Below are 55,770 nucleotides of genomic sequence, written 5' to 3'. Positions count from 1 at the left end.
TCCGGCGGCGTCAGCCGTTCCATGAGATGGAGGGTCGCGAAGGCCACGGTGTCGCGCAGTTCGACGGTGTCGAGCGGGCCCACCTGCGCGGCGGGCACCGGCTCCGGCAGCCACGGCCCGGTGTACGCCTCCCGCTTGACCCGCGCCGAGCGCAGCTGGTCCAGCGCCAGGCGCGAGACCACGGTCACCAGGAACGCCCGCGGCTCCCTGACCTCCTCCTGATCGGTCGCCTGCCAGCGGATCCAGGCTTCCTGGACGACGTCCTCCGCGTCCCACATGCTGCCGAGCAGGCGGTATGCCAGCCCGAGCAGCATGGGGCGGTGTTCCTCGAATGCGTCCACGCCCAGCATCATGCCGTCTCGTGGAGGAAGGCCGCGTGGCGGGGCCGCCAGTTGAGCTGGAGCCGGGCGCGGGCGTTGTCGGCGCCGCGCAGGCCGGTCATGAACGCCACGCCCCAGCCGCCCACGGCCGGCCTCGCCATCTCGACGGGCACCCGCGCCGGCTCCGGCGCGCCGAGCCGGGCGGCCAGCGCGGGCAGCCACTCGGCCATGGTGACCGGGGTGTCGTCGACCACGTTGAGCGCGCCGGTGAGGTCGCGGTCGAGCGCGGCGACGACCGAGGTGGCCGCGTCGTGGGTGTTGGTGAAGGAGAAGACCGAGCCGCCCTCGCCGACGACGGGCAGCTGACCGGCCAGGACCGCCCGGGTGGTGGAGCCGTCGTCGTCGTAGGCGGTGCCGGGGCCGGTCAGGTGGCCGAAGCGCAGTACCAGGCCGCCCGCCCGCGCGGTGAGCGTCTCCAGGTCGAGCAGCGCGTCGCGGACCGCCGCGAACTCCGCGGGCGGATCCTGCCAGAGCGGGGTCTCCTCGTCGGCGGGGCCGTCGCCGGGCTCGTAGGCGTAGGCGAGACCCTGGCTGATGATCCGCGCGCCCGGCGCGGCCTCGACGAGCGTGCGGGTGCCTTCGGCGCGCAGGCGGTTGGTCTGCTCCATGTCCCGCGCGAAGGTGAGCGGGTCGATCGCGTGCGGGATCGCGGTCAGCAGGTTGACGATCACATCGGGCGCGGCCGCGCGGACGTAGCGCACCGCCGCGTCGTGGTCGAGCGCGTCGAAGCCGGTGGACCGCGAGCCCGCGATCACCTCATGGCCGACCGCGTCCAGCAGCGGGACCAGCCGGCGGCCGATGACTCCGGTGGCTCCGGCGACGAGCACTCTCATGATCACTCCAAGGCTTATGGCAGGCGCTGTCGTCTACTGGACGGAACACCCCCTTGGGTTGTGACAACTTCCGTGATGAGGTTTGTGGGTGGCGAGAAATCTGATCCTTTCCGGAGGCCTCTTCCACGACTTCGAGGCCACGTCGGCGGCGCTGGCCGAGGTGCTGGCCGAGGTGGGCGTCGAGTCCGAGATCACCGAGGACATCGCCGGCGCGCTGAGCGAGCCGACCGAGGTGCCGCTCATCACCGTCAACGCGCTGCGCTGGCGGATGGACCTCGACCGCTTCGCCGACCAGCGCGAGCGATGGCGCTTCGAGCTGCCCGCGCAGGCGCGCACGACGCTGCTCGACCACCTCGACCGCGGCGGCGGGCTGCTCTGCATGCACACGGCCGCGATCTGCTTCGACGACTGGCAGGGCTGGCCTAGGGTGCTCGGCGGCTGCTGGACCTGGCCCAAGTCCCATCACCCGCCGCTGGGCTGGACGGGCGTGCGGGTGCACGGCGGCCACCCGATCGTGGCCGGGCTGCGCGACTTCGACCTCGTGGACGAGGTCTACAGCGATCTCGACGTGCTGCCCGACGTGCGGCCGCTGGCCTCGGCGAACGGCCAGCCCCTCGTCTGGGCCCGTCCGGTACGGCGCGGCCGCGTCGTCTACGACGCCCTGGGCCACGACACCCGCTCCTACGACAACGAGGTTCACCGCACCCTGCTGCGCCGGGCGGCGCTGTGGCTGCTGAAGCGGCCGGTGGAGTTCAGCGAGTAGGGGCACCGAACAGGGTGGCGACGACGGCGCGCGCGTAGTCCTCGGTGCTCACCGCCTGGTCCACGAAGTACGACAGGTGAGCCCGGTGGTAGCAGGCGCCCATCAGCAGGGAGGCGAGCGCGTCACAGTCGGCGCCGGCGGTGATCCGCCCGCCGTCCTGCTCGGAGCGCAGGATCGAGGCCAGGATCCGGATCGGCAGGTGGGGCCCGGCGTCCAGGTTCGCCAGCATCCCGCGGAACGTTCCGAGCAGCGTGGGGTCGCCGATCATGCCGGAGGCGATGGGCGCGGTGCTGGCGTAGAAGGTGATGGCGGCGAGCGCGAACTCCGTCAGGTGGGCGTTCAGGTCTCCTTCCCCCGCGGCGGCGCGCAGCCGTCTCAGCGGCGGGGCGAGCGCGGGCATGCGCTCCAGGATCACCGCCAGGAACAGCTCCTCCTTGGCGTTGAAGTGCTTGTAGAGCAGCGCCTCCGAGCATCCGGCCAGCCGGGCGATGCGCTTGGTGGTGGCACCGGCGATGCCGTGCTCAAGAATGGCCTGGTAGGCGGCCTCGATGATGCGCTCGCGAGTCTGCTCGGCTTGACGGTGAGTAGGCACTCACCCATCATAGGGGTGAGTGAGCATTTACTCACCAGAGAGGACTGTGCGGATGAAACTCACCGTCTACGGCGCGACCGGCGGCACCGGCCGCCTCTTCGTCGACCAGGCGCTGCGCGAGGGCCACGTGGTCACCGCGGTCGCCCGCCGCCCCGAGGCGGTCACGGAGGAACATCCGGGGCTCGGCGTGGTGGCCGGCGACGTCATGGAGGCCGGCACGCTGACGATCGAGCCCGACTGCGACTCCGTCGTCTTCCTCGCCGGACCGGCCAGGAGCGGCCCGCCCACGGTCTACTCCGAAGGCGTGCCCAACGTGATCGGCGCCATGGACGCCGCCGGGGTCAAGCGCCTCGTGGTGGTCACCAACGGCATGGCGGACGGCCCGTCCGACACGGTCGCGCAGCGGCTGACCAAGATCGTCATTCGCTCGCTCTTCCTGAGGACGCCCTACCAGGACAACGTCCGCGTGCTCCGGTGGATCCGCGACAGCCCGCTCGACTGGACCGTCGTCCGCCCGCCCCGCCTGCTCGACTCCCCCGCCCGCGGCTCCTACCGCACCGCCGTCGACGACTGCGTGCGCGGCGGGATGTCCATCAGCCGCGCCGACCTGGCCGACGCCGTGCTCCGCGTGCTGCCCGACCCGGACACTCACCGGCACACGGTCGACGTCGCGTACTGAAGCGGCGGCTTACCTCTTCATTGGAAAAGCCATGACATCCTTCCCTTAGGAACCTTGGGGAAGGGACGGGCATGGACAAGCCGGTCATCGTGACAGTCGACGACGACCCTGGCGTGTCGCGGGCAGTCGCCCGCGACCTCAGACGCCGGTACGGCCAGCAGTACAGAATCGTCCGCGCGGAGGCGGCGCAGCAGGGCATGGACGCCGTCAAGGAGATGCGGCTGCGCGGCGACGACGTGGCGGCCATCCTCGCCGACTACCGGATGCCGCAGATGAACGGCGTGCAGTTCCTTGAGGCCGCGATGGACATGTACCCCTTCGCCCGGCGTGTCCTGCTCACCGCCTACGCCGACACCGACGCCGCGATCCAGGCGATCAACGTGGTCGACCTCGACCACTACCTGCTCAAGCCCTGGGACCCGCCGGAGGAGAAGTTCTACCCGGTCATCGACGACCAGCTCGACGCCTGGCAGCGCACCGACCGCAAGGAGCGGGCCGAGCTGCGGGTGATCGGCGACCGGTGGTCGTCCGGGTCGTACAAGGTGCGTGACTTCCTGTCCCGCAACCAGGTGCCCTACCAGTGGATGCTGGCCGACGACCCGGAAGCGACCCAGCTCATCGCCGCCGCCGGCGAGGACTGCCGGCTGCCGCTGGTGGTCACCGCCGCCGGCGACACGCTGGAGGCGCCCGACCAGGCCACGCTCGCCATGTCCGTGGGCCTGTCCACCACGCCGGCCACCGACTTCTACGACCTGATCGTCATCGGCGGCGGCCCCGCCGGGCTGGGCGCGGCCGTGTACGGAGCCTCGGAGGGACTCAACACCGTCCTGGTCGAGTCGCTGGCCACCGGCGGCCAGGCCGGGCAGAGCTCCAGGATCGAGAACTACCTGGGCTTCCCCGACGGCGTCTCCGGCGCGCAGCTCGCCGACCGGGCCCGCCGCCAGGCGCTGAAGTTCGGGGCCGAGATCCTCACCGCCCGCAAGGTCGCCAGCCTGGAGCCGCGCGGCCAGGCCCGGGTGATCGGCTTCCACGACGGCGGCGAGATCGCCGCGCACGCCGTCATCCTGGCGACCGGCGTCAGCTACCGCAGGCTGACCGCCCCCGGCCTGGACGACTTCGTCGGCCAGGGCGTCTACTACGGCGCCGCCCTCACCGAGGCCCCCTCGTGCAGGGACAGCGAGGTCTGCATCGTGGGCGCGGCCAACTCGGCCGGGCAGGCCGCCGTCTACCTGTCGGGATTCGCGAGCAAGGTCAATTTGTTGGTGAGAGGTGACGGACTGGAGGCCTCCATGTCGCACTACCTCATCGAGCAGATCGCGGCGATCCCGAACATCGAGGTCCACGTGCAGACGCACGTGACGGCCGGGCACGGTGACGGGCATCTGGAGCGGGTGACCGTCTCCACCAAGGGCGAGGAACGCGACATCGACACCCAGTGGATGTTCGTGTTCATCGGGGCCGAGCCGTACACCGACTGGATGGGCGAGGCCGTGGAGCGGGACGCGCGCGGATTCGTGCTGACCGGGCCCGACCTGGTGCAGGGCGGCAAGCGGCCGCGCAACTGGTCGGCGCGGCGGGAGCCGTACTTCCTGGAGACCAATGTGCCCGGGGTGTTCGCGGCCGGCGACGTGCGGGCCGATTCGATCAAGCGGGTGGCCTCGGCCGTCGGCGAGGGGGCGATGGCCGTCTCGCTCGTGCACCGTTACCTGGAGAAGCAATGACCGATCTACACGGTGAACAACCGGACGTGGCGTGCGCGGTCGTCGACAGCGGCCACGGGCCCATCGACATAGACGAACTGCGCAAGCTCTTCCTGTTCGAGAAGCTCACCGACGGGCAGCTCACCAAGCTGGCGATGAGCGGCAAGGTGGTGGAGTTCGCCGCCGAGGAGAACATCGTCACGCAGGGCGAGCCGGCCGAGTGCTTCGCGGTGCTGATCTCCGGTGAGATCCAGATGATCCAGGAGACCCTCAGCGCGGGCACGGTCGCCATGCCCCGCACCTCCCAGCCCGGTGTGTACGGCGGCGCCACCTCCGCCTACCTGGCCGACCGGGCGCCCGGCACCTACCAGCACACGCTGCGCGCGACGGCGCCGACGCGGATGTTCATCCTGCCGGGCAAGAAGTTCGCGCACATCGTGACCGAGTGGTTCCCGATGGCGATGCACCTGCTCGACGGCGTGCTGTCCGGCGGCAGGATGCAGCGGGAGGTCATCGACCGGCGTCAGCGGCTGACCGCCCTGGGCACGATCACCGCGGGCCTGACCCACGAGCTGAACAACCCCTCCGCCGCGGCGGTGCGGGCGGTGGGCGAGCTGCGCCAGCTGATCAAGGACTCCCGCATGCAGCTCGCGCAGCTGGCCGAGGACGGGATACCGCCGAGCAAGCTCCGGCACATGATCGAGATGCAGGACGCGTGCGCGAGCGCCGTAGGCCGGCTTCCGCCCCGCAGCCCGCTGGAGATCTCCGACGCCGAGGACGAGCTGGGCGAGGCGCTGGAGGCCATCGGCGTGAGCGACGCGTGGGACCTGGCGCCCGCGCTGGTCAACGCGGGCTTCGACCAGATGAACCTGGACAAGATCACACAGAAGGTGGGCCGCGAGCACGTGCCCGGCGCGCTGCGCTGGCTGGCCGAGGCGGTCGAGATCTCGCAGATGCTCAACGAGGTGACCGAGGCCACCGAGCGCATCACCAAGCTGCTGGCCTCGGCCAAGCAGTACTCGCAGATGGACCGCGCGCCGTTCCAGATGGTCGACGTGCACGACCTGCTGGACAGCACGGTCACGATCTTCCGCGGCAAGATCGGCCCGGGGATCACCGTGGTCACCGACTACGACCGCACGCTGCCGACGATCCCCGCCTACGCCGGCGAGCTCAACCAGGTGTGGACCAACCTGATCCACAACGCCCTGGACTCCATGGGCGAGGAGGGCACGCTCACGATAAGGACGGCCCACGACGAGGACGAGGCCATCATCGAGATCGGCGACACCGGCCCCGGCGTGGCCGAGGCCATAAGGGATCGCATCTTCGAGCCGTTCTTCACCACGAAGACCGTCGGGCAGGGCACCGGCCTCGGGCTGGACATCTCCTACCGGATCGTGGCGGGGCGGCACGGGGGCGAACTCAAGTGCCGGTCGGTGCCGGGAGACACCTGGTTCGAGGTACGGCTGCCGCTCAGGGAGGCCGTCCAGACCCAGGCATGACCACCTCAGCAGGCCGTCTCAGCATGCGGTCCAGGTGACCCAGCCCTGGCCTCGGGCGGTGACCTTCCAGCCCGCCGGGGGCGCGCCCGCCTCCGGCGCGGCCACGACCGTGCACAGGCCCTCGGGCAGAGGGCCCTCGGCCGGTCTGACGCGTTCGACCGCGGTCCAGTGCACCCGGTGGATCAGATGCACCCAGATGTTCCACTTCACCCGGGTGTCGAGGCCGACGCGGCCGTGCGTGAGCCGGGGCAGGCCGTCGTTCCCGGCCGCCGGTGCCGACTTGGGCGCGAGGTCAGCCGCGAAGGCCACGTTGGGCACGGCCAGCGCGAAGGCCAGCACGAGCGCGCCCGCCGTCCTCGTGTGAGTCACCCCCTTCTCACGGACCTGCTCCTTCTCCCGGATCAGCCCCTTTGTGCGGACCAGTGCCGCGGCGGTGATCGCGGCCAGCAGGACGAGCGCCGCGAGCGAGGCACCCACCGGGTCGAACCGGTCGCGTACACCGCTGAGGAAGGCGGTCTCGGGGAAGTCGAAGGCGATGTAGTGGTAGCGGGTCAGCCGGTCGCCCGCGTACCAGGCGGCCAGCCCGCCGGACAGCGCCAGCAGCCCCGCCGCCGCCGACGCGCCCGCCAGGGCCGCCCGCCGCCGTGAGCGCAGCAGCGCCGCCAGCCCCACGAGCGTCCACGCCACCGCCACGCAGGCCAGGTAGCGCCCGTAGGCGTAGTTGCCGACCCGGTGCTCGTCGGGCAGGGCCGCCGACGACGCGTACGCGATCCCCAGGGTGAGCGCCAGCGCCACCCCCGCCGCCACACGGTACGGCGAGCCCCTGCGCACCAGCACCACCAGCGCCGCCACGATGCCGACCCCGGCCATGCCCCAGGTGGCCGTGACCAGGTACCAGATCTGCCCGGCCGCCCCGGCCAGCGACCGCGCCTGCCCCTCCAGGCTGGTCATCCGCTCCAGCGCCAGCCCGGACAGGTCCTTGGCGCCGCCGGGATACAGGGCGGCCTTGAGCCGGGCGTTGACCAGCATCCCCGCGCCCCCGGCGGCCGCGGCGGCCCCCAGCGCCCAGAGCCCGGCCCGCCGCGGCGCCCGCCGCCAGGCCAGCACGCTCAGCACACACACCACGAATACCCCGAACAGGATCGCGCCGCGCATGTGCATGGCCAGAGCGAGCCCGGACAGCGCCCCCGCCACCACCCCGGGCACCACGCTCCGGCGGGTCACCAGGTCGTGGAGGGCGACCAGCCAGCCCAGCACCAGCGTCGGCAGCACCGCGTCCACCAGCGCCAGCCCGGAGAACACCAGCAGCGACGGCGCCAGCCCGGCCACGAACGCCAGTGTCAGCGCCGCCCGCCGCCCGAGCGCCAGCCGCCGCAGCACCAGGTACGCCAGCGGGAACGCCGAGGCGGAGACCACCGCCCCGAGCCCCGACACCAGCCGGTAGACGGTGGCCGGGTCGGTGCTCAGCCAGGAGAGGGGCGCCAGCAGCAGCGGGTAGCCGCCCTGGTAGAAGGTGCTGCCGGAGTAGTCGCCGCCGGGCCCCCCGGCCAGCCAGCGGGCGGCCAGCAGGTAGCCGATCTCGTCGGGGTTGGCCACGGGCCCCGCGTGGTAGCGGAACAACCACAGCCGCAGCAGCAGGTGGGCGAGCCAGCCGCCGGCCAGCGACCACAGCAGGCGCGCGGGACGAGAACGGGATACGGGCGCCGGTCCGGCGACCGGGCGATCGATGACTGACGTCTGCATAGTGCGGCGATTCCATCGATCACCGCCTAACCCGCCCGTTACCCCATCCGGTTATGCGGGCGTTATGCCTGTCCCGAGATCATGTCCATGAGCCGAGCGGAGATCTTCTCGCCGTCGGCGCGGAAGCCGTTGTGCTCGTACTCGTTGGTCACCCAGGTGCGGACGTTGCCCACGTGGGCCGCGGTCTCCAGCGACAGCCGAGCGTCCACGTACATGTCGTCGTGGTAGACCACCGCGGCCACCGGCACCTGGTTGCCGGCCAGGCGGTCCGGGTCGTAGAGCGGGCCCAGGGTGGCGTCGGCGGCCAGCGCGTGCGCGGCTTCCCGGTAGGGGCGCAGGGCGCGGATCTCGTCGAACATCCACGGGTAGGTCATCTCGCCGGTGAACGTGCCGGGCTCGTCGAGCTCCTTGGGGCGCAGCCGTTCCGCCGACCAGTCGGTGGCGGCGCCCTGGGCGTAGCAGGGCTCGTGCATGAGGGCGTACAGGGGGGCGCCGATGAAGCCGGTCGCGGCCATGACGCCGTAGAGGAAGGTGTCCGACAGGCGGTCGCCCGCCCACGCCTCGTCCAGCAGCCAGTGCACGCTCTCGAATCCGTCGCTCATGCCGAACTGCATGCCGAGCATCTGGAAGCGGCGGTGGGTGAGCACGTCGCCGTCGGGCAGCACGACCTCGTTGGCCAGCAGGTGGTGCGCGACGCGCTCGACCACGGCGGCGTCCTCGGGGTAGCGCCGGTAGTACGCGGCGGTCTTCTCCACGACCCTCGGGTAGGTGCGGGCGTAGACGTCGTCGGCGGTGGCCGTGAGGCCGGGCAGGCCGCCGGTGACGTGGCAGGCCTTGAGGCCCTCGGGGGCCAGCGACAGGTACGTCATGGTGAGGAAGCCGCCGTAGCTCTGGCCCCAGGTCTCCCACCGTTCGACGCCGAGCGCCTTCCTGATGTGCTCGCAGTCGCGCACGATCGAGTCGGCGCGGAAGTGGCGGTAGTAATCGGCGCCGGCGGGCTGGGCGGGGGTGCTCCTGCCGGTTCCGCGCTGGTCGAGCAGGAGCACGCGGTGGGTCTTCAGGATGTGGCGGAAGTGGGCCTTGCCGAACAGGCGGGGGGACTTTCCGCCGGGGCCGCCCTGCAGGAACACCGCCCACGGCAGGTCGTCGCCGGCCTTGGGCGGGTCGGCGATCTCACGGGCGAAGACCTGGATGGCGGGGCCGCCCGGGTCGTCGTGGTCGAGCGGAACGGTGAACTCATGGTCGACGGCGGTCAGGCCGGGCATCGTCACTCTCACCCCGCAACCCTAGCCAGCCCACGTATCTCGGCCGTTCCCGGGCATGTGCCGCGAAGATCTCCGCGGCCAGCCGCCGTACCTCGCCTGACCGCTCGGCCACCGGGCCGTCCGGATGCCACACGAGCAGGTGGCGCATCGTGAGCGGCGTCCCGGCCAGCGGCCTGATCACCAGCCCGGGGCTTTCGGCGAACGTGGCGCGGCAGGGCGCGACCGCGCCGCCCGCGGTGACCATCTCCCTGATCACCCAGCCGTCCGAGGCCTTGTGCGGGGTACGCGGCGCGAACCCGGCGCGTACACAGGCCAGCAGGAAGCACTCGGGCCAGCCGCCGCCGTCCGGCGGCGCCAGCACGAACGACTCCCCCGCCAGCTCGGCGAGGTCGATCTCCTCGCGTACGGCCAGCCGGTGCCGCTCCGGCAGCGCGATGAAGACCGGCTCCTCGGCGATCACCTCGCAGCGCAGCGGGGTCGGCGGGCGCAGCTCGTGCTCGCGGTAGTCGGCCACGACCGCGGCGTCCAGGCGTCCGGCGGCGACCAGGTCGCACAGCAGCCGGGGCGAGTCGTCGGTGAATGAGCTGACCTGGTCGCCCAGCCGTTCGATGAGGCCGGGCAGGATCGGGCCGGCGACGCCGCCCAGCCGTACCTCTCCTTGGGGGTGTGCGGCGGCGCCGCGGACGAGCTCGTCCATGCCCATGAGCAGCAGCCGCGAGCGCTCCAGCACGTACTCGCCGAGCGCGGTGGGTTCCACGCCCTGCCTGCCGCGCGCGAACAGCTGGCCGCCGAGCGCCCGCTCGATGCGCTGGAGCTGCGCGGTGAGCGCGGGCTGCGAGGTGCCGAGCGCGGCGGCGGCCTTGGTCAGGCTGCCCGCGTCGGCGATGGCGCAGACGGTCCGCAGGTGGCGTAGTTCCAGGCTCATGGCGTCACTCGGTGAAGTCGGCGGCGCCGAGGCGGCGGCGGTTCACCTCCAGGCGCAGGACGTCCGGCCGGTTGTAGTGGCCGGCCGGGTCGAAAGCCTGGCGTTCGCCGCGCACGACGGCGGGGTCGATGTCGGCGACGACCAGGCGTTCCTCGCCGGAGACCGGCTCGACGATCCACTCGCCGTCGGGTCCGGCGATGGCCGAGCCGCCGTCGGCGCGCGAGCCGAGGTCCTTCAGCGCCTCGTGGAACGGGAAGTCGGCGGGCACGTCTGCATAGGAGAACAGGGCGCCGGCGGCCAGCGAGTAGACGCGGCCCTCGCGGGCGACGAAGCGGGTGATGTCCTTGGTCAGGCTCGTGGATCCGGGCCAGACGGAGACGTGCAGGTCGATGCCCTGGGCGTAGAGGGCCTGCCGGGCGGTGGGCATCCAGTTCTCCCAGCAGTTGAGGCCGCTGACCCTGATGTCCTTGTACGCGTGGGCGCGCAGGCCGTGTCCGTCACCGATGCCCCACACGAGGCGTTCCTCGAAGGTGGGCATGAGCTTGCGATGGGCGGAGACGACGCCGTGGTCGGGCGAGATGGCGACCAGCGTGCAGTAGACGGTGCCGACGGACCGCTCGGTGATGCCGAGGTAGGTGAAGACGCCGAGGTCGCGCACGGCCTCCGTGATCGTGGCCAGCTCGGGCCCGTTCAGCTCGACGGCGGCGTCCAGGTAGTAGGCGTAGGCCCGCTTCTGGTCGGCGTTGCCGAACTGCGCGCCGTTGGTCTTGTCCACCCAGAACGGATAGCCGGACAGGAACGTCTCGGGGAAGGCGACCAGCTCGATTTCACCGGCGCGCGCCTGCTTGAGAACGTCGAGGACCTTGGTCGTGCCGGCCTGGGGGTCGAGCCAGGGGCAGCGGGCCTGGGCGGCGGCGATTCGCATGGCGTGATCCTATAGCTCCTGATACGCTACCCAAGCGAGCGCTTGGTTCACCGTGAGGGGCTGACGCATGAGGTTCTCGACCTTCCACCTTTTCCACCGGTTCGACGGCCAGAGCTTCAAGGACGTCTACGACTACCACCTGGAGCTCATCGAACTGGCCGAAGAACTGGGCTTCGACGGGGTACGGCTGGCCGAGCACCACTTCCGCGACTACGGTGTCGTGCCGAACCTGTTCACGCTGCTGGCCCACGCCGCCGCCCGCACCACGCGGATCAGGCTCGGCACCGGCATCGTCGTGCTGCCCCTGCACAACCCGATCCACGTGGCCGAGGAGGCCGCGCTCGTGGACGTGCTCTCCGGCGGCCGGCTCGACCTGGGCATCGGGCGCGGCTACCAGAGCTTCGAGTTCGAGGGCTTCGGCATCGACCTGGCCGAGGCGCGCGACCGCTTCAACGAGGCGCTGGAGGTCGTGCTCGGCCTCTGGACCTCCGCCGAGTTCCGGCACGAGGGCAAGTTCTACAAGACCGGGGCCGAGGTCACGCTCACCCCGCGCCCGTTGCAGAGCCCGCACCCGCCGATCCACGTGGCCGCCGTCTCCCCCGAGACCGTCACCATGTACGCCGAGCGCGGGCTGCCCATCCTGGCCGACCCCGCCGCGACGTTCAGGAAGGTCGCGAGCGCGGCCGAGCGCTGGCGCGAGACCGCCCGCCAGGCGGGCCACGCCGGGGACGCCGACCTGGTGGTGGCGCGCAGCGTCTACGTCGCGCCGACGGTCGAGCGGGCCCGCGCGGACCAGGCCCGCTTCGAGGCCGCCTTCGACCGCTCACGCATCTTCAACGAGAAGAGCGCGCCGATCGACCCCAGGACCGGCAAGGCCGCCCAGGGCTTCGAGTACTACCAGGACCGCTACCTCAAGGGCGGCGAGGTCTCCAACGACTTCCGCTGGGAGCAGCTGGAGGTGATCGGCGACCCGGCCCGGGTGATCGAGCAGATCACGCTGCTGCGCGACGCCGGCTTCTCGAACCTGCTGTGCGACTTCGGCAGCACCCGGCCGTTGCCGCTGGAGGAGATGAAGCAGGTGATGCGGTTCTTCGCCGCCGAGGTCATGCCCGCCTTCCGCTGATATTTCATGAGGCCTCACCCCCACCAGGAGGCGCGATGATCCACAACCTGACCCTCTCCGACGTCCTGTCCGAGCACGCGCGCAGCCGTCCCGGGACCACCGCGGTGGTCGACGGCGAACTGCGGCTGACCTACCCTCACCTGGACGCGCGGGTGTCCCGGCTGGCCGGCGCCCTGGCCGGGCGCGGGGTGGCGGCGGGGGACCGGGTGCTGTGGCTGGGACAGAACTCGCACGCCATCCTGGAACTGCTGCTGGCCTGCTCCCGCCTGGGCGCCGTCTTCTGCCCGGCCAACTGGCGGCAGTCGGCCGGCGAACTGCGCTTCGTCCTGTCCGACCTCTCGCCGAAGGTCGTGGTGTGGGAGCGCTCCGACACCACCGCCGCCCTGGTGCCCGGCTCCGGCCTGGCCGAGGTCGACACGCCCGCGTCGTGGGTGCGGGCGGGCGAGGAGTACGAGGAGTTCCTGGCCTCGGGGGAAGCGCACGACTTCCCGCCGGTCGAGGACACCGTGCCGGTGCTGGCCCTGTACACGGCCGCGTTCGACGGACGGCCGAACGCCGCGTTGCTGAGCAGCGCCGCGCTGGTGGCGCACAGCGCCTCCCTGCTCGTGGTCCGCCAGATGGAGCCCGGCTTCACCTTCCTGGACAACGGGCCGCTGTTCCACGTGGGCACGATGATGTTCTGCCTGGCCACGTTACAGATCGGGGGCACGAACGTGCTCATGCCGGCGTTCGACGCCGAGGAGCTGTGCCGGCTGGTAGACGCGGAGAAGGTCACGCAGGCGTTCCTGTTCGGGCAGATGATCGACGCCGTGGCGGCGGCCAACGCGGGCGGCAAGTACGACCTGTCCTCGCTGCGCTTCATCTCCCACTCGGCCGAGTGGGACGAGATGACCACCGTGGACGACTCGCCGTGGTGCCGCTCCAAGATGGGCGGGTACGGGCAGACGGAGGTGGGCGGCATGCTGACCTTCCTGGGCCTGGCGCCGGGCGCGGCGGGTTTCGCGGGCCGCCCCTCGCCGATGGTCCAGGTCCGCATTCTGGCCCCCGACGGTACGGAGCTGCCGCCGGGTGAGGTGGGCGAGATCTGCGCCCGCGGCAAGAGCCTCTTTTCCGGATATTTCGCCCGGCCGGAGCTAAATGCCGCCAAGTCGGTGTACGGCTGGCACCACACCGGCGACCTGGGCCGGCGCGAACCCGACGGCACCATCACCTTCATCGGCCCCAAGCTCCGGATGATCAAGTCGGGCGCCGAGAACATCTACCCCGCCGAGGTCGAGCGGGCGCTCAAGGCGCACCCCGCCGTGGCCGACGCCGCCGTCGTCGGGGTGCCCGACGAGCGCTGGCACCAGGCCGTCAAGGCGGTCGTGGTGGCCAGGTCCGGGCAGACGGCCACGGCGGAGGACCTGATCGAGCACGTCAGGACCACCCTGGCGAGCTACAAGAAGCCGCGCGAGGTGGTCTTCGCCGAGGAGATCCCGAAGAAGGGATTCACACCCGACTACGACGCCCTCGACGAGCGCTACGGCGGCGGCAACTACCCCGGCGTGTAGTCCAGCGGGAGACCGGCGGCGAGGTGGGCCAGTGCCCGGTCGATCTCGGCCGGGCCGTCCATGTCCGGGTCCTTGGCCCAGTCGAACCAGACGCTCACGACGACGCCGACGATCGCGCCGGTGATGTTGCGCGTCTCCGGATCGCCGGCCGGACGGCCGGAGCGGCGCGCCAGCATCTCCTGGATGGTGCCGATCGCCCCGCTGACGTTCTCCAAGCTCGCCGTCCACAGCTCGGGCACGGTCAGCATGAGCTTCTCGCGTTCGAGCCCTTCGGCGACCTCCTCCTCGCTCTGCGCGGCGAAGATGGCCCGCATGGCCTGACGCATGGCCTCGACCGGGTGCAGGTCGCCGGGCAGCGCGTCCAGCGCCTGCACGAACGGCGGGAACTGGTCGAGCAGCACCAGGTCTTCCTTGGTGGCGAAGTAGCGGAAGACCGTGCTGGGCGCGACCTCGGCGGCCTCGGCGACCTGCTCGATCGTGGTGGCCGCGTACCCCTGCTCGCGGAACAGGCGTAGCGCCTCCTTCTGGATCAAGGCCTTCGTCCTGGCTTTCTTGCGCTCGCGCAGCCCGCTCATGATCCCCATTCTGCCGCTCCGCGACGTCTCCTACAAAATGGTGGTCAACTTTGAAATCGGAGTCTACTCTCGAAATTATGGAATTCCCGAAAACCTTCACGAACCGCCCCGAGCTGCCCATCACCCGCGTGGCGTCCTACGACGGCCACCCCGGCTGGCTGGTCACCCGGCACGCCACGGTCAGGCAGGTGCTGGCCGACCCGCGTTTCAGCGCCCGGCAGGAACTGCGGCGCCCGATGTTCCGGCCCGTGCGGGTCAACGGGCCCCGCGAGCCGGCCGCGCCCGGCTGGTTCTCCGCCATGGACGCGCCCGAGCACACCCGGTACCGGCGCCACCTGCACACCTGGTTCACCGCCCGCAACCTCAGGAAGCTCGAACCCCGGGTCACCGAGATCGCCCGCGAGCTCCTGGACGCCATGGACGACCCGGCCGACCTGGTCCGCGACTACGCGATGCCGCTTCCGTCCCGGGTCATCTGCGAGATCCTCGGCGTGCCGTACGCCGACCACGAGTTCTTCGAGGCCGAGACCGCGATCGTCGCCGCCTACGAGCCGGAGTCCGCCCAGGCCGCCATGATCCGGCTGACCGGCTACATCCGCGGGCTGGTCGAGCGCGGGCCGGCGGAGGGCGTCCTGGCCGAGCTGATCGAGAACGGCAGCGGCCTCACCCATGAGGAGCTCGCCAACATCGGCCTCGGCCTGCTGACCGCCGGGCACGAGACGACCGCGCACATGATCTCGCTCGGCGTGCTCGCGCTGATGGAGCATCCCGGCCAGCTCGCCGCGCTGGCCGCCGATCCGGAGCTGATGGACTCGGCCGTCGAGGAACTGCTGCGCTACCTGTCGATCCTGCACCTGGGCGCGCCCAACCGGGTCGCGCTGGAGGACGTGGAGCTCGACGGCGTCATGGTCCGGGCGGGCGAGACGGTGACCGTGAGCCTGCCCGCCGCCAACCGCGACCCCGAGGTGTTCACCGGCCCCGAACGTCTCGACCTCGCCCGCCCCGAGGCGCGCGAGAACCTCGGCTTCGGCCACGGCGCCCACCTGTGCCTCGGCCACAACCTCGCCCGGATGGAGATGGCCGTGGCCTACCGGGAGCTGTTCGCGCGCCGGCCGGCGCTCCGGCTGGCCGTACCCTCCGAGCAGGTCGTGCTGCGGACGGACGCGGTGGTGTTCGGCGCGGTCAGCATCCCCGTGACCTGGTCCTAGAGGATCGCGAGCGGGTTGAGCGGGCTCGCGGTGCCGCCCTCCAGCCGCAGCGGCGCCGCCACGAAGACGAAGTCGGTACGGCCGGCCGCCGCGAGCTCCTCCAGCCACAACATCTCGACGAGATGGATGCCGTGGCGGTGCAGAAGGATCAGGTGGAGATCGTCCTCTAGTTCCTCGTCGGCGAGCTGACGTTCGTTCAGCCCGCCGATCGCCGCGTTGTCGCAGGCCACGACGGCCACGTCGCGCGCGGCCAGCCACCGCCCCGCATCGGCGGACAGGCCGGGCTGCCCCGACCAGTACTCCTCGGGCGAGCGCCCCCACACCAACGGCCACCCGGTACGGATCACCGCCACGTCACCGGGCGAGACGTCGGCGACGGCGGCCAGTTCCCCGGGCGTGATCCGGTGCCCGGCGGGAAGGTGCTCCACCCCCAGGTGACGCGGCACGTCGAAGAGCACGCCCTTCGCCACCACGCCGCCCACCTGGTCGATCCCGCACTTCTTGGCCCCGTAGGAGCGGACCTCGGCGGCCGGGTGCCCGTTGTACAGTTCCTCGCCCGACCACATGTGGCACAGCGCGTCCATGTGGGTGGTGGTGCCGTGCGCGGAGACGATCAGCGCGTCGTCGGCCATGCGCAGGCCCGCGCCGACCGGCCGGGCGCCCGCGGCGAAGTCGGCGCCGTCGATGGACATGTAGTGCTGCGGCAGCGGCCTGCCGCGCAGGTGGGGCCCGCGGCGTCCGATCGGGGCGGCCAGGCTGACCACCTGGCCGGTGACGGCGGCGCGCAGCGCGCTCAGGACGGCGGGGCCGTTCAGGAGGTTGAGAGTGCCGCGCTGATCGTCTGGGCCGAAGCGGCCCCAGTTGTTAGGCTCGGAAACCAAGTAAGCGCTTCCTTTCATGCGGAGGTCTGATGCACTGCGATCCCCGGTTCTCGCGGGTGCGCGAGGTGTTCGAGCGACAGTTCGCCGACGGCGAGGAACTTGGGGCGGCCTTCGCCGTCTATCTGGACGGCGAACTCGTCGTGGACCTGTGGGGCGGCGCCGCCGACCGCCACACGGGCCGCGCGTGGGAGGCGGACACACCCGTCTTCGCCTACTCCTGCACGAAGGCGCTGACCGCCGCCGTCGCGCTGAGCGTGGTCGACGACGTCACCGCGCCCGTCACCCGCTTCTGGCCGGAGTTCGCCACGCCGGAGACGACCGTGGAGCACCTGCTCACGCACCAGGCGGGCCTGCCGGTGATCGAGGACCCGGTCCCCGTGGAGTCGTTCGATGACCTGCCCGCCATCGCCGGCCGCCTCGCCCGCCAGCGGCCCCTCTGGCGGCCCGGCACCGCCCACGGCTACCACGCGCTGACCTACGGTTTCCTGGTCGGCGAGGTGGTACGCCGCGTGAGCGGCCGTTCGATCGGCTCCCTGGTGGCCTCGGAGATCGCCGGCCCGCACGCCCTGGACCTCTGGGTGGGCGCCCCGGACGACGTGATCGACCGCGCCGCCCGCCTCACCACCCGGCCCCCATCCGGTACGGCTCCCGCCACCGCGATGCCCCCCGACACCCCGGCGGCCCAGGCGGCCCTGGACCCGGACAGCCTCATGAACCGCGCGCTCGGCAACCCCGGCATGAACCTGCTCAAGGGCGGCGCCAACCACCCCGTCGTCCTGCGCGCCGGCTGGCCGGCGGCGGGCGTGGTCACCACCGCCAAGGCCCTGGCCGGCTTCTACCGGACCCTGATCGCCGGCGACCTCCTCCCCCTGGACCGCCTGAAGGACGCGCTGCGCCGCCGCGTGGAGGGACCGGACCGGGTGCTGCTCTTGGACAGCTCTTTCGGCCTCGGCTTCTCCCGCCCCTCGACGACCTTCCTCACCCCGCCCAAGGCGGTGGAGGCGTTCGGCCACGGCGGCCTGGGCGGCTCCCTCGGCCTCGGCGACCCGGCCCGCGGACTGGCCCTGGCCTACGTCATGAACCGCCTGGCCGGCAGCGTGACGGGCAACCTGCGCGCGTACCGGCTGACCGAGGCCGTCTACGCCTGCCTTTGACGGGTTCAATGCATGGTGATGCCGCCGCTCACCGAGAGCGTCTGCCCGGTGACGTAGGCGGCCCGATCGGTACACAGGTAGGCGACCAGCCCGGCCACGTCGGCCGGTTCGCCGAGGCGGCGGAGCGGGATGCTCTTGGCGATCTTCTCGACCAGGCCGGGCTTCTCCTCCGCCACCCGGCGCAGCATCGGGGTGTCCGTCGGCCCGGGACAGACCACGTTGGAGGTGACGTTGCCCCGCGCCGCCTCCCTGGCCAGCGTCTTGGCCAGTCCGAACAGGCCCGCCTTGGTGGCCGCGTACGCGCCCTCCCCGCCGGAACCGGCCCGCGCGCCGTCCGACGAGACGAACACCAGCCGCCCCCACTCCCGTTCGAGCATCCCCGGCAGCAGCAGCTTGGTGAGCAGCATGGGGGCGCGCAGGTTGACCAGCCACATGAGGTCCCAGGCGGCCGGATCGCTGTCGACGAACGGCTCCACGATCGACACCCCCGCGTTGTGCACGAGGATGTCCACCGCCCCCACCTCCGCGCAGAACTCGCCGACGGAACCGGCGTCGGCCAGGTCCACCCGGCGCGCCTCCGCCCGTCCCGGCCCCTCCGTCCAGGCGGTCCCCCCGGAGTCCACGACCCAGGGGAACGTGTGCGCCAGTTCGGCCGCCACCTTGTCCGCCGTCTCCTGCTGGACGTCGGCCACGACCACGTGCGCGCCGAGCGACACGAGATCCGCGCAGATGGCGGCTCCGATGGCCCCGGCCCCGCCGGTCACCACCGCCCGCCGTCCGTCCAGCCGCAGTCCTTCCATCTCCCTCACCTCTTCCGCTCAGGAGCACCGCCCCACGCCGCGACGAGGTCCGCGGCACTCACGCGCGTGGCCAGCAGTCCCAGTGTGTGCTTCAGTACGGCTGCCGCATAGTCGTCCGGCACCCCTGCCACCGCGTCCTTGACCACGCTCACGCGGTAGCCGAGGTTGACCGCCTCCAGGGCCAGGCCGGGGATGCCGAGGTTGAGCGACACCCCTGTCGCCACGACGGTGGTGACGCCGAGGGAGCGCAGCGTCATGTCGAGCGAGGTGCCGGTGAACGGCGAGAAGCCGTGGTGGCGCCGGTTCTCCAGGTCGCCGGGGGCCATCAGGCCGTCGAGGACCTCCACGGCCGCGGTGCCCTCCAGCATGTGCCCGGGATCGCGGAGCAGCCCGGCGATGAACGGGCAGTTGTCGGTGTGCGAGCCGGCCCGGTCGGGGCGGAAGGCGGCGGTGCAGTGGATGACGGGCATCCCGGCGGCCCGCGCGGCGTTCAAGACGGCCGTGGTGTTGGCGACGACGTCGTGTTTGTCGCAGGCGGCGACCAGTTCCGGAAATTTCGTGAGATCGCCGATGACACCGCGCTGCATCTCCATCACCAGCACAGCCGTTCCGCCCATCCAGACCTCCAGCCAAGCGCTTGCTTGTCCTGGAGCCTAGCATCACCCGCGCGAGGAAGGCCGGCCGAGCGGAGGAAGGTCAGTCGCGCGGCAGCTGGGAGGACGGGGCGTCCTCGTCGCCCACCACGCGCTTGATCGCCACCCACAGCCCATAGGGATGCCCCCGCACCGGCAAAGGTCCCGCGCCCGGATCCACCCGCAGTTCCTTCACCAGCGCGACGCACATCAGCATCATCACCACCACGAACGGCAGCGCGATGATGATCGTGGCCTGCTGCAGCCCGGTCAGGCCGCCGGAGATCAGCAGGACCACCGCCACCGCCCCGATCAGCACGCCCCACACGATCACCAGGGTGCGCGGCGGGTGCAGGGAGCCGCGGGTGGAGAGCGAGCCGAGCACGAGCGAGGCCGAGTCGGCGCCGCTGACGAAGTAGAGGGCGATGAGCACCACGGCCACGACGGTGGTGACGGCGGCCAGCGGCAGGTTGTTCAGCAGGGCGAACAGCGCGGCCTCCGAGCCCTTCGCGATGGCGGGGGCGAAGTCGGCGGTCCCGGCGCGCTGCATGGTCAGCGCGCTGCCGCCGCTCACGCAGAACCAGATGACACTGACCGCGCTCGGCACCAGCATGACGCCGACGATGAACTCGCGGATCGTGCGCCCGCGCGAGATGCGGGCGATGAACGCGCCGACGAACGGCGCCCACGACAGCCACCACGCCCAGTAGAAGATCGTCCAGGCGCCCAGCCACTCCTTGCTGGTGAACGCCCCGGTCCGCGTGGACATGGCGATGAGGTCGGACAGGTAGCCGCCGATCGAGGCGGGCACCAGGTCGAGGATGGCGACCGTGGGGCCGAAGACGAAGATGACGAGGGCCAGCACCAGCGCCAGGTACACGTTGACGGTGCTGAGCCACTGCACACCGCCGTGCACCCCGGTCGCCGCCGAGATCACGAAGCACAGGGTCAGCACGATGATGATGATCACCTCGGCGCGCCGGCCGCTGAAGTCGAAGAGCTCGTTGAGCCCGTACTCCACCTGGAGGGCGCCGAGTCCGAGGCTGGTGGCGGTGCCGAAGACGGTGGCGAGGATGGCCAGCAGGTCCAGGACCCGGCCGATGCCCTTGCGCCGGCCGAACAGCGGCTCGAACGCGGCGCTGAACTGGTTGCCCCGCCCCTTGCGGAAGGTCGAGTACGCCAGCGCGAGACCGGTGATCGCGTAGATGGCCCAGGGGTGCAGCGTCCAGTGGAACAGCGTGTACTCCATGGCCGTGCGCGCGGCGTCCGCGGTGCCCGTCTGGACGCCGATGCCGGGCGGCGGCTTGAAGTAGTGGGTCAGCGGCTCGGCGACGCCGTAGAACATGAGGCCGATGCCCATGCCGGCGGCGAACATCATCGCCATCCAGGCCAGCGTGGTGAACTCGGGGGTGTCGTCGTCGCGGCCGAGCCGTACCTTGCCATAGCGGCTGGCGGCGAGCACGAGCGCGAGCACCAGGAAGAAGTCGGCGGCCACCACGAACACCCAGCCGCAGTTGGTCAGGACCCAGCCCAGGGCGCTCGCGCCGACGGCGTTCAGCGACGCGGCGTTGACGGCGCCCCAGATCACGACGCCGAGCAGCAGAACCACGGCGATCGCGAACAACGGGACATCTGGCTTGTGCGTTCTCATTACGCAGCGTCATACCCCAATAACGGAGGGCGAAATATCGCGTCGCGTGACAACCGGAACCGTGGGTGAGACCGTCGAACCGGAGACGGCTGTGTTATGGGGGTTCGCTTTGGTCCCTGGTTACCGCGAAGTTCGCCAGCTCGGCGCCGGCCGCACCGGCCGTGTGTTCCTCGCCACCTACCAGGCCACCGGCGCCTATGTGGCGATCAAGTACCTCAACGCCACCCTGCGCAGGGACGACGAGTTCATGGCCCGCTTCCGCGCGGAGTCCCCCCGGCTCGTCGAGATCGACGATCCGAACGTGGTCACGTTCTACGAGTACGTGGAGACCGCCACCAGGGCCGCCGTGGTCATGGAGGTGGTCGACGGCGTCTCGCTGCGCACGCTGCTGACCGAGCACGGCCGCACCAGCCCCGAGGCGGCGCTCGTGCTGCTCAAGGGCACGCTGCTGGGGCTGGCAGCGGCCCACGAGAAGGGCGTGGCGCACCGGGACGTCAAGCCGGAGAACGTCCTCGTGCAGGCCGACGGCGCCGCCAAGCTGGCCGACTTCGGCGTCGTGGTGCACGCCGAGGAGCCCGGCGTGCCCGCGGGCAGCCCGCCGTACATGTCGCCGGAGCTCTGGACCCACGGTACGGCCGGCATCCCCGCCGACCTGTACGCCGCGGCCTGCGTGCTGTTCGAGTGCGTGAAGGGGCGGCCGCCGTTCCGGGCCGACGACATCGCGGCCCTGCGCGACAAGCACCTGGTGGAGCCGGTGCCGGTGGAGGTCGTCCCCGACACGCTGCGGGACCTGCTGCGGCGCGGGCTGGCCAAGGACCCGGCGGTGCGCTACGCCTCCGCCCGGCAGTTCGCGGCGGAGCTGGAGGAGGACGCGGTCGCCGGATACGGCCCCGGCTGGGAGCAGCGGGGCCGCCGCCACCTGGCCGAGCTGGCCACGCTGCTGGCGCTGCGCTTCCCGCTGGCCAAGCCGGACGCCGACGCCGCCCCGTCGGGCGCCCCGGAGGCGCGCCGCGAGCGCCGCAAGGTGAGCCTGCCCCGGCTGCCCCCGCACCTGTGGGTGGCGGGCGGAGCCGTGGCCGCGGTCCTGATCGGGCTCATGCTGTCGGGCGGACGGCTGCCGCCCGGCCCCGGCATGCTGCTCGTCCCCCCGGACGAGGCCCCGCAGGGGGTGGCGCAGAGTCCCGCGACCTCCGCCAGGAAGCCCGTCCCCTCGCGCTCCATTTCCCCGGCCTCCCCGAAGACCTCGCCGACCGGCCGGCCGGCGCGCACCGCCACTCGCGGCGTCAGCCCGCCCGGCGTGCCGACCGACGCGCCGCCGCCCAACCCGCCCGCGTCCACCCCGCCCGTATCCACCCCGCCCGCGTCCACGCCTCCGCCGGCGCCGACGTCCGCACCGGCGCCCACGCCGACCGGCCGTGGGCTGCCGGGCACCTCCGTGCGGTCGGCGAGCATCATGGGCTGGAGCGGGTCGGCCGGAGCGGTGCGGGTCGCGGCCTCCGGAGCCGGACCGGTACGCCTGACGGTCTCCTACACGCGGCGCGAGGACGGCGGGAGCTCCCGCGTCGTGCACAGGGAGACGACCACGCTCAGCGGGCAGACCTCCTACACCTCGGGCTTCACCCGCGACCTCGGTGACGTGGGCTGCGGTGAGCGCGCGTACTTCGGCGTGGTGGTCCTGACGACGCCCGCCGCCGCCAACGGACCGCAGGTGAGCGAGGTCGCCATGGACGGCCCGGCCTGCCCGTCGGCCTCGCCGTCGTCCTCCTCGCCCTCGCGCGGCGCCGCCTCGCCTCCTTCCGCTCCTCCCTCGGAGCCTTCTTCCCCGGAGTCTTCTTCCCCGCCGTCGGTTTCCGAGGCTCTTGTTGACCAACCAAGCGTGCGCTAGCTTGGCAAGCGATGAAGCATGCCACCGTCTGCACGTTCACCGTGGTGTACCGCTCGTTCGTGCCCGAGTTCCGGGGGCGCGAGCCGTACGTGCTGGCCTGGGTTGATCTGCCCGACGGGACCCGCGCGTTCGGCCAGGTGATCGACTGTCCGCCCGGCAGAGTGCGCGTCGGGATGCCCGTCCGGATGACCCTCGTCGACGACCTACCCCAGTGGAGGCCAGCGTGAAGCTCGGCAACGTGTTCATCCCCGTCAAGGACCTCGACGAGGCGATCGCCTTCTACGGGCTGCCGGTCAAGTTCCGCGACGGCGACCGCTTCGCCGCCCTCGACGGCGGCGGGGTCACGCTGGCACTCGCCGCTCCGGCCGAGCACGTCACCGACGCCTGCGCGCCGTCCTACAAGGTCGATGACGTACGGCGGGCCGTACGGGATCTGGAAGCCCGCGGCGCGACCGTCCTCGCGCCGCCCGCGGCCGGTCCCCACGAGATCAGGGCGGTCCTGCGCGACCCCTCGGGCAACGTCTTCGTGCTGTACACGTCCCTCTGAACCGGAGGCCTCCCCATGGCGCGATCACCCTACGGAAACTACGGCCACGCGATCCTGACCGCCGGCGCGCTGCGCACCCCCGACCGGGTCGCGCTCACCTACTGCGGCGAGCAGAGCTTCACCTACGACCAGCTGAACCGGATCGTCAACCGCCGCGCCCACGCCCTGCTCGCCGCCGGCATCGAGCCTGGCCAGAGGGTCGCGGCGCTGCTCAACGAGACGCTCCAGGTGGCCGAGGTCTATCTCGCCCAGGCCAAGATCGGCGCGATCACCGCCGCGCTCAACCCGTACTGGCCCGTCGAGACCCTCCAGGCCGTCGTCGAGCGCTCCGGCTGCACCGCCTTCGTCTACGACTCCACCGTCGAGGAGGTCGTCGAGCGGATCCGCCCCGGCCTGCCCGCCGTCACCACCTGGATCAGCGCGGCCGCCCTTCAGCACGAGGACGAGAGCGAGCCCCCGCTCGGCGGCCACTACGACGACCCGCTCGCGCTCTACTACACCTCGGGCACCACCGGCCTGCCCAAGGCGGTCGTCCACACGCACGCCTCGTCGCTGGCCACCGCCCAGATCTGGCTCGACGTCCCGCGCGCCGACGACTCCGTCTTCGGCACCGGCGCGATCATCTGGGGCATCGGCTTCCCCGCGATCGTCGGCCCGGCCCTGTACGCCGGGATGCGCCTCGTCCTCGAACAGGACTGGGGCCCGGCCAACTTCCTCAAGGTCGTCCCCCGCGAGAAGGTCACCCACGTCTCCCAGATCCCCTCCTTCTACGCGGCGCTGCTCGGCGGCGACGACCACGCCGGCGTCGACCTGTCCTCCCTGCGCGTGATCATGCTGGGCGGCGAGCCGCTGACCGCGCCCATGCTCCAGAAGATCAAGGAACGCCTCCCGGAGGCCGGGGTCTACTCCTACTACGGCCAGACCGAGGCCCCGTACACCTGCATGGGCCGCGTCGACGACGGCTCCACCCCGCTCGGCGCCTCCGGGCGTGCCCGCACCGGCAACGCCGTACGGATCACCGGCCCGTCCGGCGAGCGGCTCGTCGGGCAGACCGGCGAGATCAACCTGGCCGGGCCGCACCGCATGGCGGGCTACGACGGCGAGCCCGGTCAGACCGCCGACGTGCTGCGCGGCGACTGGTACGTGGGCGGCGACCTCGGCTCCCTCTCTCCCGAAGGCGTGCTGCGGGTGCTCGGGCGGCGCGAGGACGCGATCCTGAAGTCGGGCCGGTGGACCCAGCCCGCCACCGTCGAGGAGGCGGCCGCCGCGCTCGACGGGGTGGCGGAAGCCGGGGCGGTCGGCGTTCCGGAAGGGGCCTCCGAGCAGCGCGTCCTGCTGGCGGTCGTGCCACGGGCCGGGCATTCGCTGGACCCGGCGAAGATCGCGCTCGCCCTGGCCGACACGCTCGCGCCGCACCAGCGGCCGGACACGATCGTGGTCGCCGACACGCTGCCGCACTTCCAGGACGCCTCCGGCGGGCCCGGCAAGCTGCTGCGCCGCGAGATCCGCGAGACCTACGGACACCTGGTGGAGCACGGTGACCCAGCCTGACCCGGCACTGCCCGACCCTTCGCAACCCTCTCCTTCGTTCACCGCGCCCTCGTTCACCGAGCCTGAGGCCAAGGCTTTGCTGGCGACGGCCGGGATCGCGGTGCCGCGGGGCGTCGTGGTGCGGGACGGCGACTTCTCCGCCGCCGCCGGCCTGACGGCGCCCCTGGTCCTCAAGGGCGTCGGCCCGCTCCACAAGTCCGACGTCGGCGCGGTCCGCCTCGGCCTCGCCCACGCCGACCTGCCCGGCGAAGCGACCGCCATGGCCGCGCGGGCCGGCCTCGACGCCTACCTCGTCGAGGAACAGTCCGCGCCCGGCATCGAGCTGATCGCCGGCCTCGTCCACGATCCCGGGTTCGGCCCGGTCCTGCTGACCGGCCTGGGCGGCGTCTTCACCGAGGCCCTCCGCGACACCGCCCTGCGCCTGTGCCCGATCACGGAGACCGACGCGCGCCAGATGCTGGCCTCCCTGCGCGGAGCGCCTCTCCTGTACGGCTACCGCGGCGCGGACCCGGTGGACGTGGATGCAGTGGTCAAGATCCTGCTGGCGATGGGCGGAGCAGGCGGACTCTGGGAACGCCTGAACCTGGGCGAGTTCGAGCTCAACCCGGTCATCGCCACGGCCGACGGCGCCGTAGCCGTGGACGCCCGCTACATCCCCGGCGTGCACGAGGCCGCTCAAAGGCGCCCCGTACCCGACCTTCTGCCGCTGTTCGAGCCCAGGGCGGTCGCCGTGGTCGGCGCCTCCACCACCCGGCCGAACTTCGGGAACATGTTCCTGGAGTTCTACAAGGCCGCCGGGACACCCGTCGTGGCCGTCCACCCGACGGCCGGTGAGATCGCCGGAGTGCCCGCCGTGTTGTCGCTGGACGCCGCCGACGTCGACTACGCCCTCGTGGCCGTGCCCGCCGCCCGATGCCCCGACGTGGTACGGCAGGCGGGCCGCGTGCCGTACGTGCAGGTGATGAGCGGCGGCTTCGGCGAGATCGGCGAGCACGACCTGGAGGCGGAACTGGTGTCGGCGGCCCGCGCGGCCGGGACGCGGCTGCTCGGCCCGAACTGCATGGGGGTCTACAGCCCCCGGGGCCGCCAGACGTTCGTGGGCGGCGGGCTGGGCGAGCCCGGCGGCATCGCGCTGGTCTCGCAGAGCGGCGGGCTGGCCGGAGAGGTGATCAAGGTCGGCGAGCGGCGGGGGCTGCGGTTCAGCCGCGTGGCCACGGTGGGCAACGCGGCCGACGTCACCCCCGCCGAGCTTCTTCGCTGGCTGTCGGCCGATCCGGAGACCACGGCCGTGGGCCTGTACCTGGAGGATCCCCGCGACGGGCGTGCCCTCTTCGAGGCGGTGGCCGGTTGCCGGAAGCCCCTGGTCATGCTGGTGGGCGGGCGCAGCGCCCAGGGGCGGCGCGCCGCCGCCTCCCACACCGGCGGCCTGGTCGGCGACGGACGCGTCTGGCAGGCCCTCGCCGACCAGACCGGCACCACGCTCGTCGCCAGTCAGGACGACCTGATCGGCGTGCTGTCCTACTTCCAGTCGCACGCGCGCCGCCTGCCGTTCGGTGACGCGGGCGGGGTGCTGGTCGTGGGGCCCAGTGGCGGGGCGAGCGTGCTGGCGGCGGACGTGCTCGATCGGGCGGGGCTGCGACTGGATCCGCTGGCCGAGGACGCCACGGGCGAACTGCGCGGGCTCGGGGTCGGGGTCGGCAGTTCGCTGGCCAATCCGCTGGAGATTCCGGTGGGGCCGCGCGGGCGGGCCGAACTGGTGCGTGAGGTGGTGGGGGCGATCGTGCGGCGGCAGCCGTACCGGGACGTGGTCGCGCATGTGAACGCGCAGAGCTTTTTCACCTACGGCACGCGGGCGGAGCCCCTGCTGGAATACGCGCGGGCTTTGGCGGCGGCGCAGGAGGACGTGCGGGCGCGGGTGACTTTGGTCGTGCGGAACGCGGAATGCGCGCCCGGCGGGGTCGAAGAAGAGGTCAGGCGGATCGTCGCCGTGGCGGGGATTCCGGTCTATCGGTCGATGGAGGCGGCGGCCGTGGCCGTCGCGGCTGGAGGGCGTCATGGGACTGCTTGACGGGAAAGTGGCGCTGATCACCGGCGGCGCCCGGGGAATGGGCGCCTCACATGTGCGTCTGTTTCTCGAGGAGGGCGCGCGGGTGGTGTTCGGGGACGTGCTCGACGACGAGGGAAAGGCGCTCGCGGAGGAGACCGGGGCGGTTTACGTCCGGCACGACGTGACCAGGCCGGAGGAATGGGCGCGCGCCGCCGACGCCGCCGTGGAGGCCTACGGGAAGCTGGACGTGCTGGTCAACAATGCGGGAATTCTCAAGTTCCGGCGGATCGCCGACATGGCGCCGGAGGAGTTCGACCGGGTGGTCGACGTCAATCTCAAAGGGACCTGGCTGGGCGTCAAAACCGTCATCGAGCCGATGCGGGCCGCCGGGCGGGGGGCGATCGTCAACATCTCCTCGATCGAGGGCTTTATCGGGGCGGCCGGGCTTTCCGCCTACGCGGCCTCGAAATTCGCCATCCGGGGAGTGACGAAATCGGCGGCCAGGGAGCTCGCGCCGTACAAGATTCGCGTCAACTCCGTCCATCCGGGGGCGATCAACACGCCCATGGCGCTGGACCCGGACATGATGAACGAGGTGGACGCCGATTCCTTCGTGAAGTCCATGGTCATCAAGCGTTTCGCCAAGCCCGTGGAAGTGTCGCACCTGGTGGCCTTCCTGGCCTCGGACAAGGCGTCGTACTGCACGGGCAGCGAGTTCACCGTCGACGGCGGGCTCACCACCGGCGCGGGCTACTGATCAGGTACGGCGGCGCCGCGTCCGGGTGGCGGCCACCGGATCGACCGCGGTCCAGGTGGCGGCCAGCTCGACCGAACGGGCGCGGCCCGCGTGGATGTGCCGCAGCACCTGGCCGGCGGCGGCGTCGGGGTCGTGGGCCGCGATGGCCTCATACAGTTCGTGGTGCTCGGCGCACTGCTGTTCCGGATCATGGTGCGTGAGCCGGAACAACCACCGCAGCCTGGCCTCCAGCGGGCGCATCATGTCGGCCAGGAGCGCGTTGCCCGACAGTGCCACCACCGCGGTGTGGAACGCGGCGTTGGCCAGCGCGATCGCCCGCGCGTCCCCGCGCCGGGTGGCCTCGTCCGCCTGATCCAGTACGGCCCGCAGCGCCGCCAGCCCGTTCCCGTCGGCCCGCTGAGCCGCGAGCCGGGCCGCCAGCACCTCCAGGCTCTCCCGCACGTCGAAGAAGTCCGCCACGTCCTGGGGGGTGAACGGGCTGACCAGCACCCCTTGCCGCGGCACCAGCACCACCAGCCGCTCCGCCTCCAGCCGCCCGAGCGCCTCCCGCACCGGCACCCTGGACACCTCAAGCTCGGCGGCCAGGTCCCGCTCGATGAGACGCTGCCCGGGGTGCAGGTCACCCTCGATGATGCGCTCCTTGAGCGTGGCGTGGACGGTCTCCCGGGCCGTGGACATGCCCCAACCCTACGGTCTTCCCCCGCCCCGCCCTCCCCGCGGAGACCAGCCCCCCAGAACCTCCCAACCGCCAGCACCCTAACCCTCCCCGAGAGGCGACAGCCCGCAGGGCGCCAAGGGGGGTGACAGGTTGGGGCCATCCCGGCGGGCGACGGCCCACGCACTTCCCGCAAGGCGACAGCCCAAGGGCGCTTCCCGCGGGGTGACAACCCGAAGGGCCTACCGAGGGGTGACAGCCCAGGGGGTCGGCATGCCGGGGGTCTGGGGGTGGGTCAGGGTTGGGGTGCTGGGCGGGTGGTCCAGCCGGTGGGGGTGATGAAGAGGCCGGTGGCCTCGACCAGCGGGGTGCCGTCCGGCGTGGTGATCCGGCCTTCCGACCAGGACTTGCGCCCCTCGGCCCGCACGTGTTCCGCCCTGGCCAGCAGGGGCGTGCCGTACGGGACCGGCTTGAGGTAGCGGACGGTCAGGGAGGCCGTCATCCCGGCCGCGCCCGCCGCGGCGGCGGCCTGGCCGAGCAGGTGGTCGAGGATCATCGCGCTGATCCCGCCGTGCACGGATCCGGGCGGGCCCTCGTGCATGGGCCTGAAGGACAGCCGCGCGTGTACGGCGGCGCCGTCACGTTCGACGATGAGGGGCAGGGCGTGCGGGTTGGCCCCGCCGGTGACGGCGTTGCCCAGGTGGCGCAGGCCGCCGTCGGGCCCGATCTCGAACGGCTGCGGCGTGTCGCGGGTGGCGGCGCGCAGGCGGGCGGTGGCCTCGGCGAGTATCGCGGTGACGGCGGCGAGCTCGGGTTCCTGGACGTCGGTGAGAGCAGTGGCGTCCATCAGGTCGCGTACCTGCGCGGACAGCTCGCAGAGCGCCTGGAGCCGGGGTTCGACGGTGGCCGCCTCGATCGTCATGACCAGCAGCATACCGAACTATGTTCGGTAGATCTTTTCCCCCTTTTCCGGCGATTTCGTGAAATTTCTGGCAGCCTCTTGACCTGCGGTTTTGATACCGAGCTGCACTTGGCGGTTTCTTGGCTCATGCTTGACCTGGCCTTTTGGCGAGGTAGCCTCACTCCTCACGGAAGACAACAGCCCCCCACTGTCGTCACTAGCGTCCCGGGTTGCTCCCTCGTACCCGGGCTGCCCGGAAGGTCCGCAGCACGTACATGACCCCAGAGATGAAGAAGTTCATCGACCTGCTGGAGAAGGAACTCGGGTACTCCGAGAAGGCCGATGCGTACACCAAGTTCGGCGACTGGTACGGCAAGAACATCGAGTTCGACGCCGACTACAGCTCGGCACCTTGGTGCGACATGTACCTCTCCTGGGCGGCGGCCAAGCTGGGCTACGAGGACTGGGTAGGACAGTTCGCCTGGACCGTGGCGCACGCCGAGTGGTTCCAGGAGCAGGGCGCCTGGGGTAAGACGCCCAAGCCGGGCGCGTTCGTCTTCTACGACTGGCGCGGCGGCAACGACGTCGACGGCATCGACCACGTGGGCATCGTGACCCGGGTCGAGGGCGACACCATCTACACGATCGAGGGCAACATCGACGGCGGTGTCGCCAAGCGCAAGGAACGTGACACCAGCAAGGTCGTCGGCTACGGCTATCCGGAGAAGATCAAGGCCCGCCTCGACAAGGAGGCCGCGCGCAAGCGCGACGAGAAAGAGGTCAAGGCCTCGACGGGCCACCCGTCCGACGGTGACGGCCTGCCGGACCAGGGACTGACCGCGCTGATCCCCCAGACGGCCCCAGAACAGGCGCACGCCCCCCTGTCCGCCCCTTCACCCCAGAAGACCGCAGAAAGCCCCGCAGCGCCCAAATCCGGCGCGAACCGGCCCACTGAGGAGCGGCCCGAGGCCGCCAGGCCCGGCGTCGCCAGCACGGTCCCGGAAGCCGGCAAGGCCATCAAGAAGGGCAAGCACGCCAAGCCCGCCACCGCCGACACGAACGCCGCCACCACCGCGCCGCTGCCCGTGATCGTGGACTCCAAACCCGCCGACACGACCACCGCCCTGGGCACCCCCGCGTTCATCGGCTCGGCCCTGATCGCCGCCCTCGCGGTGCTCGCCGTCACCAAAACCCGCCAGCTCCGTGTACGGCCCGCCGCCGCCACCCCGGCCAAGCCCGCCCCCAAGCGCGGCAGGCGCCGCCGCCCCCGCCGCGGCCAGATCGCCCTGCAGGCCACCTCCGAGGTCACCCTGACGACCGAGGCGACCTCAGTCGCGGAAAGGCCACTGGACCTGACGCTCGCCGGCCTGGAGACCGCCCCGGCCAAGCTGGAACTCCCCCTGCGGACCGGCGCGGTGCTGGACCGGCCGATCGACACGATCAGCGCCCAGATGGCCGCCACGGCCAACACCCTGGACACCCAGCCGCCGACCGTGGACACGAGACAGCCCGCCGTGGACACAGGGCAGCCCGCTGTGGACACCTCGCACTACGTGTTCTCCGAGGACACCGGCGCCCTCCCCCGCATCTTCGACAAACCCGAGCCCGGCCTCGACCTCGACCGGCTCACCGCCAAGGCCCTGGAGAACCTCGACGCCGCCACCGCCCGCGCCGTCGAGCCGTTCGACCCGTTCACCCCGCGCACGTCCGCGCCGAAGAAGACGGGCTCCTACCACGGCAGGCGCCGCCGCCCCGCGTTCCCCACCGAGCTCGACACGGCCTTCGCCCAGAACGCCCAGTACGCCCCGGCCCGCGGACGACGTCACCGCGCCTCCGCCCGCGCGACCTTCGTGGGCGACATCCTGGACACTCCCGAGGCGTTCACCCAGGAGGCCCCGCTCCGCGGCCGCCGGCACCGCCGCACGGAAGCCTCCCGCCACGTCAACGCGTGACGCTCCGGCCCAGCGGTGGCGGGCGGGGCGGTGGCGGGCGGGTCAGCGCGTGACGCCGTAGGCGGCGGCGAAGGCCGTCAGCCCGCTCACGGCGTCGCGCGTACGCGACCACGGCCGCACGATCAGCCGGTCCACGCCCAGGGCCGCCCAGGCGGGCACCTCGTCGGGCGAGGCCAGCCGGTAGGCGTGCACGGTCACGGAGAAGTCCCGGTCAGCGGGCGGCCGCAGCACCTTGAGCTGGGGCCGGACCGACTCCAGGGTGTGCGGCATGCTGATCCACCCGTCCCCCAGCGTGCGCGCCCGCCGCAGCGCCGCCGCCGACTCGCCGCCGCACAACACCGGCAGCCGCGCCTGCACGGGCTTGGGCTCGAAGGCCACCTCGGGAAGGTCGTAGAAGCGCCCGGAGTGACGCACGACAGGCTCGCTCCACAACCGCCGCGCCACCAGAAGGGCCTCGTCCAGCCGGGCCCCGCGTGCCGCGAACGGCACCCCCGCCGCCTCCCACTCCCCCCGGTACCATCCGGCGCCCACCCCGCAGATGGCCCGCCCGCCCGAGACGACGTCGAGCGTGGCGAAGGCGCGCGCCGAGACCAGCGGGTGCCGCAGCGCGAACAGGTGCACCGCCGTCCCCAGCCGCACGTGCCGCGTGCAGGCGGCCAGGAAGCACAGATACGCGGGCGCGTCGAACAACGGCGTCGCCGGCTTGATCCCGGGGTTCGCGCCGCCCGGATAGGCCGCCATGGACAGGTCGGTGGTGAACACGAGGTGCTCGGGCAGCCACACCGACTCGAACCCGAGCTCGTCGGCGGCCACCGCCACGTCCTTCCAGGCGGCGGGGTGGATGAGGCCGAGCGGCACGCCGTACCTCATGGGAACCTCGCCGCGCCGGGCAGTTCGGCGCGCACGATCGCGCGGTGCTCGGCCGCGCCGCCGTACGCGGCCGACAGCGACCAGGCCCGCGCGAGCCAGAATCGCAGGTCCAGCTCGTAGGTGTAGCCGATGGCGCCGTGGACCTGCAGCGCGGTGCGCGCGGCGAGCGCCGCGGCCTCACCGGCCGCCGCCTTGGCCGCGCTGACGTCCCGGACGGCGCTGGGCCGCTCCAGGGTGAGCGCCGCCCGGCTCACCAGGGGCGCGGCGAACTCGATCGTGATCGCCACGTCGGCCAGCATGTGCTTGACCGCCTGGAAGGCGCCGATCGGGCCGCCGAACTGGGTGCGGGCGCGGGCGTAGCCGACCGAGGTGTCCAGCAGGTGGCGGGCCACCCCGATGAGCTGGGCGGCGGTCGCGACGGTCGCCCTGGGCAGGGCGGCGGCCCAGGATCCTGGCAGTTCCTCCGAGCCGGTCAGGCTCACCTCGAACATCCTGCGGCAGGGGTCGGCGCCCGGGGCCGGCGCCAGCCGTACCCGATCACGGGTGGCCACGCGGGGACCGGCCACGACGAGGTCGGCGAGGTCGGCGTCGGGCGCGAGTCCGTCGCGGGCGGCGCTCACCGTGAGCGCGCCGAGCTTGGTCAGCTCGGAACGACCCTCCAGCAGGTACGGCGCCGCCACGGCGGTCTCCACCACCGGGCCGGGCAGGCACGCGCGCCCGGTCTCCTCCAGCGCCGGGACCAGGTCGATGAGCTCCAGCCCGAGCCCGCCGGCCGCGTCCGGCACCAGCGCGGTGAAGAAGCCGGTGGCGGCCAGTTCGGCCCAGCCCGGGGCGCGCTCGGCGCGCAGGGCGTGGGGCGGGCAGTGGGCGCGCAGGACGTCCCGGACCGTGGCGGCCAGGGCGAGCTGGTCGTCGGTGAAGGCGAAGTTCATCGGGGCAGCCCCAGGACTCGTTCGGCGATGATGGAGCGCTGGATCTCGTTGGACCCGGCGTAGATGGGCCCGGCCAGGGCGAACAGGAAGCCGTCGTGCCAGGTGGTGGCCGCGGCGCGCTCGCCGAGCAGCTCCATGGCGAGCGTGTGCATGCGCAGGTCGAGCTCGGACCAGAAGACCTTGCCCATGCTGGTGGCCGAGCCGGTCTCCGCGCCTTCGGACAGGCGGCGGGCGGTGGCGAAGGTGTGCAGGCGGTAGGCCTCGGCGTCGATCCAGCAGCGTGCGGCCCGGTCGGCGAGGACGGGGTCGGGCGCGGCGAGCCGCAGGAGGCGGTCGGCGGTGGCCAGGAAGCGGCCGGGACTGCGCAGGGCGAGGCCGCGTTCGGAGGACGTGGTGGCCATGGCGATGCGCCAGCCCTCGCCGGGCTCGCCGAGGACCATGTGGTCGGGCACGAACACGCCGTCGAAGTGGAGTTCGGCGAAGCCGTGCTCGCCGTCGAGCTGGGCGATCGGGCGGACCTCGACCTCGTCGAGCGGGAAGAGGAAGTAGGTGAGGCCGCGGTGGCGTTCGCCGGAGGTGCGGAAGAGGCCGAAGCCGTGGGAGGCGTAGGCGGCGCGGGAGCTCCAGGTCTTGTGGCCGAACAGGCGCCAGCCGCCGTCTGCGCGTTCCGCCCGGGAGGTCAGGGCGGCCAGGTCGCTGCCCGCCTCGGGTTCTGACCAGGCCTGGGCCCAGACGTGTTCGGCGGTGGCCATGCCGGGCAGCCAGCGGGTGCGCTGCGCTTCCGTGCCGAAGCGCATCAGGGTGGGGGCGAGGAGGAAGATTCCGTTCTGGGTGACGCGGCCGGGAGCGCCGGCGGCCCAGTACTCCTCCTCGAAGATCAGCCATTCGATCAGTGAGGCGGCGCGCCCGCCGTACTCGATGGGCCAGGAGACGACCGACAGCCGTGCGGCGGCCAGTTCGGCCTCCCACGCGCGGTGGGCGGCGAAGCCGTCGGCGGTGTCCATGGACGGCAGCGGGGCGGGCACGTGATCGGCCAGCCAGCCGCGTATCTCGGTGCGGAAGTCCTGCTCGGCCCAGGTGAAGTCGAGATCCACGCCACCCAACCTAGCGCACGCTTGGTTTCCCGGCCAGGCAGGCGCGACAGAGAGCCAAGCGCTTGTTACGATCCGGCCATGCTGCTCGACGGCAAGATCGCGATCATCACCGGCGCCGGGCCCGGCCTGGGCGCCACGCTGGCCGGGCTGATGAGGGAGGAAGGCGCCGAGGTCGTCGCGGCGGCCAGGACCGGGCGGCCGGTCCCCGGGGCGATCGCGGTGGCCGCCGACGTCACCGTGCCCGCCGACATGCGCGGGCTGGCGGCCAGGACGCTGGCCCGGTTCGGGCGCATCGACGTGCTGGTGAACGCGGCCTTCCCGGGCACGCATCGCCGCAACGTCCTGGACATGTCCCCAGATGACCTCAGGTCGTGGCGTGAAGCCGTAGATATCGGGACTTATGGGACTTTAGTGGCTTGTCGCTACATCGCTCCGCACATGGTGGCCCAGGGATCGGGCTCGATCGTCAACGTCACCTCCATGTCCTCGCGCAAGGGCTACGCCGGCCGTTCCGACTTCGCCGTGGGCAAGGCGGGCGCCCATCTCCTGTCCCACTGCCTGGCCGACGAGCTCGGGCCCTCGGGGGTCCGGGTCAACTGCGTGGCGCCGGGCTGGATCGCCAGTGACGTGCTGGACGACTGGATGCGTACCAGAGCCGCATCCGAGGGTGTGACCTTCGACGAGATCCGCGAGCGAGACCTGCGGGCCATGGCCCTGCGCCGCATCGCGACGGAGGAGGACGTGGCGCGGGCCGTCATCTTCCTCGCCTCCGACCAGGCCGGCGCCATCACCGGCGCCACGGTCGACGTGAACTCCGGGCAGTTGTTCACGTAACGTGCGGGACGTGCCGTTCTTCGATGCCCTGTCCGCCGTCCTGCCCGCCGGCCGGATCGTCCGCGACCCCGACGTGATCGCCGCCTCCTCCCGCGACCAGGCCGCCTGGGCGCCGCAGGGGCGCGCGGCCGCGCTCGTGCGGCCCCAGGACCCCGAGCAGGTACGCGCGGTCGTGGCCGTCTGCGCCGAGCACCGGGTCCCGGTGGTGACCCGCGGCGCCGGCACCGGCCTGTCCGGCGGCGCCAACGCCGTCGACGGCTGCGTCATCCTGGCCATGGACGGCATGGACCGCATCCTGGACATCGACGCCGCCGAGCAGATCGCGGTCGTGCAGCCCGGCGTGGTCAACGACCGGCTGCGCGCGGAGGTGGCCGGGCACGGCCTGTGGTACCCGCCGGACCCGGCCAGTTCCCCGTGGTCCACGATCGGCGGCAACGCCGCGACCAACGCGGGCGGCGTCTGCTGCGTCAAGTACGGCGTGACCCGCGACTACGTGCTCGGCCTTCAGGTCGTGACCGGCACCGGCGAGCTGGTCAGGCTCGGCCGCAGGACCAGGAAGGGCGTGGCGGGCTACGACCTGACGGCGCTGTTCGTGGGCTCCGAGGGCACGCTCGGCGTCATCACCGAGATCACCGTCAGGCTGCTGCGCCCGCCTTCCGGCGCGCCCACGACCGTCGTGGGCGCGTTCGACTCGCTGGTCGCCGCGGGCCGGGCCGTCGCCGCCGTGGCCGCGAGCGGCGTCACCCCCGCCGCGCTGGAGCTGGTGGACCGCTACTGCCTGCGCGCGGTGGACGACTGGAAGAACATGGGCCTGGCCGACCTCGGCGACGTCCTGCTGCTGGGCCGCATCGACAGCGGGAACGAGCGTGAGGCCGCCGAGCTGCAGCGCTGTTTCGACACGGCCGGCGCGGGCTGGAGCACCCGCTCCACCGACGCGGAGGAGGCCGAAGCGCTGTTCGCCGCGCGCCGGCTCGCCTACCCCGCGCTGGAACGGCTCGGCCCGGTGCTCACCGAGGACGTCTGCGTCCCCCGCGGCCTGGTGCCCGAGATGCTGGCCAGGATCGAGGGCCACGCCAAGGCGAACGACGTGCACATCGCCAACATCGCCCACGCCGGAGACGGCAACCTGCACCCGCTGATCGTGGTGCCCGCCGGCGACGACGCCGCGCGGGCCCGCGCGCAGCGGGCGTTCGAGTCGATACTCGACGACGCGATCGCGCTGGGCGGCACGGTCACCGGCGAGCACGGCGTCGGGCTGCTGAAGATGCGCGGCATGCACGCCGAACTCGGCCCCGAGGTGCTGGCCCTGCACCGTTCGGTCAAGGGGGCGCTCGACCCGGCGGGCATCTTCAACCCGGGCAAAGTGCTCTAGAAGCTGATCACGGTACGGGCCACGGCGCCCTGACGGGTGTGCTCGACGGCCTCGTCGATCCGCTCCAGCGGGAGCCGTTCGCTGATCAGGCCGGACAGGTCGAGGCGGCCCTGCTGGGCGAGGGCGGCGAGCATGGGCAGGTCGCGGTGGGGCGCGCTGTCGCCGCCCTGGGTGCCCATGAGGCGGCGGGAGGCGAACAGCAGGCCGGGCTCGATCTGCGCGGGCTGCCCCTGAGGCGGGCTGCCGACCATCACGGTGGTCCCGCCGGGTGCGGTGGCGGCGAAGGCGGAGGCCAGGACGCCGGGGACGCCGGTGACGTCGAAGGCGTAGTCCACGCCGCCGCGGACGATCTCGGCGACCTGCGCGGGCAGGTCCGCGGGAATCAGGGTGTGGGTGGCGCCGAAGCGCTGGGCGAGCTTGAGCTTCCGCTCGGCCACGTCGGCGGCGATGATCGTGGTGGCTCCGGCGAGGACGGCGCCCTGGATGACGTTCAGGCCGACGCCGCCGCAGCCGACGACCAGGACGGTGGCGCCGTGCCGTACCCGGGCGACGTTGAGCACGGCGCCGACGCCGGTGATGACGCCGCACGCGAGCAGGCACATCGCGTCGAAGGGGGCGTCCTTCGCGATCTTCACGCAGGCGGGCTCGCGCACGACCGCGTACTCGGCGAAGGAGCCGATGCCGATGAAGCGGCGGGTCTCCGCGCCGTCCAGACGCACGCGGGGCGGACCGCCCATGATCGTGGCGAGGCGGTCCGGGCCCGAGCACAGGTGGAAGCGGCCGGCGCCGCAGGCCGGGCATCTGCCGCAGGGGCCGCTCATCGAGACGACCACGTGGTCGCCGGGCTTCACCGCGCTCACGCCCGCGCCCACGCTCTCGACGATTCCGGCGCTCTCGTGGCCGAGGATGAACGGCAGGCGCGAGACGACCGGGCTCTTCCCGTCGATGGCCTTGAGGTCGGAGCCGCAGACGCCGGAGGCCTTGACCTGGACGCGTACCTCGCCTGGTCCGGGGTCGGAGATGTCCACCTCGTGGATCTCCATGGGCTTGCCGTACTCGGTCAGGACGGCCGCTCGCATCAGCATGCGCCGACCGTATCAAGCAATTGCTTGCTTGAACATTGACGTGCAGGAAACCGCTGCTTACGCTGTCCGAAACCAAGCGAGCGCTAGGCCAAATGGAGCGGTGATGGCCCTGTTGCGGCGGGAACTCGGGATCATGGTGGCCGTGCTGGTGGCGCTCGCGGGGTGCGCCGCCCAGCAGAAGGCCCCCGGTGCGGCGGGCGGCGCCGTACCCGGAGTGACGGACACGACGATCAGAATCGGCGGCGTGCTGACCAAGACCAGCGCCAGCGGCTACTCCACCAAGGACGCCGAGATCGGCGCGAAGGCGCGCTTCGAGCGCGCCAACGCCGCGGGCGGCGTCCACGGCCGGAAGATCGAGTTCGTCGGCGCCGAGGACGACGGCCAGGACGCGGCCAAGGGCGATGCGGCGGCCAAGAAGCTCGTCCAGAAGGACCAGGTCTTCGCCGTCCTGCCGGTGCACGCGCCCAACTTCGGCGGCGCCGCCTTCCTCGAACAACAGGGCGTCCCCTGGTACGGCTGGGCCACCGGACCCCAGTGGTGCGGCACCAAGACCGGCTTCGGCTACAGCGGCTGCCTGGCCCCCAAAACGGGCGCGGGCTCCCAGACCTGGTGGGGACGGCAGATGGCCGACCTGCTCGGCGGCGCCGACGGCAAGACCGTCTACGTGCAGACCTCCGACTCCAGCGGCAGCAAGTACGGCGGCAAGACCATCTCCCAGTCCTTCGAGGCGGCCGGGTTCACGCTCGTCGGCCTCAACTCGGCGCTGCCCGCCGCCGCGCCACCACCCGACTGGCTGCCGTACGTCAACAAGATCATGACCTCCGACGGGGGCCAGGCGCCCGACATCGTGGTCTCGATCATCGCCGGGACCAAATTCAACGTCGGGCTCTACACGGCGTTGAAGAAGGCCGGCTACAAGGGCACACTCAGCGACGCCACCAGCTACGACGTGGCCATCCTCAAGGACCCGGCCACCGCGCAGGCGATGGAGGGCGTGATCGCCGCGCCCATGTTCGAGCCCTTCGAGTCGACCGCGCCGGAGATCGCCCAATTGCGGCAGGACGTAGAGAAGGTCGCCCCCGGCACCCCGCTCACCCAGCACCTGGCCATCGGCTACTGGTCGGCCGACATCTTCCTCGACATGGCCGGCAAAGCCGGCAAGGACCTCACCCGGCAGAAGGTGCTCGACGTGGGCAACGGCTCCTACAGCTACGAGAACGCGGGCTTCGGCAGGGTCCGGTACCCCAAGGATCATGCCGAGCCGAACGGCTGCGGCGCGCTGGTCAAGCTTGAGGGCGGCGCGTTCCAGGTGGCCAAGAACATGAAGTGCTTCGACAACGTGCCGCTCAAATGATCCTGGGCTACGTTCTCAGCGGCCTGGTCACGGGCGCGATCTTCGCGGTGATGGGCTCGGGGCTGACCCTGTCCTATGCGGCCACCGGGGTCTTCAACTTCGCGCACGGGGCGGTCGGCTTTCTGACGGCTCTGGTGTACTACGAGCTCAATGTGGCGTTGGGGCTGCCGACGTGGGTGTGTGCGGTGGTGGCTGTTGGGATTTTTGCGCCTTTACTCGGATATTTCCTGCACCGGGTGATGTTTCGGGGTTTGGCGCAGGCGGGGGAAACCGCGCAGATTGTCGGCACGATCGGGCTGACGATCGCGCTGCCCGCCACCGGGCTGCTCCTCGTTGACCTCCTCGAACTCCCCAGCGCCGACGCCACCTCCCTCCCCCGCGGCCTCGGCCCCTTCCCGGCCACCTCCTTCACCGTACTCGGCGTGCCGCTCGACTCCGGGCAGCTCATCACGTTCGCCTTCGCCGCCGTCGCCGCGCTCGGGCTGTGGGCGTTCATGCGGCACACGCCGTACGGCCTGCGGATGCGCGCCAGCGTCGACCGGCGGCGCCTGGCCACCCTGCGCGGCATCGACGCCGACGCCACCTCCGGCCTGGCCTGGATGCTCGGCTCCGGCCTGGCCGGGCTGGCCGGAGTCCTGGCCGTCTCGATCATCGGGCTGGACGCGACCGCGTACACCGTGCTGCTGTTCGCCTCGGCAACCGCCGCGGTCTTCGGGCGGCTGCGCTCGATCCCGTGGACGTTCGCGGCCGGGCTCGGGCTGGGCGTCGTGCAGAACCTGGTCGCCGGATACACCGACTTTCTGTCGGAGATCACCGGCCTGCGTACGGCGGTGCCGGTCCTGCTGCTCTTCGCCGGCCTGATCCTGCTGAACCGATCCCGCGAACGCGTCGCCGGCAGCGCGGCCGAGGACGCGCCGCCACCCGACTACCTCGCGGGCATCCCGGCCTGGCGGCGCCGCCTGCCGTGGGCCGTTTCGCTGGCCGTACTGGTCGTCTTCACCTTCACCGCCCAGGAGTACTACGTCGGCATCGCCGCCCACGGGCTCGTCCTGGCGCTGATCTTCTGCTCCTTCGTCGTGGTGACCGGGATCGGCGGCATGGTCAACCTGGCCCAGGCCGCGTTCGCCTCGATGGCAGCGCTGACCTGTGGCTGGGCCTTCGCCTCCGGCCTGCCGTTCGCGGTGGCGATCGTGCTCGGAGTCCTGGCGGCGACAGCCGTCGGCATGCTGGTGGCACTGCCCGCCCTGCGCCTGGGCGGCCGCATCCTGACTTTGGCCACGCTCGCCCTCGCCTTGCTGGCCGACCAGGTGCTCTTCCAGGTGGACGCGTTCAGCAACGGCACCATCGGCTGGCAACTGCCCGCCCTCGGCTTCGGCTTCGCCGACACCTCCGATCCCCGCGTACGCGTCGTCGTCCTCCTGCTCCTCATCGGCCTGGTCGCCCTGCTGGTGCGCAATCTCGAACGCTCCGCCTCCGGCCGCGCCATCCTCGCCGTCCGCTCCGCCCCGGCCGCCGCCACCACCTCGGGCATCGCCGGCCCCCGAACCAAGATCATGCTCTTCGCCCTGGCCTCGGGGATCGCCGGGCTCGGCGGAGTGCTGTTCGCCGTCTCCAAGGGCTCCATCACCGCCACCGACCTGCCGGCGTTCGCCGGGTTCGTATGGCTGGCCGTGGTGGTCCTCCAGGGCGTCCGGCGGATCGGCGGGGCCGTACTGGGCGGCCTGATCGCCGCCGCCTTCCCAGAAATCCTCTCAGCCTGGGAAATCTCCGCCCACGTAGGCGCCATCTTGTTCGGAGCAGGCGGCGTAATCCTCGCCAAACACCCGGACGGCATCCTCACCCAACTAGCCCAAACCCGCCACCACCACCGCCACCATTCCCACCCCACCCCAACCCACCTCCCAACCCACCCCACCCCAACCCACCTCCTCACCCACCCCCCAGACCCCACCCACCCCACCCCAGACCCCACCCATCCCACCCCAGCCCACCTCCTCTCCACCTCAGACCTTCTCCCCTCCACACCCACCCCGCCCGCACTCACCCCACCTCTCCCCCACATCCCGATCACCCCGACTTCCAGCCTCAGCCCAACCGCCCTTGACCCGGCTCACACGCCCACCCCAACCGCCCATGGCCCGGCTCACACGCCCACCCCAACCGCCCATGGCCCGGCTCACACGCCCACCCCGGCCACCTCTGCCTCGGCTCTCCCCCACCCCCAAACCGCACCCGACACCACGTCAGAACCCACCGCGCCCACACCAGCACCCGCACCCGCAACGGCACCGGCACCGTCGGCCGCAGCAGCGGCGGGTTCCGGCACAGGCGCGCATGGGACGCATGGGACTCATGGGACGACCGTAGGCAGCTCACCCGCGTCGGCGCGCACCACGGCCGGAGCGGAAACGCCCGCGGCCAGGCCCGGACCCGCTGCGGCCGGGGCTGTGGCGGTGCCGGGGCCGCGGAGTCCGGGTGGGCCGGTGGGTGGGGCGGGGGAATGGGATGCCACGCCGTTGTTCCGGCTGGACAACGTGGTGGCCGGGTATGCCGACACGACCGTGCTGCGCGGCGTGGACCTGGAGGTGCACGAGGGCGAGGTCGTCGCCCTGCTCGGCGCGAACGGGGCCGGCAAGTCCACCGCCTGCGCCGTGGCAGCCGGAGACCTGCCCGTCGGCACGGGCCGGGTGCTGCTCAACGGCATCGACGTCACCCGATGGCCCGCGCACCGGCGGGTCGGCGAGGGCATCCTGCTGGCGCCGGAGGGCCGCGGCGTTTTCCCCGGCCTCACCGTTGAGGAGAACCTGCGCACCTGGCTCCCCGACCCGGAGGCGGTCTACGACCGGATGCCACAGCTCGCGGCCCGCCGTACGCTGGCCGCGGGAGCCCTGTCCGGCGGCGAACAGCAACTGCTCACACTCGCCCCAGCCCTCATCAAACCCCCGGCAGTACTGATCGCCGACGAACCCTCGCTCGGCCTGGCACCGCTGATCGTGCAGCAGGTCTTCGAGATCTTCGCCGAACTCAGCGAACGCGGCGTGGCACTGCTCCTGGTCGAGGAGAAGGCGACCGAGGTCCTGGCGGTGGCCGACAGGGTCGCGTTCATGAGCCTGGGCCGCATCACCTGGACCGGCCCCTGCTCCGAGGTAGACCCAACCCGCCTCACCGCCACCTACCTGGGAGCCCCCTGATGCCCAACCACCAGCCTGCCTGGGGGTGTTGATGCCCACAACCATTGACCTACCGCTCACCACGGCCAGAGCGCACCGCGATCGGTTCGTCGGTGTCTGCTCGGGGGTGTTGTGATGCTTGCGATCGAGGACGTGTCGGTTGCCTTTGGCGGGGTGCGGGCGTTGTCGGAGGTGACGTTCGAGGTGCCGGAGGGCCAGATCTGTGGCGTCATCGGGCCGAATGGTGCGGGGAAGACGACGCTGTTCGATGTCGTGTGCGGTTTGCGCAGGCCGCTGAGCGGGCGGGTCGGGGTGGATGGCACTGATGTGACCGCGCTGTCGCCGCTTCGGCGGGCAAGGGCGGGGTTGCGCCGTACTTTTCAGCGTACGCAGGTGTTCGGGCGGCTCACTGTCGCGGGCAATGTGCTGGCTGCGCTTGATTGGCGTGGGGGTGGTGGTGGGCTGCCTGCCGATCTGGTCGGGTGGCCGACTCGGCGGCGGTTGGAACGCGAACGAGCCGGGCGGGTGGCGGAGGTTCTGGAGTTGTGCGGGCTTACTGAGCTTCGTGACGCCTACGCCGCGGCTCTCCCCGTCGGTCAGCGGCGGCTGGTCGAGCTGGCGCGGGCGATCGCCGACCGTCCGCGCCTGTTGTTGCTCGACGAGCCCACCTCGGGTCTCGACCACGACCAGACGGTACGGCTGCGCCAGGTCGTCGCCGCGCTGGACACCACGATCCTGCTGGTCGAGCACGACATGGGCTTCGTCATGGGCACCTGTGACCGGCTGGTCGTCCTCGACCTGGGCAAGGTCATCGCCCTCGGCACGCCGGCGGAGATCCGGGAGAACCCGGTGGTCCGAGCGGCTTACCTGGGCTGACCCGGCCCACCGCCGTGCCCGGCCCGGCCTGGTCCAGACGGCTTACCTGGGCCAGGCCCGTCCACCGCCGTGCCCGGCCCGGCCTGGTCCAGACGGCCGACCTGGTCCACCGCTGTTCCAGGCCCAGGCCTGGCCGGGAGGGCGAGGGTGGTTCAGGCCGAGCGGGGGCGGTACTCGTCAGGGTCGGCGTCGCGGTGGGTGTGGCCGTCGATGGGTGGCTCGGGGGTTCGCTGAGGTGTTGCGTTCTCGGGAGCTGAGGCCAGGGGTGCTCGTGCGGCGGGCAAGGGCGAAGGCGTGGGGCTGGTCGTGGTCCGGGGTGCCGGCTTGGCTTGGGTCGTGACCTGGGAGGCAGCCGTGGGTTGGGTGGCGGGTGCGAGGGTGGCGGCGGCCGGGGAGGCGAGCGTGGCGGTGAGGGCGGCGACTCCGGTGAGTGCCCCGGTGATGACGCTGAGGTAGTGGAGGCGGGCGTGCATGTGGCGGCTCCAAGGGGTGCTGCGGGTTGGAGGGCCTAGCATCGCTCAGCCGGGGTGGGCGATGGGGAGCAGAACGCGGTTCTGTGGATAACGGCGACGCTCGGTCGAGAGCCTGTGGATAGGCGCGGGTCCATGGGGCGGCCGGGTTCAGCGGCCCAGGCGGTAGTCGACCAGGACGGCAGCGGCCCAGAGATCGGGAGCTCAGGGCGCCAGTGGCTCAGGGGGCGAGTGGCGCTCAGTGCATCGGCGGCCCTGGGTGCCCGCGGCTAAGGGTGTTGGCAGCCCGGGAGTGTCGGCTACCCGGGGTATCAGTGGGCCGGGGCATCAGCGACCTGGGGCGTCGGTAGGCCGGGGCGTTGGCAGCCCGGGAGGGGTGGTGGCGCGGAAGAGGTGGCGGCGCGGAAGAGGTGGCGGCGCGGAAGAGGTGGCGGCGCGGAAGAGGTGGCGGCGCGGGAGGGTGGGGAGGCTAGCTGGGATGCGATGGCTCAGGGGGTTGGGCGAGGTGGAGGAGTTCGGTGCGGACGAGGTCCTCCGGCAGGTCCATCGTGTGGACGACGCCCCACTGCAACGCCCCCAGCACGGCCCATCCACGGATCCGGTCCCGTTCTGAGGGGTTGGGGCCGACCAGGCGTTCGTGGATGGCGTCGCGGAAGGTGCGGATGGCCTCGCCAGGGGTGCCGGGTGGGGCGGAGTCGGCGGTGCCGAAGTCTTCCATGAGGAGCCGGATCACCGCCCGGTTGCGCACCACGCAGTCCACCAGCGCCGGTACGAAGTCGTCGCGGGTGCCGAGCAGGGCGAACACGTCGTCGGCGGCGGGCGCGAGCAGTTCGGCGGCCAGGCGGTCCTTGGGGTGGAAGTGGTAGGCGACCGCGGTTTTGGTGAGTCCCACTTCGGCGGCGATGTCGGCCAGCGACGTGGCCGCGTAGCCGCGCTCGGCGAACAGGCGCTGGGCGGCGGCGAGGATGCGGCTGCGGGTGTCGTTCCCGGGGTCGATTGTGGTCATCATCTCATTTCCGGTCTAGCACGGGATTTCCGGAAATTTCCCGTCTAATCTCGGCATCGTAGACGCTGTACGAGCGTACAGGACGGGCGTAAACAATGACGAGGTTTCTCGGGCGGCTCGGTAGCTGGTGTGCACGGCACGGGCGGCTGGTACTGGCGTTATGGGTGATCGCGGCCGCCGGCCTCATGGTCGGCAGCCTGGTCTCCGGCCGGCCGGTCAGCAATGACGTGACCATTCCCGGCACCGACGCGCAGCGCGCGCACGACCTGATGCGCGACGGGTTCGGCCCGGGGTACGCGCCGGGCGGCACGGTGCAACTGGTGCTCTATTCGGACAAGGGACCGCTCACGGACGAGCCGAAGAAGCAGGCCGTCGAAAGGTCCATGGACAAGCTCCGCGACCTCCCCCACGTCGAGCAGGTCGAGACGCCCTACCGGCGCGGCGGCATAGCCTCCAACCTGCAGATCGGCCTGATCGTGGTCCGCATGGAGGGCCACGACAGCGCCAAGGTCGCCGAGACCACGCAGGCTCTGTCGAAGGCCGCGGATCCGGCGCGGGCGATGGGCATCGAGGTGGTTCCGGCCGACAGTTCGACGCCGGCCGACAAGGAGATCAAGACCGGCCCCAGTGAGATCATCGGCGTCACGTGCGCGTTGCTCGTCCTGGTGCTGGCCTTCGGCACGCTCGTGGCCGCCCTGATCCCGATCTTCACGGCGCTGGTCAGCGTGGCCGCGGGCCTGGGCGTGATCGGGCTGCTCGGGCATGTGGTCGACGTGCCGAAGCAGGCGGGCATCATGGCCACGATGATCGGGCTCGGCGTGGGCATCGACTACGCGTTGTTCCTGCTCTCGCGGCACCGCAAGCTGCTGGCCGACGGGGTGCCGGTGCTGGAGTCGGTGCGGCGGACGGTGTCCAGTTCCGGTGGCGCGGTCGTGTTCGCGGGCGGCACGGTCATCATCGCGCTCAGCGCGCTCGTGCTCGGCGGCTTCCCGCTGCTGCGCACGCTCGGCTGGATCACCGGCATCTCGGTCGTCTTCGCCGTGCTCACCTCGATCACGCTGGTCCCGGCGCTGCTCGGCGTCCTTGGCGAGAAGGTCAACGCGCTCAAGGTGCCGTTCCTGGGCCGCCGCAAGGAAGGTTCCGGCGGCTGGGCCGGGCTCGGCGCGTGGGTCGCCAAGCGCCCGTGGAGCGTCCTGCTCGCCAGCGTCCTGGCGCTCGGCGCGCTCGCCGCGCCCGCGCTCGCGCTCAAGCTCGGGCCGCTCGACGACGGGTACGGCACGCAGGGCTCGGCCCCCCGCCGCGCCTACGAGCTGATGGCCACCGGCTTCGGCCCCGGCAGCAACGGCCCGCTGGTCGTCGTGGCGGAACTGGGCGGCAAGGTCGCCAAGGCCACCGACCCGATCGTCGAAGGCCTGGCCAGGGATGTGGGCGACATCGACGGCATCGCCCACGTGAGCCCGCCCAAGCTCAACGACGCCGGCCGTACCGTGCTGATCCAGGCGATTCCCGACTACGCGCCCAGTGACGAGCGCGCGCCCGCCGTCGTCGAGGCGGTCAGGGCGCTGGACAGACCGGGCGTGAACGTGCACGTCGGCGGAGAGGTGGCCGCGCTCGCCGACGCAGCGGACCGCATTTCGGGCAACACTCCGCTGGTCATCGGCGTAGTGGTGCTGCTCAGCGCGATGCTCCTGCTGCTGGCGTTCCGCGCGCCGGTGGTCGCGCTGAAGGCGGCGCTGATGAACCTGGTGTCGCTGGGGGCCGCGTTCGGCGCGCTCGCGATCGTCTTCTCCTACGGCCTGGGCAGCCAGCTGGTCGGCATGGACCCACCGGCCGACGCCTCCTACCTGCAGACCCTCTTCTTCACCGTGCCCATTGAGCCCTATGTGCCGTTGATGCTGTTCGCGGTGCTGTTCGGGCTCTCGATGGACTATGAGGTGTTCCTTCTCACGGCTGTACGGCAGGCGTACCTCAAACACGGCGACAACCGGCGGGCGGTGGCGGAGGGGCTGGGCTCGACCGGCCGGGTCATCACCTCCGCCGCCCTGATCATGGTCGCGGTGTTCGTCGCCTTCATCGCCTATCCGGACCCGCTGGTGAAGACGTTCGGCGTGGGGCTGGCGGTGGCCATCGCCGTGGACGCCACGATCATCCGCGGCTTCCTCGTCCCCGCCACCATGGTGCTGCTCGGACGCCTCAACTGGTGGTGCCCGCGCTGGCTGGACCGGCTGCTGCCCAACCTCTCCGTCGAAGGTCACGAGGACGACGAGGAGCCGCGGGTCTGGAAGAGTGAGCCCCATGTCGTATCCCGAAGTTAGGTACAAAGGCGACTCGGGAGAGCACAGCGGTGTGCTCCGCCCGGGCGATCAAGCCCCCGACCTGGTCATGGGCGCCGGTGGCACCGAGGTGCACTACCTCGGTACCGGCGCCACCACCGACGGGCAGTTCGGGCTGTACCGGTGGGAGATGGGCGTACGGCCCGGCGGCGCCACCCCGCACTTCCACCGGACGATCTCCGAGTCGTTCTACGTGATCTCCGGTTCGGTCAAGCTTTACAGCGGCGACACGTGGGTGGACGGCCGGCCCGGCGACTTCCTGTACGTGCCGCCCGGCGGCCACCACGGCTTCCGCAACGAGTCGGGCGAGCGGGTGACCATGCTGATCCTGTTCACGCCCGGCGCGCCGCGGGAGGCGTACTTCGAGGCGCTGGCCGAGCTCGCCACCTCCGGCCGCAAGCTGAGCGACGAGGAGTGGTCAGAGCTCTATCAGCAGCACGACCAGTACATGGTCTAGAGCCCGAGGATCTCCCTTTCCACGTGGTCGAGGGCCAGCCGTACCCCGCCCAGGGCGACGCTCTCGTCGCCGAACGTGGAGGTGACCACCTCGGGCACGCCGAGGCACAGGTCGGTCAGATGGCGGCGGAACGGCATGAGCAGGACGTCGCCCGCGCGGGAGTAGCCCCCGCCGACCACCAGCAGGTCGGGGTCGACGGCCAGCACGAGGGCGGCGGCCCCGATCGCGAGCTTCTCCGCGAAGCGCTCCACCGCGCGGGCGGCGCCGGGGTCGCCGTCGCCGGCGGCCTTGAAGACGGCGGCCGCCTCGCCGTGCGTGTCGAGTTCCGCGGCGGCGTCCTCCCAGCCGACCTGGCGCAGCGCGCCGATCTCGCCGGCCGCGCCGGTCCTGCCGCCGTGGAGCCGGCCGCCGATCAGCATGCCCGCGCCGACGCGGTGGCCGACCAGGACGTAGACGACGTCGGCGGCGTGCTGCGCGCTGCCGCGCCAGTGCTCGGCCAGGGCGGCGAGGTTGGCGTCGTTGGCGGCCAGGCCCTTGCACCCGAACCAGCCCCCGGCCAGCCCCGCGAGGTCCACGCCCGTCCAGCCGGGCAGCACGGTCGACAGGGAGACGCGGCCCGAGCGGTCCACGACGCCCGAGGTGCCCGCGCAGACCGCCCACACCCGGGTACGGGCCACGCCCGCGACGTCGACGCAGGCCAGCGCGGCCTGGCGGGCGGCCTCCAGGCGTTCGGGAGCGGGGGCGCCGTCGGAGACGGCCACGCGGTGCCAGCTGACGACCTCGCCGTTGAGGTCGGCGAGCGCTGCGAGGATCTTGTTGGCGCCGATGTCGACGCCGAGCACGTATCCGGCGTCGGCGCGGAAGCCGAACCTGCGGGCGGGCCGGCCCATGACACCTTCGTCCGGCGGGATCTCCCTGACCCAGCCGCGCTCGGCCAGTTCGTCCAGAACGGTCTCGACGGTCTGCCGGGACAGCCCGGTGATCCGGCCGAGCCGGGTGAGCGTGGCCACGCCTTCGCGGCGTAGCGCGTTCAGCGTGACCTGGGTGTTCACCCGTCGCAGGAGCGAAGCGTCACCCGCCACTTATGTGACTCCGTTTCATAACTGTGACCGACTCCACCTATTGACCTGTTTGACCTCGAATCCTAGCATCAGCCGACATACGTGAATTGGTTACATATCTGGAGGACTGATGGTCACTCTCGCCGTCGTCGGCGCGGGTTCACGCGGGTCCGGGTACGCCCGCCGCGCCGAGGGCAGGGCACGCGTGGTGGCCGTCGCCGACCCGCTGGCGGCCCGCCGCGAACGTTTCCCCGAGGCCGCCCACTACACCGACTGGCGCGAGCTGGCCGCCCTCCCCCGCCAGGCCGACGCCGTGATCATCGCCACCATGGACGCCGACCACGTCGAGCCCGCGGTCCGCTTCGCCGAGCTCGGCTACCACATCCTGCTGGAGAAGCCGATGGCCGTCTCCGAGCAGGACTGCCGCACGATCGTGGCCGCCGCCGAGAAGGCCGGAACCGTCTTCGCCGTCTGCCACGTGCTGCGCTACACGCCCTACACCCGGACGCTCAAGCAACTGCTCGACGCGGGCGCCATCGGCGAGATCGTCAGCGTGCAGCACCTGGAACCGGTCGGCTGGTGGCACCAGGCCCACTCCTACGTGCGCGGCAACTGGCGGCGTACCGACGAGTCGACCTTCATGCTGCTCGCCAAGTCCTGCCACGACCTCGACTGGCTCGTGCACATCATGGGCAGGCAGGTCACCCGGGTCTCCTCCTTCGGCGGCCTCAAGCACTTCCGCCCGGAGAACCGTCCCGAGGGCGCCGCCGACCGCTGCCTGGACTGCGCGGTCGAGAGCACCTGCCCCTACTCCGCGCCCCGCCTCTACCTGCCGCTCGCCGGGCGCGAGAGCTGGCCGCTGACCGTGATCACCGAGGACGTCTCGGCGGCGGGCGTGCGCGAGGCGCTGCGCACCGGCCCGTACGGCAGATGCGTCTACGCCTGCGACAACGACGTCGTTGACCACCAGGTCGTCAACATGGAGTTCGAGGGCGGCGCGAGCGCGGCGTTCACCATGACCGCCTTCACCCCCCAGCAGCACCGCCAGACCCGGATCTTCGGCACGCACGGCTCCATCGAGGGCGACGGCGTGCTGCTGAAGGTGACCGACTTCGTCACGGGCGAGACGTCCGTCGTCGACAGCTCCGCCGCCGGCGACGGTACGGCCGGCGGCGGTCACGGCGGCGGCGACGAGGGTCTGATGGCGGCGTTCCTGAGCGCGGTCGAGACCGGAGACCGTTCGGCCGTGCTGTCCTCGCCCGGCGAGAGCCTGCACAGCCACCTGATCGCCTGGGCGGCCGAGAGGTCCCGCCTCGACGGCACCACCGTCACCTTGGAAGGAACCCCCCGATAATGCACGGTAAGAAGATCCCGGCCGCTCTGGTCGCGGGACTGCTGGGCCTCGGCCTGGCGGCCTGCGGCGGGCAGGACGCCGGATCCCCCAGCACGCAGAAGCCGGCCGACGGCGGGCGCGGCCCGCTCACCTTCGCCAGCGGCAAGTTCGAGGCCGAGGCCACGCAGAAGATCGTCGACACCTGGAACGCCGCCCACCCGAACGAGAAGGTCACCTCGGTCCTGCTGCCGGAGAGCGCCGACGAGCAGCGCCGCAAGCTCATCCAGAACGCCCAGACCAAGTCCGACGCCTTCGACGTCCTGCTCATCGACGCCGTGTGGACCGGCGAGTTCGCCGCCAACCGCTGGGCCGACGAGCTGACCGGGCCGCGTTTCGACGTCACCGGCTTCCTGCCCCCGTCCGTCGAGACCGGCAAGTACCGGGGCAAGCTCTACGCGATGCCGCTGTTCACCGGCACCGGGCTGCTCTACTACCGCAAGGACCTGGTCAAGACGCCGCCCAAGACCTGGGACGAGATGAAGAAGATCTGCGCCGAGGTGCTGCCGAAGCAGAAGGGCATGTCCTGCTACGGCGGGCAGTTCGACAAGTACGAGGGCCTGACCGTCAACTTCGCCGAGGCGGTCAACTCGGCCGGCGGCCGGTTCCCCGAGGTCAGCAGCGATTCGGCCAAGCAGGCCGCGCGGTTCCTGGCCGACGGCTTCACCTCCGGGATGATCCCCAAGGAGGCGGTCACGTACAAGGAGGAAGAGGGGCGCGTCGCCTTCCAGGAGGGCAAGCTGCTCTTCTACCGCAACTGGGCCTACATGTACGAGGCCGCCAACAAGACCGACGGCTCCAGCAAGGTCGCCGGCAAGTTCGACGTGGCGCCGATCCCGGGACTGAACGGGCCGGGCGCCGGCACGCTCGGCGGCAACAACCTGGCCCTGTCGGCCTTCTCCAAGCACAAGGAGACGGCCAAGGACTTCATCGCCTTCGTCACCTCGGCCGAACAGGAGAAGGCGTTCGCGCTCATCAACTCCACGCCCATGGCCAGGGCCTCGCTCTACGACGACCCCGAACTGATCAAGAAGTACCCGTACCTGCCCGCGCTCAAGGAGGGCATCCTGGCCGCCAAGCCGCGGCCTTCGGCGGTCAAGTACGGTGACGTCACCGCGGCCATCCAGGAGTCGGCGTACGCGATCGTCTCCGGGACCAAGCCCGTCGACCAGGCGCTCGCCGAGATGCAGTCCGCTCTGGGCCCCCTGCTCAAGTGATCCGCACCAGGCAGAATCTCCTCGGCTGGGGGATGGTCTCGCCGACGCTGGTCGTCCTGGCGCTGGTGGTGTTCTATCCCCTGGTCGCGGCGATGCGCGAATCCTTCTACACCAGCGGTCAGACGCTCGACGCCGACGGCTTCGTGGTCGAGGGCGAGCGGTTCGCCGGCGCGGCCAACTACGCCGGCGTCCTCGGCGAGCGCTTCCTCAACGCCACGCTCAACACCACGCTGTTCACCGTGGCGACGGTGGCGATGGAGGTCGTGCTCGGCGTCGCGATGGCGCTGGTCATGCACCGCGCCTTCCGCGGGCGGGCGTTCCTTCGGGCCAGCATCCTGGTGCCGTGGGCGGTGCCGACCGCGGTCTCCGGCCTCATGTGGAAGTGGATCTTCCAGGCGGACGGCGTCGCCAACGCGATCCTCGGCACCCAGATCCTCTGGACCGCCGACGGCGTGTGGGCCAAGCTGGCCGTGATCATCGCCGACGTGTGGAAGACGTCGCCGTTCGTCGGCCTGCTCGTGCTGGCCGGGCTGCAGATCATCCCCGCCGAGGTGTACGAGGCCGCCCGCGTGGACGGCGCGTCGGCCGGGCAGCGGTTCTGGCGGATCACGCTCCCGCTGGTCAAACCGGCGCTGCTGGTGGCGGTGTTGTTCCGGCTCATGGACGCCTTGCGGGTCTTCGACCTGCCGTACGTGCTCATCGGACCGCGCAAGGCGTCGGTCGAGACGCTGTCCGGGCTGATCTGGGACGAGGCCACCCGCGTCCACTACGGCCCCGCCTCCGCCTACGGCACCGCCCTGTTCGTCTACATCGCGGTGATCGCGTTCGTGTTCGTGAAGCTGCTGGGCGCCGACCTGCTGAGCGACGTCCGGGCCCGCAAGAAGGAGTCGCGCGATGCTGCTGCGTAGAGCGGGCCTGGCCGGCATCGCCCTGTACTGCCTGGTGCCCTTCTACTGGATGGTGGTCTCCAGCTTCCGGCGTACCTCCGACATCTACGACAAGTCGCCGGTTCCGATGCCGTGGTCGCTGGAGAACTACGCCGCCGTCTTCGCCGAGGGCATGGGCTTCGGCCGCGCGCTGGGCAACAGCCTGCTGGTCGCCGCCGTCACGACCGCGGTGACGCTGCTCGTGGGCACGATGACCGCGTACGCCCTGGCCCGCCTGACCTTCCGCGGCAAGAACCTCATCCTCGCCCTGATCATCGCCGTGTCCATGTTCCCCGGTGCGCTGCTGATCGTGCCGCTGCTGAAGCTGTTCACCACGATCGGCTGGATCAACACCTATCAGGCGATGATCGTCCCTTCGATGTCGTTCGCCCTGCCGCTGACCGTGTGGAACCTGACCGTCTTCTTCCGCCAGCTCCCCCTGGAACTGGAGCAGGCCGCCATGATCGACGGCTGCACGGCCTTCGCCGCCTTCCGCCGCGTCCTGCTCCCCCTGGCCGCCCCCGGCGTCTTCACCACCGCGATCATCGCCTTCATCTGCACGTGGAACGAGTTCATCATCGCCGTGACCATGGTCAACGACCAGGCGACGCAGACCGCCACGGTCCGCATCGCCCAGTTCACCGGGGCGGCGAAGTTCGACACCCCGTTCGGCACGCAGATGGCCGCCGGCGTCCTGGTGACGATCCCGCTGGTCGTGCTGGTCCTGTTCTTCCAGCGCCGCATCGTCGCCGGCCTGACGGCAGGCGCCCTGAAGTAGACCTCACCAGCTGACCGGCAACGCCCGCACCCCGCCGGTCACCGACGAACGATCGCACTCGACCTCCTCCACCGGTACGGCCGGCCGCAACGCCGGCAGGCGAAGGAACACCGTCGTGAGCACCTGGTGCAGCAGCATCCGGGTCAGATGCGCGCCCAGGCAGAAGAACTTGCCGTGCCCGAAGCCGAGGTGCGGGTTCGGCACGCGGTCGATGAGGAACGCGCCGGGATCGCGGAACCGGCGCGCGTCCCGGTTGGCGGCCTGCATCGACAGGACCACCAGGTCCCCCGCGCGGATCCTGGCCGCGCCCAGGTCGATGCCGGCCAGCGCGTACCGGGGGATCCAGCTGCCCCCCGGCACCGCCACCCGCATGATCTCCTCGACCGCGGAGGGAACCAGGCCGGGGTCGGCCACCAGCCGCCGCCGCTGCTCCTGATCGGCCAGCAGGTACAGCAGCCCGTAGCCGATCCGCGCCGCGACCGTCTCGTACTCCACCAGACCCACAGGGCCGCACAGGACATCGGTGGCCGCCTCGGTGCCGAGCGCGGCCAGCCGGGTGATCATGTCCTCCCCCGCCCTGCCCCGCTCCCGCTCGACCATCCGGCTCATCGCCGCGCGCATCCCGCCCGGCTGTTCCGCCATCCGCCCCGGCGCGCGTAACCAGCGGGAACGCCACCGGTAGAGCTCCCACTCCGCTTCCGGCACGCCCACGAAGCCGAAGACCGCCCGCATGGCGTACGGCAGGGCCAGCTCGGCATACAGGTCGGCGGCCGAGCCTCGGGCCACGAGCGTCGAAAGGATCTCGTCGAGCACCGCCTGGGCCCGCGCCCGCTCCGCGACCACCCGGCGCCTGCCGTACGCCGGCACCAGGAGCGCGCGCAGGCGCCGGTGGTCGGCCATCTCGCCGTCGACGTCGCCCGGCGGATCGAACAGCCGCGCCGGCCACAGGCGCGGCGCGTACGCGGGATCGGGGTGGGACCGGCCGATGCGCCGGTCGGCGCAGAGCGCTCGCACGTCGGAGTAGCGGGTCACCAGCCAGCCGGCGTCCCCCGCGGCGGTGCGCACGCGGACGGGACCCTCCCGAGCGCGAAGGCACTCGAACTCGGGAGGCTCGGCGAAGGGAGTGGGCGCCGTGAAGGGCATCGGCCCGAACTCCTCTGACACGGCGCGGCCCCCTGGCTGGAAGGTTCTCTGGCGGTGCCGCTCAGCTCGTACGGCCGCTCCCCGCCGGCCGGAGCGCCTCGGCGACGTTCACGATCGCTTCGACGAACGCGGGAATCGAGTCCTGGTGGAAGCGCAGGTACAGGCCGGGCTCGACCAGTTCGAGCTCGGTCAGGATGGGGTTTCCCGCCGCGTCGTCGGCCATGTCGACCCGGGCGTACAGGAGCTTGTCCGCGTCGGGCACGGTGCTCAGCACCCGATCGGCGAGGTCCCGTTCGGCGGCGGTCGGCTGCCAGGGCTCGGTGCCGGGGTGCGCGTCCCTGGGCTCGTCGTAGCGCAGGCCGGGCGCGAGGACCGCCCGCTTGCGGATGGCGTGAAGGAAGCGGTTGCGGACGAAGACCAGCGCCCGCTCCCCGCTCACGTCGATCCGCGAGAGGTACGGCTGGACCATCGCGGTGACCCCGTCGGCATGGATGCGTTCGACGTGGGCGGCGGCCCGGTCGCGATCGGCGGGGGTGTAGCGGGCCGCGAAGCGCGCTCCCGCCCCCACGGCCGGCTTGACGACGAAGTCGTGCCCGGCGGGCAGGTCGGCGGCCGAACCGGGAAGCAGGTAGGTGGTCGGCACCACGGGAACCTTCTGCTCCCGCAGTTCGAGCAGGTACTCCTTGCGGGCGTTCCAGTGGATGATCTCCGGTGGGTTGGCCACGCGGGTGCGCTCCGCGCAGCGGTCGACCCATGCCAGGAACTCGGCCGAACGCCAGGAGTAGTCCCACGGAGAGCGGACGACGGCGAGATCGAAACAGGACCAATCGATTTCTGGATCGTCCCAATGGGTGATTTCCGCTTCGGCTTCGACCTCGTCGAAGGCCGCGTGCAGCAGCGGCATATCCAAATCCGGATTGACTTCTGGTCGCGGTCTGGCGGTCACCAAGGCAATGCGCGCATGAGCCATGTGCATCCGTCCTTTGGAAATCGGCCGCCCTTATAGAACCATGACACTTGGGCGCGGGCAACGATTCTCTAGGGCAGATGTCTATGAGGAATGGCGGAGGGACTCCTGGATGTTAGTAAGGTTTCGGCTCGCGTGCAGGGAGTCCGGATGATGCGCGCCCAAAACCTTGATGCTGCGGTCGCGGGTTTCCTTCTGCAGGCGGAAGGCCTCCTCGGAACGTCCCATCGTGTGCAGGGTCTCGGCCAGGCTGGTGGCCGACTGCAGCGTGTGCGGGTGATCTTCGCCGAGGGTCCGCCTCCGGCGGCTCAGCGCCTCGATCTGCAGGGTGTGGGCCCGGTCGTGGTCACCCAGGGTCCGCAGGTCGACCGCGAGGTTGTTGGCCGAGCGGAGGGTGTCGGGGTGATCGTCGCCCAGCACCTCCCGGTACCGGGCGTAGGTCTCTTCGTGCAGGTCGCGGGCTTCCTCGAAGCGGCCGAGCGCGTGGAGCGCCACCGCCATGTGGTTGGCGGAGTGAAGCGTGTGCGGGTGCCTCGGGCCGAGCACGCGCTCGTAGCGCTCGAAGGCGTCCTTCTGTAACGCGTAGGCCTCCCGGTCGCGGCCGAGCAGGTGCAGATTGATCGCGGATCCGTGCTTGAGCCGCAGGGCCAGGGGGTCGTCGGGGCCCAGCCCCGCCTCCGCCTCGCCCGTCGCCCGCTCGTAGAGCCGGGCCGCGTCCGCGTAGTCGCCCTGTTCGCGCAGCGCCCTGGCCAGGTCGCGGGCGGCGGCGAGGGTCTGCGCGTGCCGGGGTCCCAGGGTCTTCTGCCATTGGGCGTACAACTGGGCGGAGAACCTGGCGCTGGCCTGGGCCTCGCCCCGCTCGATCAGGTACCAGCCGGCGTCGCAGGCCATCTCCCGCAGGTCGTGGTCACCGGAGGCGTCCGGGGCGACGGCGAACAGGTGCGGAACCATACGGGACCAGGCGGCCCAGCCGGCGGGGTCCTCCGGGTCGTCGGGCCGGTAGCGGGCCAGCAGCGCCCTGGCGTGCTCCAGGACGATCTCCTGCTCGGCCGGCGGCAGGTGATCGCGGATGATGCTCTGGGATGCTCCTATAGATGTCAAGCGGCGGATTCTTGATCGTTTTTGGTGATGATCTGGTAGAGCTCGCGGGCGATGTAGCGTTTGAGGCAGCGGATGATCTCCTTCTTGGAGAGTCCCTCTTTGGTGCGTCGTTCCATGTAGGCGCGGGTGCGGGGGTCCCAGCGCAGGCGGACCAG

Annotated in this window: 50 protein-coding genes and 1 pseudogene (1 of these 51 only partly in view); 26 read left to right on the top strand and 25 right to left on the bottom strand. The window is 71.6% G+C overall.

The window, feature by feature from the left end; genetic code table 11:
• Positions 1–350 carry the 5' portion of an RNA polymerase sigma-70 factor gene (locus ACIBI5_RS18230; protein ID WP_397249127.1) on the bottom strand. Its footprint begins 505 nt before the window's first position, so 350 of the gene's 855 nt are visible here — the first part of the coding sequence; the start codon lies at positions 348–350; the stop codon falls past the left edge of the window.
• Positions 350–1,213 (bottom strand): NAD-dependent epimerase/dehydratase family protein, encoded by an 864-nt coding sequence (locus ACIBI5_RS18225; RefSeq protein WP_397248127.1) that lies wholly within the window; start codon positions 1,211–1,213, stop codon positions 350–352. Before ACIBI5_RS18225 ends, ACIBI5_RS18230 begins: the two co-directional genes overlap by 1 nt.
• Positions 1,214–1,301: 88 nt before the next feature.
• On the opposite strand from ACIBI5_RS18225, the gene ACIBI5_RS18220 reads away from it, so the two are divergent.
• A complete protein-coding gene (locus tag ACIBI5_RS18220) occupies positions 1,302–1,976 on the top strand; it encodes a ThuA domain-containing protein (RefSeq protein WP_184967134.1) in 675 nt (224 codons plus the stop codon).
• Here ACIBI5_RS18220 and ACIBI5_RS18215 read toward each other — a convergent pair.
• On the bottom strand, positions 1,966–2,568 hold the full coding sequence (locus tag ACIBI5_RS18215; RefSeq protein WP_397248125.1) for a TetR/AcrR family transcriptional regulator: 603 nt from the start codon (positions 2,566–2,568) through the stop codon (positions 1,966–1,968). The two genes, ACIBI5_RS18220 and ACIBI5_RS18215, sit on opposite strands and share 11 nt — an antisense overlap.
• A 52-nt stretch (positions 2,569–2,620) precedes the next feature.
• Here ACIBI5_RS18215 and ACIBI5_RS18210 point away from each other — a divergent pair, with 52 nt between their 5' ends.
• The 3 genes from ACIBI5_RS18210 (at position 2,621) to ACIBI5_RS18200 (ending at position 6,452) form a co-directional block, all read left to right on the top strand.
• Entirely contained in the window at positions 2,621–3,247 is a 627-nt protein-coding gene (locus tag ACIBI5_RS18210) for an NAD(P)-dependent oxidoreductase (RefSeq protein ID WP_397248123.1), read from the top strand.
• Positions 3,248–3,318: 71 nt separating this feature from the next.
• Entirely contained in the window at positions 3,319–4,968 is a 1,650-nt protein-coding gene (locus tag ACIBI5_RS18205) for an FAD-dependent oxidoreductase (RefSeq protein ID WP_397248121.1), read from the top strand.
• Entirely contained in the window at positions 4,965–6,452 is a 1,488-nt protein-coding gene (locus tag ACIBI5_RS18200) for an ATP-binding protein (RefSeq protein WP_397248119.1), read from the top strand. Before ACIBI5_RS18205 ends, ACIBI5_RS18200 begins: the two co-directional genes overlap by 4 nt.
• An 18-nt stretch (positions 6,453–6,470) precedes the next feature.
• On the opposite strand, the gene ACIBI5_RS18195 is transcribed toward ACIBI5_RS18200, so the two are convergent.
• The 4 genes from ACIBI5_RS18195 to ACIBI5_RS18180 form a co-directional block, all read right to left on the bottom strand.
• Positions 6,471–8,195 (bottom strand): hypothetical protein, encoded by a 1,725-nt coding sequence (locus ACIBI5_RS18195; protein WP_397248117.1) that lies wholly within the window; start codon positions 8,193–8,195, stop codon positions 6,471–6,473.
• A gap of 62 nt (positions 8,196–8,257) precedes the next feature.
• The gene (locus ACIBI5_RS18190; protein WP_397248115.1) at positions 8,258–9,472 is read right to left on the bottom strand and encodes an alpha/beta fold hydrolase; all 1,215 of its coding nucleotides are present in this window, start codon (positions 9,470–9,472) and stop codon (positions 8,258–8,260) included.
• The gene (locus ACIBI5_RS18185; RefSeq protein WP_397248113.1) at positions 9,432–10,385 is read right to left on the bottom strand and encodes a LysR family transcriptional regulator; all 954 of its coding nucleotides are present in this window, start codon (positions 10,383–10,385) and stop codon (positions 9,432–9,434) included. The genes ACIBI5_RS18190 and ACIBI5_RS18185 overlap by 41 nt, the downstream gene beginning before the upstream one ends.
• A gap of 4 nt (positions 10,386–10,389) precedes the next feature.
• Positions 10,390–11,310, bottom strand: a complete 921-nt coding sequence (locus tag ACIBI5_RS18180; RefSeq protein ID WP_397248111.1) for a carbon-nitrogen hydrolase family protein — start codon at positions 11,308–11,310, stop codon at positions 10,390–10,392.
• A gap of 67 nt (positions 11,311–11,377) precedes the next feature.
• Here ACIBI5_RS18180 and ACIBI5_RS18175 point away from each other — a divergent pair, with 67 nt between their 5' ends.
• The gene (locus ACIBI5_RS18175) at positions 11,378–12,433 is read left to right on the top strand and encodes an LLM class flavin-dependent oxidoreductase (RefSeq protein ID WP_397248109.1); all 1,056 of its coding nucleotides are present in this window, start codon (positions 11,378–11,380) and stop codon (positions 12,431–12,433) included.
• Between the two features lie 35 nt (positions 12,434–12,468).
• The gene (locus tag ACIBI5_RS18170; protein WP_397248107.1) at positions 12,469–13,983 is read left to right on the top strand and encodes an AMP-binding protein; all 1,515 of its coding nucleotides are present in this window, start codon (positions 12,469–12,471) and stop codon (positions 13,981–13,983) included.
• On the opposite strand, the gene ACIBI5_RS18165 is transcribed toward ACIBI5_RS18170, so the two are convergent.
• Complete coding sequence (locus ACIBI5_RS18165) at positions 13,968–14,558, bottom strand: TetR/AcrR family transcriptional regulator (RefSeq protein ID WP_397248105.1); 591 nt, start codon at positions 14,556–14,558, stop codon at positions 13,968–13,970. The two genes, ACIBI5_RS18170 and ACIBI5_RS18165, sit on opposite strands and share 16 nt — an antisense overlap.
• Before the next feature lie 77 nt (positions 14,559–14,635).
• On the opposite strand from ACIBI5_RS18165, the gene ACIBI5_RS18160 reads away from it, so the two are divergent.
• Positions 14,636–15,766, top strand: coding sequence for a cytochrome P450 (locus ACIBI5_RS18160; RefSeq protein WP_397248103.1), 1,131 nt, complete (start codon positions 14,636–14,638; stop codon positions 15,764–15,766).
• Here the strand turns inward: ACIBI5_RS18160 and ACIBI5_RS18155 are convergent.
• The gene (locus tag ACIBI5_RS18155; RefSeq protein ID WP_397248101.1) at positions 15,763–16,647 is read right to left on the bottom strand and encodes a cyclase family protein; all 885 of its coding nucleotides are present in this window, start codon (positions 16,645–16,647) and stop codon (positions 15,763–15,765) included. The genes ACIBI5_RS18160 and ACIBI5_RS18155 overlap by 4 nt on opposite strands.
• 29 nt (positions 16,648–16,676) lie before the next feature.
• Between ACIBI5_RS18155 and ACIBI5_RS18150 the strand changes: the two genes are divergently transcribed.
• Positions 16,677–17,801 (top strand): serine hydrolase domain-containing protein, encoded by a 1,125-nt coding sequence (locus tag ACIBI5_RS18150; protein ID WP_397248099.1) that lies wholly within the window; start codon positions 16,677–16,679, stop codon positions 17,799–17,801.
• 5 nt (positions 17,802–17,806) lie between these two features.
• Here ACIBI5_RS18150 and ACIBI5_RS18145 read toward each other — a convergent pair whose 3' ends face one another.
• From ACIBI5_RS18145 to ACIBI5_RS18135, 3 genes are all read right to left on the bottom strand, one after another.
• Positions 17,807–18,601, bottom strand: a complete 795-nt coding sequence (locus tag ACIBI5_RS18145) for an SDR family NAD(P)-dependent oxidoreductase (RefSeq protein ID WP_397248097.1) — start codon at positions 18,599–18,601, stop codon at positions 17,807–17,809.
• A gap of 5 nt (positions 18,602–18,606) precedes the next feature.
• Complete coding sequence (locus ACIBI5_RS18140; protein WP_397248095.1) at positions 18,607–19,218, bottom strand: isochorismatase family cysteine hydrolase; 612 nt, start codon at positions 19,216–19,218, stop codon at positions 18,607–18,609.
• Positions 19,219–19,297: 79 nt separating this feature from the next.
• Positions 19,298–20,884 carry a BCCT family transporter gene (locus tag ACIBI5_RS18135; RefSeq protein WP_397248093.1) on the bottom strand — a complete coding sequence of 529 codons (1,587 nt, stop codon included), beginning with the start codon at positions 20,882–20,884 and terminating at the stop codon, positions 19,298–19,300.
• Positions 20,885–20,993: 109 nt separating this feature from the next.
• On the opposite strand from ACIBI5_RS18135, the gene ACIBI5_RS18130 reads away from it, so the two are divergent.
• From ACIBI5_RS18130 to ACIBI5_RS18105, 6 genes are read left to right on the top strand one after another with little or no spacing between them, the layout of a single operon-like run.
• The gene (locus ACIBI5_RS18130; RefSeq protein ID WP_397248091.1) at positions 20,994–22,769 is read left to right on the top strand and encodes a serine/threonine-protein kinase; all 1,776 of its coding nucleotides are present in this window, start codon (positions 20,994–20,996) and stop codon (positions 22,767–22,769) included.
• An 11-nt stretch (positions 22,770–22,780) separates the two neighbouring features.
• On the top strand, positions 22,781–22,996 hold the full coding sequence (locus tag ACIBI5_RS18125; protein WP_397248089.1) for a Zn-ribbon domain-containing OB-fold protein: 216 nt from the start codon (positions 22,781–22,783) through the stop codon (positions 22,994–22,996).
• Positions 22,993–23,316 carry a VOC family protein gene (locus ACIBI5_RS18120; RefSeq protein WP_379620627.1) on the top strand — a complete coding sequence of 108 codons (324 nt, stop codon included), beginning with the start codon at positions 22,993–22,995 and terminating at the stop codon, positions 23,314–23,316. Before ACIBI5_RS18125 ends, ACIBI5_RS18120 begins: the two co-directional genes overlap by 4 nt.
• Before the next feature lie 15 nt (positions 23,317–23,331).
• A complete protein-coding gene (locus tag ACIBI5_RS18115) occupies positions 23,332–24,867 on the top strand; it encodes a class I adenylate-forming enzyme family protein (RefSeq protein ID WP_397248087.1) in 1,536 nt (511 codons plus the stop codon).
• Positions 24,854–26,935 carry an acetate--CoA ligase family protein gene (locus tag ACIBI5_RS18110; RefSeq protein WP_397248085.1) on the top strand — a complete coding sequence of 694 codons (2,082 nt, stop codon included), beginning with the start codon at positions 24,854–24,856 and terminating at the stop codon, positions 26,933–26,935. The genes ACIBI5_RS18115 and ACIBI5_RS18110 overlap by 14 nt, the downstream gene beginning before the upstream one ends.
• Positions 26,922–27,671, top strand: a complete 750-nt coding sequence (locus ACIBI5_RS18105; RefSeq protein WP_397248083.1) for a glucose 1-dehydrogenase — start codon at positions 26,922–26,924, stop codon at positions 27,669–27,671. Before ACIBI5_RS18110 ends, ACIBI5_RS18105 begins: the two co-directional genes overlap by 14 nt.
• Here the strand turns inward: ACIBI5_RS18105 and ACIBI5_RS18100 are convergent, their stop codons facing one another.
• Positions 27,672–28,349 (bottom strand): GntR family transcriptional regulator, encoded by a 678-nt coding sequence (locus tag ACIBI5_RS18100; RefSeq protein WP_397248081.1) that lies wholly within the window; start codon positions 28,347–28,349, stop codon positions 27,672–27,674.
• 272 nt (positions 28,350–28,621) lie between these two features.
• Positions 28,622–29,248, bottom strand: a complete 627-nt coding sequence (locus ACIBI5_RS18095) for a PaaI family thioesterase (RefSeq protein WP_397248079.1) — start codon at positions 29,246–29,248, stop codon at positions 28,622–28,624.
• A gap of 266 nt (positions 29,249–29,514) precedes the next feature.
• Between ACIBI5_RS18095 and ACIBI5_RS18090 the strand changes: the two genes are divergently transcribed.
• Positions 29,515–31,179, top strand: a complete 1,665-nt coding sequence (locus ACIBI5_RS18090) for a CHAP domain-containing protein (RefSeq protein ID WP_397248077.1) — start codon at positions 29,515–29,517, stop codon at positions 31,177–31,179.
• A gap of 42 nt (positions 31,180–31,221) precedes the next feature.
• Here ACIBI5_RS18090 and ACIBI5_RS18085 read toward each other — a convergent pair whose 3' ends face one another.
• From ACIBI5_RS18085 to ACIBI5_RS18075, 3 genes are read right to left on the bottom strand one after another with little or no spacing between them, the layout of a single operon-like run.
• Positions 31,222–32,049, bottom strand: coding sequence for a TIGR03619 family F420-dependent LLM class oxidoreductase (locus tag ACIBI5_RS18085; protein ID WP_397248075.1), 828 nt, complete (start codon positions 32,047–32,049; stop codon positions 31,222–31,224).
• Positions 32,046–32,981, bottom strand: a complete 936-nt coding sequence (locus ACIBI5_RS18080) for an acyl-CoA dehydrogenase family protein (protein ID WP_397248073.1) — start codon at positions 32,979–32,981, stop codon at positions 32,046–32,048. The genes ACIBI5_RS18085 and ACIBI5_RS18080 overlap by 4 nt, the downstream gene beginning before the upstream one ends.
• Complete coding sequence (locus ACIBI5_RS18075) at positions 32,978–34,075, bottom strand: acyl-CoA dehydrogenase family protein (protein WP_397248071.1); 1,098 nt, start codon at positions 34,073–34,075, stop codon at positions 32,978–32,980. Before ACIBI5_RS18075 ends, ACIBI5_RS18080 begins: the two co-directional genes overlap by 4 nt.
• 78 nt (positions 34,076–34,153) lie before the next feature.
• Between ACIBI5_RS18075 and ACIBI5_RS18070 the strand changes: the two genes are divergently transcribed.
• Together ACIBI5_RS18070 and ACIBI5_RS18065 are read left to right on the top strand one after the other, a co-directional pair.
• On the top strand, positions 34,154–34,909 hold the full coding sequence (locus tag ACIBI5_RS18070) for an SDR family oxidoreductase (protein WP_397248069.1): 756 nt from the start codon (positions 34,154–34,156) through the stop codon (positions 34,907–34,909).
• A 10-nt stretch (positions 34,910–34,919) separates the two neighbouring features.
• Positions 34,920–36,281 (top strand): FAD-binding oxidoreductase, encoded by a 1,362-nt coding sequence (locus ACIBI5_RS18065; RefSeq protein ID WP_397248067.1) that lies wholly within the window; start codon positions 34,920–34,922, stop codon positions 36,279–36,281.
• On the opposite strand, the gene ACIBI5_RS18060 is transcribed toward ACIBI5_RS18065, so the two are convergent.
• Positions 36,278–37,366, bottom strand: coding sequence for an alcohol dehydrogenase catalytic domain-containing protein (locus ACIBI5_RS18060; RefSeq protein ID WP_397248065.1), 1,089 nt, complete (start codon positions 37,364–37,366; stop codon positions 36,278–36,280). The two genes, ACIBI5_RS18065 and ACIBI5_RS18060, sit on opposite strands and share 4 nt — an antisense overlap.
• A gap of 103 nt (positions 37,367–37,469) precedes the next feature.
• Between ACIBI5_RS18060 and ACIBI5_RS18055 the strand changes: the two genes are divergently transcribed.
• The 3 genes from ACIBI5_RS18055 (at position 37,470) to ACIBI5_RS18045 (ending at position 42,766) form a co-directional block, all read left to right on the top strand.
• Entirely contained in the window at positions 37,470–38,720 is a 1,251-nt protein-coding gene (locus ACIBI5_RS18055) for an ABC transporter substrate-binding protein (RefSeq protein ID WP_397248063.1), read from the top strand.
• Complete coding sequence (locus ACIBI5_RS18050) at positions 38,717–41,911, top strand: ATP-binding cassette domain-containing protein (RefSeq protein WP_397248061.1); 3,195 nt, start codon at positions 38,717–38,719, stop codon at positions 41,909–41,911. Before ACIBI5_RS18055 ends, ACIBI5_RS18050 begins: the two co-directional genes overlap by 4 nt.
• A 114-nt stretch (positions 41,912–42,025) precedes the next feature.
• Positions 42,026–42,766, top strand: coding sequence for an ABC transporter ATP-binding protein (locus tag ACIBI5_RS18045; protein WP_397248059.1), 741 nt, complete (start codon positions 42,026–42,028; stop codon positions 42,764–42,766).
• Between the two features lie 152 nt (positions 42,767–42,918).
• Here the strand turns inward: ACIBI5_RS18045 and ACIBI5_RS18040 are convergent, their stop codons facing one another.
• Both ACIBI5_RS18040 and ACIBI5_RS18035 read right to left on the bottom strand, forming a co-directional pair.
• On the bottom strand, positions 42,919–43,239 hold the full coding sequence (locus tag ACIBI5_RS18040; protein WP_397248057.1) for a hypothetical protein: 321 nt from the start codon (positions 43,237–43,239) through the stop codon (positions 42,919–42,921).
• A gap of 466 nt (positions 43,240–43,705) precedes the next feature.
• Entirely contained in the window at positions 43,706–44,245 is a 540-nt protein-coding gene (locus ACIBI5_RS18035) for a TetR/AcrR family transcriptional regulator (RefSeq protein ID WP_397248055.1), read from the bottom strand.
• 92 nt (positions 44,246–44,337) lie between these two features.
• Here ACIBI5_RS18035 and ACIBI5_RS18030 point away from each other — a divergent pair, with 92 nt between their 5' ends.
• Positions 44,338–46,557 (top strand): MMPL family transporter, encoded by a 2,220-nt coding sequence (locus tag ACIBI5_RS18030; protein WP_397248053.1) that lies wholly within the window; start codon positions 44,338–44,340, stop codon positions 46,555–46,557.
• A 31-nt stretch (positions 46,558–46,588) separates the two neighbouring features.
• Positions 46,589–47,032 carry a cupin domain-containing protein gene (locus ACIBI5_RS18025; RefSeq protein WP_397248051.1) on the top strand — a complete coding sequence of 148 codons (444 nt, stop codon included), beginning with the start codon at positions 46,589–46,591 and terminating at the stop codon, positions 47,030–47,032.
• Here ACIBI5_RS18025 and ACIBI5_RS18020 read toward each other — a convergent pair.
• Positions 47,029–48,114, bottom strand: a complete 1,086-nt coding sequence (locus tag ACIBI5_RS18020; protein WP_397248049.1) for an ROK family transcriptional regulator — start codon at positions 48,112–48,114, stop codon at positions 47,029–47,031. The genes ACIBI5_RS18025 and ACIBI5_RS18020 overlap by 4 nt on opposite strands.
• 109 nt (positions 48,115–48,223) lie before the next feature.
• On the opposite strand from ACIBI5_RS18020, the gene ACIBI5_RS18015 reads away from it, so the two are divergent.
• The 4 genes from ACIBI5_RS18015 to ACIBI5_RS18000 are packed head-to-tail and all read left to right on the top strand — an operon-like array spanning position 48,224 to position 52,404.
• Positions 48,224–49,447 (top strand): Gfo/Idh/MocA family protein, encoded by a 1,224-nt coding sequence (locus ACIBI5_RS18015; RefSeq protein WP_397248047.1) that lies wholly within the window; start codon positions 48,224–48,226, stop codon positions 49,445–49,447.
• Positions 49,447–50,700, top strand: a complete 1,254-nt coding sequence (locus ACIBI5_RS18010; RefSeq protein WP_397248045.1) for an ABC transporter substrate-binding protein — start codon at positions 49,447–49,449, stop codon at positions 50,698–50,700. Before ACIBI5_RS18015 ends, ACIBI5_RS18010 begins: the two co-directional genes overlap by 1 nt.
• Complete coding sequence (locus ACIBI5_RS18005) at positions 50,697–51,608, top strand: carbohydrate ABC transporter permease (RefSeq protein WP_397248043.1); 912 nt, start codon at positions 50,697–50,699, stop codon at positions 51,606–51,608. Before ACIBI5_RS18010 ends, ACIBI5_RS18005 begins: the two co-directional genes overlap by 4 nt.
• Entirely contained in the window at positions 51,595–52,404 is an 810-nt protein-coding gene (locus ACIBI5_RS18000) for a carbohydrate ABC transporter permease (RefSeq protein ID WP_397248041.1), read from the top strand. The genes ACIBI5_RS18005 and ACIBI5_RS18000 overlap by 14 nt, the downstream gene beginning before the upstream one ends.
• Positions 52,405–52,407: 3 nt before the next feature.
• Here the strand turns inward: ACIBI5_RS18000 and ACIBI5_RS17995 are convergent, their stop codons facing one another.
• From ACIBI5_RS17995 to ACIBI5_RS17980, 4 genes and pseudogenes are all read right to left on the bottom strand, one after another.
• A complete protein-coding gene (locus ACIBI5_RS17995; RefSeq protein WP_397248039.1) occupies positions 52,408–53,568 on the bottom strand; it encodes a cytochrome P450 in 1,161 nt (386 codons plus the stop codon).
• A gap of 40 nt (positions 53,569–53,608) precedes the next feature.
• A complete protein-coding gene (locus tag ACIBI5_RS17990) occupies positions 53,609–54,451 on the bottom strand; it encodes a RimK family alpha-L-glutamate ligase (protein WP_397248037.1) in 843 nt (280 codons plus the stop codon).
• A gap of 147 nt (positions 54,452–54,598) precedes the next feature.
• Positions 54,599–55,615, bottom strand: a complete 1,017-nt coding sequence (locus ACIBI5_RS17985) for a tetratricopeptide repeat protein (RefSeq protein WP_397248035.1) — start codon at positions 55,613–55,615, stop codon at positions 54,599–54,601.
• Positions 55,612–55,770: pseudogene (locus ACIBI5_RS17980) on the bottom strand (IS110 family transposase); the annotation flags it as partial. The gene ACIBI5_RS17985 and the pseudogene ACIBI5_RS17980, both read right to left, overlap by 4 nt.

Origin of the sequence: Nonomuraea sp. NPDC050540 (assembly GCF_044457485.1) — a bacterium.
Lineage (GTDB): Bacteria > Actinomycetota > Actinomycetes > Streptosporangiales > Streptosporangiaceae > Nonomuraea.
This window is presented reverse-complemented; position numbering and strand designations above follow the sequence as displayed.

Excerpts from the sequence above, each read along its gene's own strand:
- ACIBI5_RS18225 (WP_397248127.1), bottom strand. The coding sequence starts at position 1,213 with ATGAGAGTGCTCGTCGCCGGAGCCACCGGAGTCATCGGCCGCCGGCTG.
- ACIBI5_RS18210 (WP_397248123.1), top strand. The coding sequence starts at position 2,621 with ATGAAACTCACCGTCTACGGCGCGACCGGCGGCACCGGCCGCCTCTTC.
- ACIBI5_RS18205 (WP_397248121.1), top strand. The coding sequence starts at position 3,319 with ATGGACAAGCCGGTCATCGTGACAGTCGACGACGACCCTGGCGTGTCG.
- ACIBI5_RS18200 (WP_397248119.1), top strand. The coding sequence starts at position 4,965 with ATGACCGATCTACACGGTGAACAACCGGACGTGGCGTGCGCGGTCGTC.
- ACIBI5_RS18195 (WP_397248117.1), bottom strand. The coding sequence starts at position 8,195 with ATGCAGACGTCAGTCATCGATCGCCCGGTCGCCGGACCGGCGCCCGTA.
- ACIBI5_RS18185 (WP_397248113.1), bottom strand. The coding sequence starts at position 10,385 with ATGAGCCTGGAACTACGCCACCTGCGGACCGTCTGCGCCATCGCCGAC.
- ACIBI5_RS18180 (WP_397248111.1), bottom strand. The coding sequence starts at position 11,310 with ATGCGAATCGCCGCCGCCCAGGCCCGCTGCCCCTGGCTCGACCCCCAG.
- ACIBI5_RS18175 (WP_397248109.1), top strand. The coding sequence starts at position 11,378 with ATGAGGTTCTCGACCTTCCACCTTTTCCACCGGTTCGACGGCCAGAGC.
- ACIBI5_RS18170 (WP_397248107.1), top strand. The coding sequence starts at position 12,469 with ATGATCCACAACCTGACCCTCTCCGACGTCCTGTCCGAGCACGCGCGC.
- ACIBI5_RS18165 (WP_397248105.1), bottom strand. The coding sequence starts at position 14,558 with ATGAGCGGGCTGCGCGAGCGCAAGAAAGCCAGGACGAAGGCCTTGATC.
- ACIBI5_RS18160 (WP_397248103.1), top strand. The coding sequence starts at position 14,636 with ATGGAATTCCCGAAAACCTTCACGAACCGCCCCGAGCTGCCCATCACC.
- ACIBI5_RS18150 (WP_397248099.1), top strand. The coding sequence starts at position 16,677 with ATGCACTGCGATCCCCGGTTCTCGCGGGTGCGCGAGGTGTTCGAGCGA.
- ACIBI5_RS18145 (WP_397248097.1), bottom strand. The coding sequence starts at position 18,601 with ATGGAAGGACTGCGGCTGGACGGACGGCGGGCGGTGGTGACCGGCGGG.
- ACIBI5_RS18140 (WP_397248095.1), bottom strand. The coding sequence starts at position 19,218 with ATGGGCGGAACGGCTGTGCTGGTGATGGAGATGCAGCGCGGTGTCATC.
- ACIBI5_RS18135 (WP_397248093.1), bottom strand. The coding sequence starts at position 20,884 with ATGAGAACGCACAAGCCAGATGTCCCGTTGTTCGCGATCGCCGTGGTT.
- ACIBI5_RS18125 (WP_397248089.1), top strand. The coding sequence starts at position 22,781 with ATGAAGCATGCCACCGTCTGCACGTTCACCGTGGTGTACCGCTCGTTC.
- ACIBI5_RS18115 (WP_397248087.1), top strand. The coding sequence starts at position 23,332 with ATGGCGCGATCACCCTACGGAAACTACGGCCACGCGATCCTGACCGCC.
- ACIBI5_RS18105 (WP_397248083.1), top strand. The coding sequence starts at position 26,922 with ATGGGACTGCTTGACGGGAAAGTGGCGCTGATCACCGGCGGCGCCCGG.
- ACIBI5_RS18100 (WP_397248081.1), bottom strand. The coding sequence starts at position 28,349 with ATGTCCACGGCCCGGGAGACCGTCCACGCCACGCTCAAGGAGCGCATC.
- ACIBI5_RS18095 (WP_397248079.1), bottom strand. The coding sequence starts at position 29,248 with ATGACGATCGAGGCGGCCACCGTCGAACCCCGGCTCCAGGCGCTCTGC.
- ACIBI5_RS18090 (WP_397248077.1), top strand. The coding sequence starts at position 29,515 with ATGAAGAAGTTCATCGACCTGCTGGAGAAGGAACTCGGGTACTCCGAG.
- ACIBI5_RS18085 (WP_397248075.1), bottom strand. The coding sequence starts at position 32,049 with ATGAGGTACGGCGTGCCGCTCGGCCTCATCCACCCCGCCGCCTGGAAG.
- ACIBI5_RS18080 (WP_397248073.1), bottom strand. The coding sequence starts at position 32,981 with ATGAACTTCGCCTTCACCGACGACCAGCTCGCCCTGGCCGCCACGGTC.
- ACIBI5_RS18070 (WP_397248069.1), top strand. The coding sequence starts at position 34,154 with ATGCTGCTCGACGGCAAGATCGCGATCATCACCGGCGCCGGGCCCGGC.
- ACIBI5_RS18060 (WP_397248065.1), bottom strand. The coding sequence starts at position 37,366 with ATGCTGATGCGAGCGGCCGTCCTGACCGAGTACGGCAAGCCCATGGAG.
- ACIBI5_RS18055 (WP_397248063.1), top strand. The coding sequence starts at position 37,470 with ATGGCCCTGTTGCGGCGGGAACTCGGGATCATGGTGGCCGTGCTGGTG.
- ACIBI5_RS18050 (WP_397248061.1), top strand. The coding sequence starts at position 38,717 with ATGATCCTGGGCTACGTTCTCAGCGGCCTGGTCACGGGCGCGATCTTC.
- ACIBI5_RS18045 (WP_397248059.1), top strand. The coding sequence starts at position 42,026 with ATGCTTGCGATCGAGGACGTGTCGGTTGCCTTTGGCGGGGTGCGGGCG.
- ACIBI5_RS18040 (WP_397248057.1), bottom strand. The coding sequence starts at position 43,239 with ATGCACGCCCGCCTCCACTACCTCAGCGTCATCACCGGGGCACTCACC.
- ACIBI5_RS18035 (WP_397248055.1), bottom strand. The coding sequence starts at position 44,245 with ATGATGACCACAATCGACCCCGGGAACGACACCCGCAGCCGCATCCTC.
- ACIBI5_RS18030 (WP_397248053.1), top strand. The coding sequence starts at position 44,338 with ATGACGAGGTTTCTCGGGCGGCTCGGTAGCTGGTGTGCACGGCACGGG.
- ACIBI5_RS18015 (WP_397248047.1), top strand. The coding sequence starts at position 48,224 with ATGGTCACTCTCGCCGTCGTCGGCGCGGGTTCACGCGGGTCCGGGTAC.
- ACIBI5_RS18010 (WP_397248045.1), top strand. The coding sequence starts at position 49,447 with ATGCACGGTAAGAAGATCCCGGCCGCTCTGGTCGCGGGACTGCTGGGC.
- ACIBI5_RS18000 (WP_397248041.1), top strand. The coding sequence starts at position 51,595 with ATGCTGCTGCGTAGAGCGGGCCTGGCCGGCATCGCCCTGTACTGCCTG.
- ACIBI5_RS17990 (WP_397248037.1), bottom strand. The coding sequence starts at position 54,451 with ATGCCGCTGCTGCACGCGGCCTTCGACGAGGTCGAAGCCGAAGCGGAA.